Source organism: Streptomyces sp. NPDC025618 (assembly GCF_055558795.1).
In genome coordinates, this window is the sequence record NZ_JBVHLW010000040.1 from 1 (window position 1) to 50,979 (window position 50,979).

The 50,979-nt window shown below is 72.6% G+C and carries 30 protein-coding genes; 17 read left to right on the forward strand and 13 right to left on the reverse strand.

Annotated features, from left to right (window positions below):
* Nucleotides 1-126 precede the first annotated feature (126 nt).
* On the reverse strand, nt 127-876 hold the full coding sequence (locus tag ACZ4A5_RS26060) for a class I SAM-dependent methyltransferase (RefSeq protein ID WP_467589041.1): 750 nt from the start codon (nt 874-876) through the stop codon (nt 127-129).
* A gap of 159 nt (nt 877-1,035) precedes the next feature.
* On the opposite strand from ACZ4A5_RS26060, the gene ACZ4A5_RS26065 reads away from it, so the two are divergent.
* The 7 genes from ACZ4A5_RS26065 (at nt 1,036) to ACZ4A5_RS26095 (ending at nt 6,592) form a co-directional block, all read left to right on the forward strand.
* Nucleotides 1,036-1,362 (forward strand): hypothetical protein, encoded by a 327-nt coding sequence (locus ACZ4A5_RS26065; protein WP_467589043.1) that lies wholly within the window; start codon nt 1,036-1,038, stop codon nt 1,360-1,362.
* A 157-nt stretch (nt 1,363-1,519) separates the two neighbouring features.
* The gene (locus ACZ4A5_RS26070) at nt 1,520-1,942 is read left to right on the forward strand and encodes a hypothetical protein (protein ID WP_467589045.1); all 423 of its coding nucleotides are present in this window, start codon (nt 1,520-1,522) and stop codon (nt 1,940-1,942) included.
* Nucleotides 1,939-2,892 carry a hypothetical protein gene (locus tag ACZ4A5_RS26075; protein ID WP_467589048.1) on the forward strand — a complete coding sequence of 318 codons (954 nt, stop codon included), beginning with the start codon at nt 1,939-1,941 and terminating at the stop codon, nt 2,890-2,892. The genes ACZ4A5_RS26070 and ACZ4A5_RS26075 overlap by 4 nt, the downstream gene beginning before the upstream one ends.
* A gap of 10 nt (nt 2,893-2,902) precedes the next feature.
* The gene (locus ACZ4A5_RS26080; RefSeq protein WP_467589051.1) at nt 2,903-4,927 is read left to right on the forward strand and encodes a hypothetical protein; all 2,025 of its coding nucleotides are present in this window, start codon (nt 2,903-2,905) and stop codon (nt 4,925-4,927) included.
* Between the two features lie 47 nt (nt 4,928-4,974).
* Nucleotides 4,975-5,310 (forward strand): ArsR/SmtB family transcription factor, encoded by a 336-nt coding sequence (locus ACZ4A5_RS26085; protein ID WP_467589054.1) that lies wholly within the window; start codon nt 4,975-4,977, stop codon nt 5,308-5,310.
* Between the two features lie 6 nt (nt 5,311-5,316).
* Nucleotides 5,317-5,862 (forward strand): SRPBCC family protein, encoded by a 546-nt coding sequence (locus ACZ4A5_RS26090; RefSeq protein ID WP_467589057.1) that lies wholly within the window; start codon nt 5,317-5,319, stop codon nt 5,860-5,862.
* Between the two features lie 262 nt (nt 5,863-6,124).
* Nucleotides 6,125-6,592, forward strand: a complete 468-nt coding sequence (locus tag ACZ4A5_RS26095) for a hypothetical protein (protein WP_467589060.1) — start codon at nt 6,125-6,127, stop codon at nt 6,590-6,592.
* Between the two features lie 38 nt (nt 6,593-6,630).
* On the opposite strand, the gene ACZ4A5_RS26100 is transcribed toward ACZ4A5_RS26095, so the two are convergent.
* The 6 genes from ACZ4A5_RS26100 to ACZ4A5_RS26125 form a co-directional block, all read right to left on the reverse strand.
* Entirely contained in the window at nt 6,631-7,932 is a 1,302-nt protein-coding gene (locus tag ACZ4A5_RS26100) for a NucA/NucB deoxyribonuclease domain-containing protein (RefSeq protein WP_467589063.1), read from the reverse strand.
* A 220-nt stretch (nt 7,933-8,152) separates the two neighbouring features.
* A complete protein-coding gene (locus ACZ4A5_RS26105; RefSeq protein WP_467589066.1) occupies nt 8,153-8,527 on the reverse strand; it encodes a VOC family protein in 375 nt (124 codons plus the stop codon).
* Nucleotides 8,528-8,550: 23 nt separating this feature from the next.
* A complete protein-coding gene (locus ACZ4A5_RS26110) occupies nt 8,551-9,111 on the reverse strand; it encodes a hypothetical protein (protein WP_467589070.1) in 561 nt (186 codons plus the stop codon).
* Between the two features lie 37 nt (nt 9,112-9,148).
* A complete protein-coding gene (locus ACZ4A5_RS26115) occupies nt 9,149-11,149 on the reverse strand; it encodes a DUF8189 domain-containing protein (protein ID WP_467589073.1) in 2,001 nt (666 codons plus the stop codon).
* A 72-nt stretch (nt 11,150-11,221) separates the two neighbouring features.
* On the reverse strand, nt 11,222-12,742 hold the full coding sequence (locus tag ACZ4A5_RS26120; RefSeq protein ID WP_467589076.1) for a DUF8189 domain-containing protein: 1,521 nt from the start codon (nt 12,740-12,742) through the stop codon (nt 11,222-11,224).
* The gene (locus tag ACZ4A5_RS26125; RefSeq protein WP_467589129.1) at nt 12,739-14,259 is read right to left on the reverse strand and encodes a DUF8189 domain-containing protein; all 1,521 of its coding nucleotides are present in this window, start codon (nt 14,257-14,259) and stop codon (nt 12,739-12,741) included. Before ACZ4A5_RS26125 ends, ACZ4A5_RS26120 begins: the two co-directional genes overlap by 4 nt.
* Nucleotides 14,260-14,561: 302 nt before the next feature.
* On the opposite strand from ACZ4A5_RS26125, the gene dhaK reads away from it, so the two are divergent.
* Nucleotides 14,562-15,554: a dihydroxyacetone kinase subunit DhaK gene (gene dhaK, locus ACZ4A5_RS26130; protein WP_467589079.1), complete on the forward strand. Its 993-nt coding sequence runs from the start codon at nt 14,562-14,564 to the stop codon at nt 15,552-15,554.
* A 184-nt stretch (nt 15,555-15,738) separates the two neighbouring features.
* On the forward strand, nt 15,739-16,185 hold the full coding sequence (locus ACZ4A5_RS26135; protein ID WP_467589081.1) for a DUF6224 family protein: 447 nt from the start codon (nt 15,739-15,741) through the stop codon (nt 16,183-16,185).
* A gap of 15 nt (nt 16,186-16,200) precedes the next feature.
* Here ACZ4A5_RS26135 and ACZ4A5_RS26140 read toward each other — a convergent pair whose 3' ends face one another.
* The 3 genes from ACZ4A5_RS26140 to ACZ4A5_RS26150 all read right to left on the reverse strand — a co-directional run bounded on the left by ACZ4A5_RS26140 (nt 16,201) and on the right by ACZ4A5_RS26150 (nt 20,362).
* A complete protein-coding gene (locus tag ACZ4A5_RS26140) occupies nt 16,201-17,313 on the reverse strand; it encodes a baeRF2 domain-containing protein (protein WP_467589084.1) in 1,113 nt (370 codons plus the stop codon).
* 186 nt (nt 17,314-17,499) lie between these two features.
* The gene (locus tag ACZ4A5_RS26145) at nt 17,500-18,903 is read right to left on the reverse strand and encodes an NADP-dependent succinic semialdehyde dehydrogenase (RefSeq protein ID WP_467589087.1); all 1,404 of its coding nucleotides are present in this window, start codon (nt 18,901-18,903) and stop codon (nt 17,500-17,502) included.
* A 133-nt stretch (nt 18,904-19,036) separates the two neighbouring features.
* Nucleotides 19,037-20,362 (reverse strand): MFS transporter, encoded by a 1,326-nt coding sequence (locus tag ACZ4A5_RS26150; protein WP_467589090.1) that lies wholly within the window; start codon nt 20,360-20,362, stop codon nt 19,037-19,039.
* A 455-nt stretch (nt 20,363-20,817) separates the two neighbouring features.
* On the opposite strand from ACZ4A5_RS26150, the gene ACZ4A5_RS26155 reads away from it, so the two are divergent.
* From ACZ4A5_RS26155 to ACZ4A5_RS26165, 3 genes are all read left to right on the forward strand, one after another.
* On the forward strand, nt 20,818-21,504 hold the full coding sequence (locus ACZ4A5_RS26155; protein WP_467589093.1) for a DedA family protein: 687 nt from the start codon (nt 20,818-20,820) through the stop codon (nt 21,502-21,504).
* 103 nt (nt 21,505-21,607) lie between these two features.
* Nucleotides 21,608-22,843, forward strand: coding sequence for a phthiocerol/phthiodiolone dimycocerosyl transferase family protein (locus ACZ4A5_RS26160; protein ID WP_467589095.1), 1,236 nt, complete (start codon nt 21,608-21,610; stop codon nt 22,841-22,843).
* A gap of 1,545 nt (nt 22,844-24,388) precedes the next feature.
* Nucleotides 24,389-25,186: an AfsR/SARP family transcriptional regulator gene (locus ACZ4A5_RS26165; RefSeq protein ID WP_467589099.1), complete on the forward strand. Its 798-nt coding sequence runs from the start codon at nt 24,389-24,391 to the stop codon at nt 25,184-25,186.
* Between the two features lie 84 nt (nt 25,187-25,270).
* Here the strand turns inward: ACZ4A5_RS26165 and ACZ4A5_RS26170 are convergent, their stop codons facing one another.
* Nucleotides 25,271-26,524, reverse strand: a complete 1,254-nt coding sequence (locus ACZ4A5_RS26170; protein ID WP_467589103.1) for a cytochrome P450 — start codon at nt 26,522-26,524, stop codon at nt 25,271-25,273.
* A gap of 292 nt (nt 26,525-26,816) precedes the next feature.
* Here ACZ4A5_RS26170 and ACZ4A5_RS26175 point away from each other — a divergent pair, with 292 nt between their 5' ends.
* The 5 genes from ACZ4A5_RS26175 (at nt 26,817) to ACZ4A5_RS26195 (ending at nt 45,072) form a co-directional block, all read left to right on the forward strand.
* On the forward strand, nt 26,817-31,694 hold the full coding sequence (locus ACZ4A5_RS26175; protein ID WP_467589106.1) for a type I polyketide synthase: 4,878 nt from the start codon (nt 26,817-26,819) through the stop codon (nt 31,692-31,694).
* A gap of 63 nt (nt 31,695-31,757) precedes the next feature.
* Complete coding sequence (locus ACZ4A5_RS26180; RefSeq protein ID WP_467589109.1) at nt 31,758-42,740, forward strand: type I polyketide synthase; 10,983 nt, start codon at nt 31,758-31,760, stop codon at nt 42,738-42,740.
* Nucleotides 42,737-43,171 (forward strand): nuclear transport factor 2 family protein, encoded by a 435-nt coding sequence (locus ACZ4A5_RS26185; protein WP_467589112.1) that lies wholly within the window; start codon nt 42,737-42,739, stop codon nt 43,169-43,171. Before ACZ4A5_RS26180 ends, ACZ4A5_RS26185 begins: the two co-directional genes overlap by 4 nt.
* 24 nt (nt 43,172-43,195) lie before the next feature.
* Entirely contained in the window at nt 43,196-43,633 is a 438-nt protein-coding gene (locus tag ACZ4A5_RS26190; RefSeq protein ID WP_467589116.1) for a nuclear transport factor 2 family protein, read from the forward strand.
* Entirely contained in the window at nt 43,630-45,072 is a 1,443-nt protein-coding gene (locus ACZ4A5_RS26195; protein WP_467589119.1) for an NAD(P)/FAD-dependent oxidoreductase, read from the forward strand. Before ACZ4A5_RS26190 ends, ACZ4A5_RS26195 begins: the two co-directional genes overlap by 4 nt.
* Nucleotides 45,073-45,281: 209 nt before the next feature.
* Here the strand turns inward: ACZ4A5_RS26195 and ACZ4A5_RS26200 are convergent, their stop codons facing one another.
* Together ACZ4A5_RS26200 and ACZ4A5_RS26205 are read right to left on the reverse strand one after the other, a co-directional pair.
* The gene (locus ACZ4A5_RS26200) at nt 45,282-50,144 is read right to left on the reverse strand and encodes a type I polyketide synthase (protein WP_467589122.1); all 4,863 of its coding nucleotides are present in this window, start codon (nt 50,142-50,144) and stop codon (nt 45,282-45,284) included.
* 16 nt (nt 50,145-50,160) lie between these two features.
* Nucleotides 50,161-50,979, reverse strand: an 819-nt coding sequence (locus ACZ4A5_RS26205; protein WP_467589125.1) for an acyl carrier protein, incomplete at its 5' end; no start/stop codon positions are given.

Here is a 50,979-nt window from a genome sequence, read left to right on the forward strand (position 1 = left end):
CCCCCCCCCCCCCCCCCCCCCCCCCCCCCCCCCCCCCCCCCCCCCCCCCCCCCCCCCCCCCCCCCCCCCCCCCCCCCCCCCCCCCCCCCCCCGCGATCGGATCGAGTGGTGCGGAGGAACCGCCGACTACCGGCGCACCGCGTGCAGTCGCCACACGGGCACCAGCACCCTGCCCGCGTCGTCGACGCGCAGGGCGTCGGGCTCGATACGGACGCCCGCCCGCCCCAGTTCGCTCCCGTGTCGCTGGAGGAAACGCGGGGTGAAGGCCGTGGCATAGTCCGTGAGTTCGATGTCTTCGATCCGCCAGTGCTCGCCCAGGTGCGTGCGCAGGTCGTCCTGGCCGACGGTCATCAGGGGCAGGCTGAACCCGGGCCACTTGGTGTCGGCGAAGCAGAAGAGGTGGAGCTCGGCGCCCGCGCGGGTCACACGGTGCAGCGCCGCCGCGTACGCGCCGCGCCGGTCGCCGTCGAGGCAGTGGTAGAGCGCGCTGTCGACGACGGTGTCGAATTCCCGGCCGAGGCCCTCGAGGGTGGTGGCGTCGGCCTGGACGAAGGTGACGTCGAGACCGCGGGCGGCGGCGCGTTCCCCCGCCCGCTTCAGCGCGGTGGGCGCGGCATCGAAGCCGGTCACCCGGTGGCCGCGCCCGGCGAGGTACAACGCGTTCTCGCCGAGGCCGCAGCCCGCGTCGAGGATGTCGCCGGACAGCCGCCCGCCCTCCTCCAGCGCGACCAGCGCGGGCTGGGGTTCGCCGATGTCCCACGGCGCCGTCTCGAGCACGAGATCCGTGCCGGGCAACGAGGGCTTCCCTTGGTAGAGCGCCTCGAAGTCCATGTCCGCGGGGCCGGCCGCCGCCCCGTCGCCGTTTCCGTTCGTCATGCGCGCCTCCACGGTCGGTGGTTCGCGGGCACGGGCGTGCCCTCACCCAGGGGTGACCTCTCGGACTGTACGCCGCCAAGTCTCGCTATTTCAACGCCCGTTGAAAGAGGTACCGCAGTCCCCGCCGGTGCCGCACCGCCGACTCGGTAGCATCGATCCATGGTTGATCAAGGGGTAGTTGTCGCGGTCGAGGTCAGGCCCTCGCCCGTCGCGGCCTGGTTCCATTACCTGTTGACGCACCCGGTCATCGAGGTCGACAACCGCGCATATGCCGCGAAATGGGGCACCGCGGAGATCACCGTCCCCGCCGGAAGCCACCGCATCAGCGTCTACTTCCGCTACCGGGGGCAGAAGAACGCCCGCCTCGCCGAGGCCGGCCGGGAGTTCTCGGCGGAACCCGCCGCACGGCGCGTGGACATCACGGCCAGGCTCGGCGTACGCAACGACAGCAGGTTCAGGATCGGCTATCCCGTGACGCGCGGGTAACAGCCTTGTGCGGGCCGCCGGACGGCCTCCGTCCGGCGGCCCGCACACCATTGCGAGCCGCGTGACTCCTCGTCTCGTCCGCCGGACACGGCCACTCCCCGTATGCATCATAGGAATTCCGTACCGCGCCACAGGCGCACCGGGCCTGGGGGCGCGTATGAGGAAAGTCCGTCTGGAAGAGATCGACGACGTGCTGGTGCGGGTGCGCGACGGCGGGTTCCCCGGCGAGCTCCAGGACCGCGACCTCGTCGACGCGCGGCGGCTGCTCGCCGCCGCGCCCGGGATCCGGGCCGTGGTCGTCGCCCTCGGGGCGGAGGCGTTCCAGTGGGTGGACGCCGTCGGCGACGAGCCCGCGCTGCTCGTGGGAGAGGCCGCTTCGCGTCTCAGGGAATCAGCGGGCGGCTTCGCGCTCGGCACCGGCGACGGTGCCACGCTTCCGGGCGTCCCGGTGTCCTGGGCACTCCTGGAGTTCCGCTGCCCGCGGGGCGACACGACGGTGCTCGTCGCCCGCTACCCCGCCCCGCCGTTGTCGTGCCCCGAGCACGAAGTGCCACTGGAACTGCGCGAGGACGACGCGTGAGCGACGACTCCCGTCTCCCCCCGGGCGTCGCCCAGTTCACCGCCTCCCGGTTCGCGGTCGTCAGCTACCTGCCCACCTACGTCGCCGTGCTCTACCTCACGGCCCTGCTCGCGGCGCGGACGGGAGCGGGCCGGATCGACGCGGTCCGCGCGCTCCACCGCCTCCACGGCCTGTCCGCCACCGAACTCGTCCTCCTCGGCATCGTCACCCTACTCGTCTCGGTCGTCCTGCACCCGCTCCAACTGCCGCTCGTCCGGCTGCTCGAGGGCTACTGGCCACGGCGCGCCGGCCTACTGACGCGGCTCGCGGTGAAGAGTCAGAGCCGTGCCCGGCGCCGCCTCGCCCGGAGCGCGGACGTACCCCCCGACCCCACGGAAGCCGAGCGGCAGCGGGCCCTGGCCGCCGCCTGGCGGCTCGGCCGCCGCTATCCGCCCGAGGCCGTCGCGCTGTTGCCGACCGCGCTCGGCAACGCGCTGCGCGCGGGTGAGGCGAGTGCGGGCGCGGCGTACGGCGCGGACGCGGTGCCGTGGTGGCCACGGCTCTATCCGGTGCTCGGCGAACGGATGCGGGCGATCGTCGACGACCGGCGCGACCAGCTCGACCTGGCCTGCCGCCTGAGCGTCACGGCGGGCGTCACCGGGCTCGCCGGCCTCCCTCTGCTCGCCGGCAGCGGCTGGTGGCTGTCGAGCGCGGCCGCCCTCCTCGTGCTGGCCTGGGTCGCCTACCGCGGCGCCGTGTCGGCCGCCATCGGCTACGCGGAGGCGCTGACGGCCGCGTTCGACCTGCACCGTTTCGACGTCCTCACCGCCCTGCGCCTGCCGTTGCCCGCCGACCCGCCCGCCGAGGAGCGGCTCAACCGCCGGCTCTCGCGGTTCTGGTCCCAGGGCGTACCGCTCACCGGCGTCCACTACGTCCATGAGCCGGCCGCGCCCGGCGAAGACGCCGACTGAGGAGACCTCAGTGCCCGACTCCGCCGCACGCGCGCTCACGTTCAGCAGGGACTGGGCCGGACTGTGCCAGAACGGCCGCATCCTCGTCAGCGTCGACCGGCTCGTCCACGGTGACCCGCTCGACGAGATCCTCTCGCACGAGACCGCGCACGACGTGCTGCTGAAGTCCACCCAGCTGGGCTGGGTCCTGCTCGCCCTGAGCGTCTCCGCCCTGGACCCGTACCCGCCCGGCCCGCTGCGCGACAGGTGCGAGCGGCTGCTCGGGGCCGGGATCCTCGCCTCGCGCTACACCCAGGAGGCCGTCGCGACGTTCCTGCCCAGCCTGACCGTCGAGGACACGGAGCGGGAGGCGTACCGGGCCCGGCATCCACGGGAGTACCTCGCCGCCGCGGACGCCCTGGAGTGGCTGCGCGCCCGGGAGCTGCCCCTGGAGGCGAAACAGAAACTCGTCCTCGCCATCGGCAAGCTCGCGCTGTCCGTTCCCGTCCTGGACGTATGGCGGTCGCGGCGGCTCCACCGGCCGGAACGGGCGGAACACTGGTTCCACACCCCACGCAACCGGCCGGACCGCCGCTTCCCCGCCCTGTGCCGCGCCCTCGCGGAACAGGGCGACGAGGCCCTGCTGAGCATGGCCCGCGGCGAACCGGCCGATGCCGCCGCGCTCTGCGGCCACGTCCGCGTCGGCGAACGGCCGCTCCGGTACGGCTGGCTGCCCGCGGACGCGCCGTCTCCCGACTGGCTGGCAGAGCTCGTCCACGAGGTGATCGGTCCGCTCGCCGCCGATCCGTCACTGCCGCCACAGGAACGCGACCTGCTCACAACGGCGTGGGAGCACCCGGCGGCCAACATGCCGGGCCTCCAGCCGACCATGATGTCGGTGCTCCTCACCACCACGACGTCCAGCCACGGCCTGATCGAGGTCGACCCGCCGACGGACGAGCTGCACGGCTACCCCCTCGTCGAGGTGGAGCACAACGCGCTGCCGCTCCCGGTGCCGGGCGTGGAGCCGCTCGGCACGGACCCGATGTGGCTGCGCGAGGGCGACACGGCCCTGTGGTTCATCTCGCCCTGGAAGGACAACCGCGCCTGCCACCTCTCACCCCCATGGTTGCGCGAGTGGCTCGACGAGCTCGACGACGACACCACGCTGTGCGTACGCGACGGCGCCGACCTCGCCGGGATCCTGCTCGGCGATCCGCGGCTGGCGAAGCGGCGCCGCGTCGTCCTCCTCCAGCACCGGACGCCCCATCGGGCCCTGTTCGTCGAACTGCCGGTCATGGGACTCGACGAGAAGCGCGGGCCGGTGACGATGACCGTGGCGCACTCCGAACTGGAAGGAGTGGCCTATCTGATGCTGCGCCCGGAGTCGTCCTCTCCGGTCGTCATCGTCCCGACCGCCCGGGTCACCGCGGAACGAGCGGCCCTGGCCCTGCTGGAGCAGCGCGGCGGGATCCGCTTCGAGCTCGTCGACCTGCAGGCGTTCCTGGACTCCGCCGCCATGACCCGGGACGTCATGCGGGTGCTGCACCATTTCGAGGCGAAGCCGTGGCCGGAGATCCTCGAACCCCGCGCCCGGCCGGCCGCCCGCCGCCCTTCCCGGGCCGAGGCCGAAGCGGCCCTGGACCGGCCGGCCCAGCGGGTGGCCGAGGCGGCCGAGGCGTTCGAGGCGGCGCCCACGGCGGAGACGTTCACCGCGCTGGCGCGAGCCGTCGAAGCGACGCTCGCCTGCCCGTCGCTGCCCCTCATCTCGTTCGGCTGGCGGATCCGGTTCCTGGAGGACGCCGTCCGGCACTTCCACGCCGGGTACGAGAAGCTGGGGCACGTCGGCGCCTGGCTGCGGGCGGTCGAGGTCCAGTGCGACCTGATCACGCTGACCCCCGGGGACTGGCCGGAACGCGCCGAGCAGGAGCGGCGCCTGCGCCACCTCGTGGCGCAGGCCGTCCCGCCGGGCAAGTGGGATCTCCTCCTGGCCCTGCTCACGGCCAAGCTCACCGGCCGGAGCCCTCGCCTGGGACCCGAAGCCGAGCGGCGATAGCCCTATATTCCTTGACAGGCATATAACCGTCGGGGCATATTGGATGCATGACCGATGCCGCCCTGTGGACCGCCCTCGCCGACCCGCACCGGCGCGCGGTGATCGCGCTGCTGCTGGAGCGCCCGCGGTCCGTCGGTGAGATCGTCGAGGCATGCGGCCTGAGCCAGCCGAGCACGTCGAAGCACCTGCGGGTGCTGCGTGACGCGGGCCTGGTGCGCGTGCGGCAGGAGGCGCAGCGCCGGGTCTACGCCCTCGATCCGGCGCCGATCGCCGAGCTCGACGCCTGGCTGGCTCCGTACCGGCGGCTGTGGAACGACAGCCTCGACGCACTGGGTCACCGTCTCGACAGCGCGGCGTCACCCCCGGAACCCCCGAAGGACTGAGTCACCATGCCCACCGAACCCGCCGCTCCGACCGGCACCTACCTCACGCTGGACGACGGCCGTTCCGCCGTCCGCTTCACCCGTACGTACGCCCACCCCGTCGAGCGCGTCTGGCGCTTCGTGACCGACGCGGACGAGCTGGTCCACTGGTTCCCCTCCCGGGCCGAGATCGAGCTGCGGCCGGGCGGCGCGATCCGGTTCAGCGGCGATCCGGCCATGGCGGACTCCACGGGGCGGGTCCTGGCCGTCGAAGCCCCCTTGCACCTGTCCTTCGTCTGGGGCGGCGACGAGCTGCACTTCGATCTCGAACCGCTCGACAGCACGCACACCCGCTTCACGCTCACCGACGTGCTGGAGGCCCCGGACACCGCCTCCCGCAACGGCGCCGGGTGGGACGTGTGCCTCGCCGCGCTCGACGCCCGGGCCCGCGGCACGAGCCGCACGGGCCCGCACGCCGGTGCCACGGCGGCCTGGCAGGAACTCTACCGCGCCTACATCGCCGCCGGCGTCCCCTCCGGTGCCGCGGTGCCGGGCCTGCCCGAGGGCCGCTGAACTCCGTTCCGCGGCGGGCCCGTCCGCCGCGTGGCCTGATCGCCGCCGCGGCCGAAACGGGTCTCCTGCGTTCGTGGAAGGGGTTTCCCCGTCGGCGCCCAGGGCAGGTTGGGCCACCGACGCGACGGGCCCCGGCCCACTCCGCGAGGAACGGGCAACGCGCGCTGACCGCCTGGCCGCCGGGGGCCCGCCCGCGCACACACCGGGCTACGGTGGTGGCCGTACAGTGCTGAGGAAGTGTCTCTCGTACGAGGAGGCCGGCGTGACGGCTGTGGTGCGCGTGTCCGAGCGGGTCGTGACGGTCGAGCGCGGGCAGTTCGCCCTGTGCGACGAGGGCGCGCCGTTCGACGACCGTCCGTGGGAGCTTCCGGCGCTCGAAGGGCGGCAGCTCGCGGTCAACGGCAGCGGGCTGATGGTGGCCAGCACCGTCGCGACGCACGACGCCGATGTGCGGCTGGAGTTGTGGGACGGCCCGCCCCCGCCGATCGCCGAGGCACCACTGGGCGAGTGCGTGCTGGACCTGCCGTCGGGTGCGGTGACGGCCTGGGCGGTGCCGCACGGTCCGGCGGGCGGGCCGATGGCGCTGGGCGATCCCGGACCGTACGCCGTGCGCCTGTACCGTCAGGGCGGCGGCCCTGCGGCGCGGGCCCGGCAGGATGCCGCGGATCCGCCGCTGTTCACCGGGCTGGAGCGGTACGTCGTTCAGTTGTGGCGCCGTCCCGCGCCGTAGGCACGAGCCGCGCGGGACGGCGACGGACCCGCTGACGGTCAGTGGATGGCGACGTAGAAGGCGTCGTTGTGCAGGATGCGGTCGGCTACGTACCAATTGTTCAAGTCGGTTCCGGCGTTGCCGTTCTGTGTTCCGTCGACGTACTTCACCGAGAAGTTGCCGTCACCCTTGCCCGCGCCCTCCCAGGACGACGCGAAGGGGTACTCGTCGCACTCCTCGCCGGCCTGGTGCTGCAGCGGGGCGCAGGTGCTGCGGACCACGCTGCGGTTCTTGTCGTACGCCTTGGTGGCCGCGGCGTCCCAGTTGGAGACCAGCCGGTGCAGCGGCTTGCCGGAGGCGATGCTTCCGGGGATGGACTTGGTGTGGCCCGCGGGAGGCGGCGGGTAGGTGGCGCCGGGGTTGGTCTGGGCGAGCTGGATGTGGCGGGCGACCGCGCCGTTGCGCGCGGAGCTCACGCCGTACTCCCCCATCACCGGCATGACCCGGTCGAAGATTCCCGCGCCCCTGGCGCCCAGGTAGCTCGCGGAGTCGAACCGGACGCCGTTGTCGAGCACCGTCCCGGTCCCGCCGCTGTTGGTGACGGACGAGCGGATGGCACAGCGCGCCACCTTGTCCCGGCCGTAACCGTCGGACGCCGCCGAGGAGAGGGTGTAGATGGCCGTACCGCCCGCCTGCCACCCGCTCAGCAGCTCGGGCCCGGAACCCCGGGCGTCGCACGCCTTGTTGCTGCCGTCCGGGCCGTGGTAGCCGCCGGTGGCCCAGCCGATGGAGAGCTTGCCGTCGGTGGTCTCACCGGTGCGCACGAACTTGTCCATGCCGGTCACCAGCCGGATGACCCGGGAGCCCTTGGTGCCTTCCCCCGCGGTGGTGTTGCGCCAGGAGACGTTGCCGATGACCTTGCCGTTGCTCACCACGGCATAGCCGATCGGGATGACGTGGCAGTACGCGTAGTGGTTGATGATCCGTTCCCCGGACCCCGGCAGCAGCCGCCGGCAGGTGGCCAGGTCCACACCGGCGGCCGTCACGGACCGTTCCCCGGCCGTGGACGTGTAGGTGGTGCCCAGCCGTTGCGCGGTCACGTCACCGTGCTCATGCAGTGCGGCGGGCGGTCGTACGGCCGGATCGCGCCAGTGGGCGGACCCCTCGTGCGCTCTGTCCCCGTCCCATCTGCTGCCCAGAGCGGGCAGCGGGTGCGCTGCGTCGACGACCTGTACGGCCGTCGTGGTGATGCCGCCCGCCGTGCCCGCGGCGGGCTGGGCGGCCGCGTAGGTGGCGGGGAGAGCGGTACAGGCGGCGCCGACCAGAGCTGCGGTCAGCGCACGGCGTATCGGCCAGTGCATGGGCGCTCCTCGAGTCGTTCCTTGTGGCCTGCCGACCACAAGGAACCGACGCTAAGTACGCCGAACAGATGAGCCAAGGGTTCCGTCGAACAATCCACGGACGTGGGCCTGTTTTCGGCCACGCGCGCCGGTCCTCGCCGTCTCCCCGGTCCGGTGGCCACAGCTCTACGACCGCGTGCCACACGGCCGTACGGACCCTGGGGAGACCCCGGAGCGTGTCTCAAACAGCTCGTTCGGCCGCGCCGCGCTCCACGCAGAATTCATTACCCTCGAGATCGGCGAGGGTCACCCAGCCGGTGCCGTCCGGGCGGCGGTGGTCGCCGACGAGGGTGGCGCCCAGGGACAGCAGGCGCTCCACCTCGGCGTCACGAGGCCGGTCCTGCGGCTGGAGATCCAGATGCAGCCGGTTCTTACGGCTCTTGGGCTCCGGCACGCGCACGAAGAGGAGCTTCGCGCCGCCGGTGAGGACCCACGCCTCCGGGTCGTCCGGCAGGTCCTCGTCCGCGAGCGAACCACCGAGGACCTCGGCCCAGAAGGACGCCAGACGGTAGGGGTCGGCGCAGTCGACAGTGACGTGCCCTATGAGAGATGCCATGAGGCGCACCCTATCCACGCGCGTCAGTGACCACCGCTGGGCTGGTCGCAGCCGGAGTGGTCGGGGTACCCGGCGAAGGCGTCCGCCTGGGTGGAGTCGCGGCTCATCGTGCCCTCCACGCACAGCGGAGAGGCGTCGATGAGGAAGCTGACCCCGGTGGGACCGTTCCCGTACGCCTTGACCTTCCCGGCGGCGTAGCCCAGGCCGGTGATCGCGTCGCGGGTGTGCTCGGGGGCGAAGTCGGCGCGTCTGCGCAGCGGTTCGAGTGCGTCCTTGACGCGTCCGGCGGCCGCGAGCCCGTCGCAGCGGCTCTGGCCGTGCAGCGGGAGGGGCACCATGAAGCCGTGGTTCTCGGCGTAGTGGTCGGTGGGCGGCGTGGCCGGGCCCGGCGTACCGGCGGCCGCCGACGGTGGCGGCGTGGAACTGCCGCCGGGGCACGGGCCGTCCACCGGCGCGCTCGGCGCGGCCGCGTGCGCACCGGTGCCGTCTGCGGACCGCTGCGTTCCGCACCCGGCCAGCAGCAGGGCCAGCACCGCTATCGGCAACACCCCGCGCCGGGGCCGCGTCGTTCTGGTCGTGGTCATGCGCCGATCCTGCCCCGTATCGCGGCGGGAGTCGGAGTCATGCGCGCGCCGCGATCACGCGATCCCCGAACGCGGCCCACGGGCGCCAGCCGCCACCGGGCCGGTCCTGTACGCGAGTACGCATCCCGCCGTCGGTGGTGACGGCGAAGACGTGCAGCCGCCCGGTGGCGTCGGCCGCCGCCGTGGGCGTGGCGGCGAGCCGGACGCCGGGCTCGCCGAAGTCGTCACCGGGATCCCAGCTACCGCCGGGTGTGTGTTGGCGGCGGTGGCTGAGCAGGGCCCCGCCGGGCGACAGGGCGAAGGCTTCGAGCCTGCCGTCCGCGTCGGGGGCGAGCGCCGGGGCCGTAGCCGTCCAGCCGGACATCGGCTGCCAGTCGTCCCAGCCGCCGCTCGGCACGGTCTGGCGCCGGAGGAACGCCGCCTGGCCGGACGGGGCCGTGGCGACGACGGTGAGCCTGCCGCTGCCGTCGCGCGCCACGCGCGGCGCGGTGCCGGCGGCGGTGCCGAAGCGACTCCACTGCGCCCAGGGGCCGTTGGGGGTCTCCTGCCACCGGTGGTAGATACCGGAGCCACCGGGCGAGAGGGCGAAGACCTCCAGCCGTCCGTCGGCGTTGGCGGCGACGACGGGCGGCGCGCCCGCGGGCCCGCCGAAGCCGCCGTCCCATACGTCCCAGGCCGGCGAGCCGGGCGAGCTCTGCCACCGCCGGGCGACGGCGGTGCCGCCCGGGCCGAGCGCGAAGACCTCCAGCCTCCCGTCGGCGGCGCGGGCCACGGCCGGCGCGCCGCCCGCCGCGCCGCCGAACTCCTCCCAGTCGTACCAACTCCCGTCCGGACGCTGCGCCCTGTGCCAGAGAGCGGCACCGTCCGGGGCGAGGGAGAACACCTCCAGCCGTCCGTCGGTGTTGCGGCCGAGTGTGGGGACCGCCCCGGCAGGCGCGCCGAACGACTGCCATGACGACCAGGTGTCGGACCGCGGGTCGAGCTGGACGCGTCGCACCACCGAACGGTCACCGGCGTCGAGGGCGAACACGGTCAGCCTGTCGTCGACACCCAGTCCGGCGGCCGGGTTGTCCATGCTCTCCCAGGGCGGCGGTGTGTCCCGCCACCGCAACGGGGCCATGGACAGCCCCTGGTGGAACCAGCCCGCAGCACTCGCGTGCCACCGCTCTCCGTCCGTGACCACCTCGACGGCGTGTCCGGGCACATGGCCCGCGTAACCGTCGAGGCCGAAGGAGAACGGATTCCGGGACGCGAGGACATCGGTGCCGTCGTATCCGCCGCGGGGCCCGATGAACAGGTAGTACCAGCCGTCCCGCTCGACGACGAAGGGTGACTCGGTGACCGATACCGTCGCGGTGGTGGTCGCGTCGGTGAACACCGTTCCCGGCTCGCTCCAGTGCACCAGGTCGGCGGAGCGCCGGAAGGCCACCACATGCCGTCCGTCCTGGGCGGAGACCTCGGTGTAGTACATCACCCACTGGCCGTCGATCCGCACGACCATCGGGTCACGTGCCGCGCGCCCCCGGAAGAGCGGGCCGGCCGGGAGCCGCGTCCAGGTGAACAGGTCGGTCGAGGTGGCGAGGTTGATCGCGGCGCCGCTCCGGCCTCCGGCGGCGTAGAACATCCAGTACGTGCCGCCCGCCTCGACGACGTGGGGCGCCCACAGGTGCTCCTCGCCGAAGTAGTCCGGATCGACGGTCAGCGCGTCGGCGTGCGTGGTCCACGGTCCGTACGGGTCCGGGGCGGACGCGTGGGCGAAGGAGACCTCGGCCGCGCTGTCGGGGGCCTGGCCGGGCGGCGCGGCGGGGCCGACGATGCTGAACAGGTGCCATCGGCCGGACGCCTTGATCAGTGTGTGGTCGTTGAGATAGCGCCGCTCGCCGGGAGTCGACGGGTCGTAGACGTGTGTGAAGGGGCCCGCGCCGGTCCACCGGTGGGGCGGGGGCGGCGCGGCGGTGGCGCCGCCGGCACCCAGCAGTGCGAGTGCGCCCGCCGCGGCGGAACCCTGGAGCAGGCGGCGTCTGGTGATCGGATGCATGGGTCCTCGGGGAGGGGTGGAGGGGGCCGCGGCCGGCCGGGTCCTGGTGTCCTGACCGACCGCGGGGCTTCCTTACGGGACCGGTGGGCCGGCGGTGCTGTTGACCCAGGCCCAGTCGGACCAGGTGCTGAAGCCGGTCTGCCACCTGTGGTAGACCCCGGCCTGACTGGTCCCGAAGACCTCGATGCGTCCGTCGGCGTTGGTCGCGGCGGCGATCTCGGTGCCGCCGGTGCCGAACTTGTCCCAGTCGACGTAGGGGGCGTTCACGCCCTTCTGCCAGATGTGCATGGCGACCTCGCCGTTGATGGCGAAGACCTCCACCCGCCCGTCGGGACTGCGGTTGCTGGTCAGCTGAGCGTTCGCGGGACCGTGTGTGGGTTCCCAGCCGGACCAGCTCGTGGGATCCGTCTGGTAGCGGTGGAACACCCCCACCGGACCGGAAGCGAACACCTCAAGGCGCCCGTCGGCATTGTGATCGACGGTCACATCATGACCACCGCCACCGAAGTCCTCCCACTGCGACCAACCACCGTTCACAGCGGTCTGATACAGATGCTGGAACACCTTGTCATTGAGCGCGAACACCTCAAGCCGGCCGTCAGGAGCCTTCTCCATCTTCACCCGACTGCCCCCCGGGCCACCGCCCGAGGCCTCCCAACCCGACCAACCACCATTGGGAGCGGTCTGATACCTGTGGAACACCCCCGCAGAACCCGAAGCGAACACCTCGATACGACCATCGGCGTTGACACCCGCGGCGACACTGCTCCCGCCCGTACCGAACGCCTCCCAGTCCGACCACGCACCGGACGGAGACAGCTGATAGCGGTGCTGGGCGACATCCCCATTGATCGCCACCGCCTCCAGGCGGCCGTCGGCGTTGGGTGCGATCGCGAGTTGCGCGTTGCCGGGGCCGCTCGCCTTCTCCCACTCCGACCACGCGCCGTTCACCTGCGACTGCCAGGCGTGGTACACCCCGTCGGCCCCGGCCGCGAACACCTCGAGACGGCCGTCCGCCGACCGCGCCGACACCACCCGCCCCGACTTCTGCGGGTACACCAACGGCGCGGGCCCCGTGCCCGGGTTCCCGAGACGCGCCACCGCGGCGCGTGCCTCGCCCATGTGCCGCAGGTGAGCACCGCTGTTGTACGTGGACCACGGCTCCCAGTTCGTCCCCTGGTTGGAGATGCGGAACGCCGCGTTCGCGTTGCACTGGGGTTCGTAGGCGCAGGTGTCGTCGACCTCCTTGTGCCAGTAGTCGTTGATCTGCCACAGTCCGCGGTCGGTCGACGCGGGGGAGTTTCCTGACGTGTTGTGCGCGGCGGGGTTGCAGCTGGACTCGGCCAGTGCGACGGCGACGGCGAGCTCCAGGGCCTGGCCGCGGAACCCCGCGTTGTAGCCGACCTGGGCGCACAGGTCACTCGGCTCGGCCTGCGCCGGTGAGGCGCCGACGACCATGCCGGCCACGACGAGCAGGGAGGCGAGTACGGACAGAACGACGCGGTGGGGCGCGCGTCCTGCCGGCGAGGTCGTGCTCGCTCGCCGGCCGCGCTGGCTTCTTGGCAACTGCTGCCCTTTCAGGTGGCGGGTCATGGGATGGGGGGACCTGAGGTGCTGTTGACCCAGACCCATTCGGACCAGGTGCTGAAGCCGGTCTGCCACCTGTGGTAGACCCCGGCCTGACTGGTCCCGAAGACCTCGATGCGTCCGTCGGCGTTGGTGGCGGCGTTGATCTCGGTCCCGCCGGTGCCGAAGGTGTCCCAGTCGCCGTAGGCCGCGTTCACGCCCTTCTGCCATATGTGCATGGCGACTTCACCGTTGATGGCGAACACTTCCACCCGCCCGTCGGCGGTGCGGTCGCTCGTGAGCTGGGAGTTCGCGGGTCCGCGCGTGGGTTCCCAGCCGGACCAGCTCGTGGGATCCGTCTGATAGCGGTGGAACACCCCCACCGGACCGGAAGCGAACACCTCAAGGCGCCCGTCGGCATTGTGATCGACGGTCACATCATGACCACCGCCACCGAAGTCCTCCCACTGCGACCAACCACCGTTCACAGCGGTCTGATACAGATGCTGAAAGACCTTGTCATTGAGCGCGAACACCTCAAGCCGGCCGTCAGGAGCCTTCTCCATCTTCACCCGGCTACCGGCCGGTCCACCGCCCGAGGCCTCCCAACCCGACCAACCACCATTGCGAGCGGTCTGATACCTGTGGAACACCCCCGCGGGACCCGAAGCGAACACCTCGATACGACCATCGGCATTGACACCCGCGGCGACACTGCTCCCGCCCGTACCGAACGACTCCCAATCGGACCAGGCCCCGGACGGAGACAGCTGATACCGGTGCTGGGCGACATCCCCATTGATGGCGAATGCCTCCAGACGGCCGTCGGCGTTCGGCACGATGGCCAACTGCGCACGGGCGGGGCCGCCCACCTTCTCCCACTCCGACCAGGCGCCGTTCACCTGCGACTGCCAGGCGTGCTGCACTCCGTCGGCCCCGGCCGCGAACACCTCGAGACGGCCGTCCGCCGACCGCGCCGACACCACCCGCCCCGATTCCTCGGGATACACCAGCGGCGGGGGCCCGGGCCGCCGGCCGGGCGTGCACGGTACGGTCACGCCGCGTTCCGCCAGGTAGGGAACGGGGTCGATGCCGTGGCTCATGCTGGTGTCGCGGCGTACCCGCAGGTGCAGATGGGGGCCGGTGGCCTGGCCCTCGGCGCCCATGAGCGCGATGCGCTGACCGGCCGTCACCCGGTCCCCCACAGCGACGTCCCTCTCGTACATGTGCCCGTACTCGGTCACCGTTCCGTCGGGGTGCAGGATGCGGATCCACTGGCCGTAGCCGTCCGCGGGCCCTGAGTTGATGACCTCGCCGTCACCCACGGCGTAGATCGGCGTGCCGCGTTCATTGGCGATGTCGATGCCGTCGTGATCACGAGCTCCGCCGTAAGGGTCGGAGATGAAGCCGGCCGCCGGGCACGAGGCGGCGAATCCGGCGGCCTGAGCGGCGGCGGCCGGGGACGTGGCCACCAGCGACGGCAGGACGACTGCTGTGGCCGAGAGAACGAAGTGCAGCGCGCGTCTGGAAAGACCTTGAAACACGTGGGCGTTCCTCCCCTCTTGGGGGCATATCGGAGCGTACGGGTGGGCTACGCGTGCGGTTCGTAGGGCGACGGTCACACGCGCACCGGCGGGGCGAGGCTAGCCACGGGTGGCCGGGCAGGGGCATCCGGAACGCTACGGAATGACAACACCGGCCGGGCTCGGGTATTGGCGTGAGCCATCAGTAGAGTCGCCATGAGATCAGCGTCGGTACCACCCGGATCGGCCTCGTGCTCAGCCCTCGCCGGCCCGGGAGAACGCAGGAAAGCCCCACTCTTCACCGATCACCCGAGGAGCCCCGCATGAAGATGCTCATCAACACCCCCGAGACAGTCGTCGCCGACGCCCTGCGGGGTATGGCCCTCGCGCATCCCGGGTTGAAGGTCGACGTCGAGGGGCGCGTCGTCGTGCGGGGGGATTCGCCCGTCCCGGGGAAGGTGGGGCTCGTGTCCGGGGGCGGGTCCGGGCATGAGCCGTTGCACGGAGGGTTCGTGGGGTACGGGATGCTGGACGCCGCCTGCCCCGGCGAGGTCTTCACCTCTCCCGTGCCCGATCAGATGGTGCGCGCCGCTGCCGCCGTGGACGGCGGGCGGGGTGTGCTGTTCATCGTGAAGAACTACACGGGCGACGTCCTCAACTTCACCATGGCCGCCGAACTGGCGGAGGACGAGGGGATCCAGGTCGCCAGCGTGCTCGTCAACGACGACGTGGCGGTCACCGACAGCCTCTTCACAGCCGGCCGCCGGGGCACCGGGGCCACCCTCTTCGTGGAGAAGATCGCGGGCGCGGCGGCCGAGGAGGGGGCGCCGCTGGAGCGGGTGGAGGCCCTGGCGCGGAAGGTGAACGAGTCCTCGCGCAGTTTCGGCGTGGCCCTCGGCGCCTGTACGACGCCCGCCAAGGGCAGCCCCACCTTCGACCTCCCGGCCGGGGAGCTGGAGCTGGGTGTCGGCATCCACGGCGAGCCCGGCCGGGAGCGGCGGGCGATGATGTCGTCCGGTGAGATCGCGGACTTCGCCGTGGACGCGGTGCTGACTGACCTGCGACCCACCGAACCCGTGCTGCTGCTGGTCAACGGCGCGGGCGCGACACCGCTGCTGGAGCTGTACGGCTTCACCGCCGAGGTCCACCGGGTGCTCGCCGCGCGGGGCGTGACCGTCGCCCGGACGCTCGTCGGTGACTACGTCACGTCCCTCGACATGGCGGGGGTCTCAGTGACGCTGTGTCAGGCCGACGAGGAGACGCGCCGGTTGTGGGACGCGCCGGTGCAGACGGCGGGCCTCCGCTGGGGCCGGTGACGCTCTCGCTCCTGGAGGACGGAGCCTGCCCGTCCCGGACGGCCCACAGACAATTCGGGCCGACCGGGCACTCCGTTTTCGCGTCACGTTCGCCCTCGCGCGTCCCAACGCCCTGCGGGACCGGCCGCGGCCCTGCCAGACTGGACGTTGCGACACAGCCACGGTGAGCAGGAGTTGGTGGTCAGTGAGCGAAAGGCCGAAGCGCCCCTATACGAAGGACGAAGTGCTCCACGGCGTGGCACTGATCCAGGCGCATCTCGCGGAGGACATGGACGCCATCGTCGCGCTCCAGGGCCTGGAGGAGGACGAGCAGTCGGCACGGGAGACGGCGCGGGCCATGTTCGCGCTGGCCCACATCATCGTCTACGGCGCCGTCATCCCGCAGATGTGGGTCGTCAGGAAGGACTTCAGTTACGGCAACACCAGCAATGTGCCGGAGCTTTCCCTGGCGCTGCTCTTCGTCGAGCGGATCGAGCAGCGGGTGGAGCTGGCCCATGTGCACCCGGTGGTCGGCGCGTTGTCGGCCGGTGATGTCATGGGGCTGATCGTGGAGTGCCTCGGGACGAAGATGGAGGACGTCCCGGTCTTCCTCGACGCGGTGCGGGAGCAGACGCTGCGCTCCATGGCGTGACGGGCGCTTCGGGGGTCAGCCGAACCGGCAGATGCCGCCGGTGCCCTGCGCGGGCGCGCCGGGGGTGTCCGGCTCCAGCACGCGTACGTCGGCGCCGGTGAGCAGCGCGGAGCGGACGACGACATCGGCCAGCCGGCCGCTCGCGAGCGGGCCGCCGCCGTTGGGCACGAAGTCCTCGTGGCGCTCGTAGACGTCGGTGGGCGCGGGCCCGAACCAGGCGGTGCGGGAGTCCCGCGGGTCGTCGGTGACGGCCAGTGTGCCCACCCTGCCCGCGGCCAGCGCCTCCAGGGTCGCGTGCACGCCTTCCACGGCGTGGCCGCCCGGCGCGCGTTCCTCGTCGAGGCGGCGCAGGAGTTCGGCGGTCTCCTCGCGGGCGGCCGCGGCCGCCTCCGCCGCCACCTGGGCGGCGCGCCCGCTGCCGGAGCCGTCCTCGCTGCGGCCGCCGCTGACCTGGGCCACGGAGACGGCGCGCCGGACCCGGGCCGGGAGGTGCTTGGTCAGATACTGCCGGGCGCGTACGTCACCGGCGAGCAGGAGCAGGTGGGCGGAGACCTCGTCGAGTGCCTGGGCCACGGCGTCGGCGACCGCGGTGGCGTTGTGCTCCCAGGAGTCCTCGGCACGGTGCTGGAAGCGCATCTGGGGCAGGCCGGAGCTCCGCCCGATCTCGTCGTCGGGGCCGGTGACCGTGCGCCGTACGGGCTCGGTGGAGCCCTCCGCGTAGAGCAGCAGGTCGGCTCCGGCGCGGTCCACGACGACGACCACATGGGCGGGGTGGTCCTGGCGCCACTCCATGAGGGGCAGCAGGTGCGGGAGCGTCCCGGAGACGGCGAGGTCACCGTGCCCGTCGCCGGGCAGTTCGACGACGTGCCGGACCCTGCCCTCCGCCGCGAACGCCGCCAGCGCCCCGGTGCCCGGCAGCCGGTCCATGACCTGGGCGGTGAGCGCGTCCAGGGTGGCCGGGGCGGCTCCCTCACCGGCCAGCCGCGCGGTCAGGCCGCGCCACCGGGACTGGGCCGCCTGCGCCAGCTGGGGTCGCGGTTCGCGGTCGAAGTACACCGACAGGAAGGGGCCCGGCGCCTGGAGCAGGTCGCGCAGTGTGCCGGTGTCGGTGGCTGTGGCAGTGGTCATGGGGTTCTCCTTCGACGGGAACGGCGCCGTCCGCCCGGGGGCCGGAACCCCCCAGGGCCCGTGGATCCGGCTCCCCCTTCCAGGTGACCAGATGCGGCGGCATCGTGCCATCGGTGGAGCGGCGGCCCTCCGGGAAGGCCCGGGAACAGGGCCCTCCCGGCCTTTCGCGACGGCCCGGCGCCGGGGTCAGGCGTCGGGGTCCGCGCCGTGCCACACCGTCGTGACGTTGCAGAACTCGCGGATCCCGTGGCCCGCCAGCTCGCGACCGTAGCCGGAGCGCTTCACGCCGCCGAAGGGCAGCGCCGGGTGCGAGGCGGTCATGCCGTTGAAGAAGACACCACCGGCCTCGATGTCCCGGGTGAAGCGCTCCTGCTCCTCGCGGTCACGCGTCCAGACGTTGGAGCTCAGCCCGAAGGGGGTGTCGTTGGCGAGCTCCACCGCCTCGTCGAGCCCGCCCACCCGGTAGAGCGTCGCCACCGGGCCGAACGCCTCCTCGCGGTGGATCCGCATCCCTGGGGTGATCCCGGCGAGCACCGTCGGCTCGTAGAACCAGCCCTCGGCCAGGCCCTCCGGCCGGCCGCCGCCGCACAGGACGGTGGCACCGCGGCGCACCGCGTCGTCGACGAGTTCCTCCAGGTCGGCGCGGCCCTGCTCGCTGGCGAGAGGCCCGACGTCGGTGGTGTCGGCCATGGGGTCACCGACGGTCAGCTCGGCCATGCGGGCGGTGAAACGCTCGGCGAATTCGTCGTAGACGCGGGTGTGGACGATGAAGCGCTTGGCGGCGATGCAGGACTGGCCGTTGTTCTGCACGCGGGCGGTCACCGCGGTGCTCACGGCCCGGTCGAGGTCGGCCGACGGCATCACGACGTAGGGGTCGCTGCCGCCGAGTTCGAGGACGGTCTTCTTGATCTCGTCACCGGCGATCGCGGCCACGGACCGGCCCGCCGGTTCGCTGCCGGTGAGCGTCGCGGCGGCGACCCGGGGGTCGCGGAGGATGCCCTCGATGGCGCGGGAGCCCACGAGCAGCGTCTGGAAGCACCCTTCGGGGTATCCAGCCCGGCGGAAGAGGTCCTCCAGATAGAGCGCGGTCTGCGGCACGTTGGAGGCGTGCTTGAGGAGGCCCACGTTGCCCGCCATCAGGGCGGGCGCCGCGAAGCGCGTGACCTGCCACAGCGGGAAGTTCCACGGCATGACCGCGAGGACCACGCCCAGCGGGCGGTAGCGGACCCGGGCGTGCGCGGCGCCGGAGTCCTTGACCTCGGTCTCGGAGGGGAACTCGTCGGCCAGCAGGATCTCGGCGTGCCCGGCGTACCAGCGCATCGCCTTGACGCACTTGGCCGCCTCGGCGCGGGCGGCGGCCAGGGGCTTGCCCATCTCGGTGGTCATGGTGCGGGCGATGGATTCCTGGTCCTCCTCCAGGAGGTCCGCGGCGCGGCTCATCAGCCGGGCGCGCTCGGGGAGGTCGGTGGTGCGGTAGCGCCGGTAGGCCGAGGCCGCGGTGGCCAGGCACCGCTCGATCCCGTCCGCTCCGAGCTCGTCGAACGTCCTGAGCGTCTCACCGTTCGCGGGGTTCACCGTCGCAATGGGCACGGATGTCCGCCTCCTCGCGCTTCTCGTGGTCCTCGTGCTCGCTGCCTCGACCTTGCAGGGGCCCGTGCGGACGCGCAAGACGTGGCGCGGCGGGCGTCGGCGGTCGGGGCCGTGCGGCGGGGCCCGGGCGGGCTCAGCGGGGCGGCTGCTCCCGCGCGCCGTCGGGGGCGTGTGTCTGGCCGGGCAGCCGCGGTGGGCCCTCGATCGCGGGCCGCGGGCCCACGACGGGCCGGCGGGGCAGCACGCGCGCGTGGTAGAGCCAGCCCACGGCCGCGGCCGAGGTCGCCCCGAAGCCCAGGCAGCACAGCCATGGCAGCCACCGTCTGCCGGTGCACTCGGCGAGGTCCATCGCCCAGCCGACCACGGCGTTGCCGCCGACCGCGGCCGTGCCCGAGAGCATGTAGAAGAGCCCGAAGTACGTACCGGTCAGCCGCTCATGGCCGAAGCGCGGGATGACCTCCATGGCCGACGGATAGGCGATCATGCCCCCGGCGTAGAGCAGCAGCGCGCCGGTGAGCATGACGGCCAGTCGCGCGATGCCCTGCCCGGGGCCGTCCGGCCGGGTCGTGGCGCAGATCAGCAGGGGCGGCACGAACCCGGCTCCTATCAGTCCGATCCCGGCCCCCAGCCAGCGCGCGCCGCCCCCGCGCCGTGCCAGGCTTCTGGTGATGGGGAGCTGGAAGAACAGGTGCGCGACGGCTCCGGAGGCCAGCAGCACCCCGGCCGCGCCGCCCCAGCCGGAGACCGTGCGCGCGCCCTCGGGCAGCAGCACGAAGAGCTGGTTCTCCATGACGACCATGCCGGTGGCGGCGAGGGAGAAGCACAGGAACCGGCGGTTGCCGAGGACTTCGCGCCAGTCGGCGAGCACGGTCTCGGACGCGTGGACGGTCCTGCGCGCCGGAAGGGTGAGGGCCTGGGCGATCGTCAGCAGGGTGAAGAAGCCCGACACGGTCAGCGCGCAGATCCTGATGTCCGCGAGGAAGAGCACGCTGCCGAGCAGCAGCCCGATCAGCCACCCGCTGGTGGCGAAGACGTTGAGCAGCGCGAACGTCTCGGCCTGCCGCTCCCCCGTCTCCTGGGCGACGTAGGCGCGTACGGCGGGATAGAACAGGGCCCCCGCCAGGCTGCTGAGCACGGAGGCGGCCAGCAGCAACGGCAGGGAGTTCCCGAAGGCGAAGAGCACGAACCCCGCCGTCCGCAGCGCGCACCCGGCGACGATCACCGCGCGCGGGCCGAGCCGGTCGGCCGCGGTTCCCCCGACGACGAACAGGCCCTGCTGACTGAGGTTCCGTGCGGCGAGCACCAGACCGACCAGTGCCGCCGACATCCCCAGATTCTCTTCCAAATACTTCGCGAGAAAGGGGATCACGACGCAGTAACCGATATCCACGCCGAACTGGTTGATGAATAGCAACCGCAATGCCAGTGGGAAATCCCGGATCGCCCGAAAGACTCTCATGCGTGCCCCTGTGGGCCCGACCGGCAGCCGACCGCGGTCGTGAAACAGCCTTGACTTCGGCCTGCTCGCAGGCCAGGATGCCCCGGTGTACGGCTCGTCGGCTCGCTGTTCCGGTCAGTGGAAGGTCACGTTCAATGACCTCGAAAAGGGGTCGATCATATGTTTTTGCGGTGCATCCCCGATACCCCCGACCGTATTCCTGACGGACACTTCGCCAGACACTTTAGCAAAGCGAGTCCTCTGCCGACAGGGCTCGTTGGAGGGGTATTCCGCTTTGCCCGGCGGTATGGGAGGTGCGAGCGCACGGCCGTGTACGCCCCTCGGCGCTCCGCTCCGCGCCCCGGCGCCGGGAGCGATTTCCGCGGCCCGCCCGCATCCTTCGCCGCGCCCGCTCGTCAAACAGTCCCGGGGGTCCGGACGGTCCGGCCCCGCCCTCGACTCGCGGAGGCGTTCACGTGCTCACCCACACCGCTGCCGGTCTGGCCGTCAATCCCCTGGACGCCTCCTCGCTGCTGGCGGCCTTCGGGGCGCTCGGGATCGCCGTGGTGCTGTTCGCGGAGACGGGGATGCTGATCGGCTTCTTCCTGCCCGGGGACTCGCTGCTGTTCACCGCCGGGCTGCTGGCCAGATCCGGCGCCCACGCCGGGCCGCGCCTGGATCTCGCACAGGTGCTGCTCGCCGCCGCCGTCGGGGCGCTGGCCGGGGCGCAGTGCGGATACGCCGTCGGCCGCCGTACCGGCCGCGCCCTCCTCGCCCGCTCGCGGAACCGCCGGCTGCTCGAAGGCGCCGCGCGGGCGGAGGAATTGCTCGACCGGTACGGCCACGCGCGCGCGATCGTGCTGGCCCGCTTCGTGCCGGTGGTCCGCACGGTCCTCAACCCGCTCGCCGGAGCCCTCGGGGTGGCGCCGCGCACCTTCACCCTCTGGCAGGCGGCCGGCGGGCTCGTCTGGACGGTGGGCCTGGTCCTGGCCGGCTACGGGCTCGGGTCGGCGGTGCCGAACGTCGACCGCTACCTCCTGCCCCTCGTCGGACTCGTCGTGGCGCTGTCCCTGCTGCCACTGGCGCTGGAGTTGCTCCGCGGCCGCCGCGCCGGCCGGGACGACGCCGCTTCCCCGGGCGAAGACATCGGTTCCCCGAGTTAACTCGTGTGACTCCTGGGGCGGTTTGTCACTCCTGCGTCCTTGTCAGTGATCCGCTCAGTGTGGATAGTTGGGGTGGTTGCCGGGCTTCGAGCGGGGGGATGGCATGGAGCGTCGTCTGGGCGCGCATGAGATGGCGATCTACCGCAGCGGCGGACGCGTGCTCGTGCCCTGCGAGTTCGAGGGGCACGTCGATCGCGCGCTGCTCGCCGAAGCACTCCGGATCCTGACCGAGTTCCACCCCGTCCTCCTCGGCAGGTTCGTCCCCGGTGCGGGGTCCTGCGTCGTCCAGGACGGTGACCCGGGCACGCAGCGGGTGGCCATCGAGAGGTATGCCGATCTCGAGCACGAGTTGCAGGTGGTCCAGGACTGGTCGGCCGGCCCGCTGTTGCGGGTGGCCGTGTCCGAGGGTGGCCCGCGCACCACGGTGGCGCTGAGCCTGCCGCGGGCCCTGGTGGACGGCTCGGCCTACATCGCGCTGTACGAGAGGCTGTGGGCCGTCTACACCGACCTGTCGCTCGGCAGGAGCGTCCCGACCCGCCTCATCGGGGGCGGGCTGGCCTCGCCGTCGCTCGACACCCGCGCCCAGGAGGGTTTCACCGAGGAGGAGTTGTCGGGCTATCTGGCCTTGCGGGCCGCCGCGCGTGAAGCCGTCCCCTCGGTGCTGCCCACCCGCGGCCGCGAGCCCGGGAGCTTCGGCCTCGTACGCCTCGAACTCGACGAGGGGCGCACGCGGCGGTTCGTCGACCACGCCCACGCGGCCGGCCTCAGCGTGCACAGCCTGATCTGCGGGGTGCTGCTGGCAGGGGCGCGGGCCTTCCTCCCGCCGCAGTCGGGGCCGGTCACCCTGGCCTGCGTCTCGGCGGTCGACATGCGGGCGCGCATCTCCCCGCCCATCGATCCGGAGAGCATCCAGTCCTCCGCTTCCTCCAGCACGGTCACACTGGAGGTCCGCGAGTCACCCGACCCCGTGGCACTGGGGCGGCTGGTGGCGGAGAAGCTGCGGGCCGATCTCGACGCGCGCGTACCCGGCCTCGACCTCGCCACGATCCCGCGCCTGACCGAGGAAACGGCCCCGCGCCTGCCCACGCTGATCGTCACCAACCTCCACAAGATCCCGCACCCGACGCTCCCCGAGGGCCTGACGGCGACGGGGTGGCGGATCCTCCCGCTGATGGACACACCGGTCCCGCTGGCGACCGTCACCCGCTTCGGCGGCCGTCTCGCGATCGACCTTCCGTATCCCCGCCACTGGTACGACGACGAAACGATGCGCCGGTTCATGTCGGCCGCTTCCGAGGTCTTCGACGACATTCTCGCCCGAGAGGCCACTCGGAGTTAGCACAGCCCTGGGGCGCACACATCGCATTCGGTATTCACACGAGTCCTCGGCATGGGTACGTCGCGAATCCCGCTGGAATTCCCACACCGCCATGGACGGTGATTGCCGTCGGCGATTCCTCGCGGACGCATCCCGCCGCCGGCTCGGGCCTGGCTCGATCTCGGCCACCGTGGCGCCTGAGCGTGCCCTGTCGAGCACGTCGCGTCCCCGCGTGACGCGGAGAAATTCATCAGCCGTCGGCACGGCTGCCGGTGCGGGCTGAGCGACGGGCTCTCCCGCCACCCTCGCGGAAGCCCGCAAGAACGCGCTCCGCGCCAGTGGTGGCGCGTTCGAGCCAGTCCTTTATTTCCTCTTCCGTTTCACCGGTGTTGCATGTCTGTGGAGCCGCCCCGTCGGCGCAGAGGCGAGTGCCTGGAGCACGCCGCCGTATTTCACACACAGCCGTCCGCTGTGGGCAACCCGCCTCCTCACGACCCCACATGGCCGGACACGGGCCTCGGTCCAGTGGCACGGCGGGGGCGCTCTCGTGCCCCGTGACGCCGGAGAACATACCGGCGGGGCTCCGGGCCCGGCGGGCCCCCGGGAGCCTCCGCTTCACGACGGCGGGGAGACACGGGCGCCGGCGGCCGGGCGACTTCGCGACGGCATGGCGGGATCCACGCCCGGCCCCGGGACCGCCCGCTGACGCGCCGTGACAGCACGCCCTCGTCGCGAAGGGTCTGCCGGAGCCGCGACCACACACGAGCCACAATCGACCCACTAATTCCAGCCATCATCGCCAGCACCCTCCGTTCCGCACCAACCCGCCGGCGGACGAACCGCGTTCCTCGGCCAACGGCTCTCACCATGGCGTGAATACGCAGGTCACCGCCGCCACAAACAGACGAGTCGGTCCGGTTTCGGCCCGCCCGGCCGGCCGGCACCCGGTCGGGGCGCCATCCGCCCCCGCACAGAGGCCGACGACCTCTCACATCACCCGAAGAAGGCCCGTACCGATACGCATAAACCCCAGGTCAGGCGTCGGTTGGCGGAGTCGCCCCACCCGGCGGCGGCGACCGCGCGGCATGCCTTTCGAACCGGATCTTCTGCGCTTTCGTGGCTCTTGCGCCATTAAGTCGCCGACCCGATCGGCATTCGAACAATGGGAATGTCTTATTCCGTCCGGGTGTCGCCCTTCCCTCATTGCCCTGGGAAGTTCCGCCTTGCATCATCGATGCGTAGGGCAATGATCCACAAGAACCTCTTCGGGTTCGACACTTCCGCCCGGCGGAGAACCGGCTCGAGGGGGGATTGTCGGCGCGCTCCGGCAATGGCGTAATCATTTGTCGCATCCAGCCGGCGTTTCGCCTCAGTGCGACACGCACCGAACGGACAGGACGGGCCGAGCCCGTCGCCCGAGCGCTGAACAAGCACTCGGGGAAAGCCTTTTGCCTGCCCCTGCCTTCTCCGATACGTCAGACGCACGGCACGCGGACTTCATCCGGCCGTTCGCAAGGCTCTCGCGGACGTCGCGCGGCCAGGGGCAACACTTAGGGGGAACGCTCAGTGAGGTACGAGATGTTGGGCCCGCTCCGGGTCACGGACGGCAGCAAGAGCATGACCATCAACGCACACAAGGTGGAGATCGTCCTCTCCGTCCTGCTCATCCGCGCCGACCAGGTGGTGACCCCGGAGCAGCTGATGGCGGAGATCTGGGGAGAGGACCTGCCCCGGCGCGCCACCGCGGGCCTCCATGTGTACATCTCCCAACTCCGTAAATTCCTCAAGAGGCCGGGCGTGGCCGGCAACCCCGTCGAGACCCGGGCGCCGGGATATGTGCTGCACAAGGGCGACGACGAGATCGATGCCCAGGTGTTCCCGCAGCTCGTCGACAAGGGCAGGGCGTTCCTCAGGGAGGAGCGGCACGACGAGGCCGCCTGCCACTTCGAGCAGGCCCTCGCCCTGTGGCGCGGTCCGGCTCTCGGCTACGGCGGCAAGGGGCCGGCCGCGGGCGGCCCGATCATCGACGGCTTCTCGACCTGGCTGACGGAGACCCGTCTCGAGTGCCAGGAGATGCTGGCGGAGTGCCGGCTCCAGCTCGGCCGCCACCGGGAGGCCGTCGGCATGCTCTACGCGCTCACCGCCGAGAACCCGATGCGCGAGGTCTTCTACCGCCAGCTCATGCTGGCGCTCTACCGCTCGGAGCGGCAGGCGGACGCGCTGAAGGTGTATCAGTCGGTGCGCAGGACCCTGAAGGAGGAACTGGGCCTGGAGCCCGGGCGTCCGCTCCAGGATCTGCAACGGGCGATACTCGCCGGGGACGGAGACCTGCTGGCGCCGCCCCTGGCCCTGTCGGGCCGCTGACTTCACCGGAGCTCCGTACACCGCGCGAGGCGCTCTTGGTGTGCGGAGCTCCGGCGCGTCCGGCGGACCGGTGCGGGAAGGCCGTCAGAAGGCGCAGTCCAAGTGCTTGATGCCCTCGACGAAGCTGGAGGTCAGGCGCCGGGGCGTGCCCACGGCGTGGATCCCGGGCAGCGCGGTGAGGAGCTCCCGGTAGAGCACGGTGATCTCCAGCCGGGCGAGGTGGGCGCCCAGGCAGACGTGCGGGCCCACCGCGCCGAACGTGACGTGCGCGTTCGACCCGCGGGTGATGTCGAAGCGGTACGGGTCGGGGAAGACGCTCTCGTCCTGGTTCCCCGACCAGTAGAAGAGGAAGACCCGGTCGCCCCTGCGGAACCTGTGGCCGTTCAGCTCGCAGTCGCGGGCGGCGACCCGGCGCATCCAGTTGATAGGGGTGGAGACGCGGAGGATCTCCTCGACGGCGTTCTTCGCGTGCGCGTCGAAGTCCGACAGCAGCAGTTGTTTCTGCTCGGGGTGCTCGGTCAGCAGGACCAGGGCGTGGGAGATCGCGTTGCGGGTGGTCTCCATGCCGGCGATGACGAGCAGGATGAAGAAGGAGACGAGTTCCTGCCGGGTCAGCTGCTCGCCGTCCGACTGCACCTGCACCAGCTTGGTGATCAGGTCGTTGCCGGGGTCGGCGAGGCGCTCCTCGCGGAGCCCCGCGATGTAGTCCCCGAGTTCGCGTGACGCCTCGACCACCGCCCGCTCGGCGTCCGCCGGGTCGGCGACGTAGTCGGGGTCGAGCGGGCCCACGATCGTGTTGGACCTCTCGAAGAGGAACTGGTGGTCCTCCTCGGGGATCCCCATCATGTCGGCGAGTACGGCGATCGGCATCTCCGCGGCGACGGGCCGGATGAAGTCACCCGGCCCGCGGGCGACGAGCTCCCGGATGATGCGCCGGGCGGTACGGGTCGCCACCGCCTCGAACTCCGGGACCGTGTTGCGGCCGAAGGAGCGCGAGACGATGCGCCGGAGGCGGGAGTGCTCCGGGTTGTCCATGTTGATCATCGAGCCGTAGTACTCGTCCAGTTCGGGCGGCAGGCCGACGATGGTGGTCGCGCCGTTGGAGGAGAAGTCCTGCGGGCGGCGGCTCACTTCCGCGATGTCGGCGTACTTCACCAGCGCGTGGTAGCCGGACACCCAGGGCACGCCGGGCATGCTCTGCCGGATGAACGCCGGGTGCGGCAGCCCACGCAGCTCCGCGAAGAGGGCCACGCGCTCCTCGCGCGGCCGCGCCCAGAAGGAGGGGTCGACGAGGTCGGGCAGGGTTGCTGTGGAGGGCTTGCTTTCCGTGCGGAACACGATGCCTCGATTCGCGTTGTCCGGACCAACGATCAGATCGACCGGCTCCACCGAGCGACGCGACGACACCGCTGATCAGGCCATGAGAATGGGTGGCCGCACCCTGACAGCCGTCCCTTAAGCGCTGCTAAGACCTCCCGGCGCGCAGCCGAGTATTAGGAGGGCTTTAGCGCCGTCGACAATTCTGCAACCCGGTGAGGCCCCGCCTGCCCGATGCTCGCGCCGTACGGCTGTCCGGTCATGCGGGTCAGGGGTCCGCCTGTTCTCGCGGAGAGGAGCGGTTGTCACCGGGATGGCGCACAACGAAGAGAAGCTTCTTGAATACCTCAAGCGTGTCACTGCGGACCTGCGTCAGACCGAACGACGGCTGCGGGAGGTCGAGTCGGCGGGCCACGAACCGATCGCGGTCATCGGCATGGCGTGCCGGCTGCCGGGCGGAGTGCGGTCCCCCGAAGAGTTCTGGGACCTGATCTCGGCGGGCGGCGACGCCGTCTCGCCGCTGCCCGGCAACCGCGACTGGGACCTCGACGCCCTCTACGACCCGGACCCGGAGAGCAACGGCACCAGCTACGTCCGCGAGGGCGGCTTCGTCCACGACGCCGGTGACTTCGACTCCACCTTCTTCGGCATCGGCCCGAGCGAGGCCCTGGCCATGGCACCGCAGCAGCGGCTCGCCCTGGAGACGGCGTGGGAGGCCGTCGAGCGCGCGGGCATCGACCCGCTCTCCCTGCGCGGCAGCGCCACCGGCACCTTCATCGGCTGCGACGGCCTCGACTACGCCCTGGGTGCCTCCGAGGTGCCGGAGGGCATCGCCGGATACTTCACCATCGGCAACTCCGCCAGCGTCACCTCCGGCCGCGTCGCCTACGCCCTGGGCCTCGAAGGCGCGGCGGTGACGATGGACACGGCGTGCTCCTCCTCCCTGGTCTCCCTCCACCTCGCGGCCCAGGCCCTGCGCGCGCAGGAGTGTGCGTTGGCCCTGGCCGGCGGCACCTACGTGATGTCGTCGCCCGCGCCGCTCATCGGCTTCAGCGAGCTGCGCGGCCTCGCCCCCGACGGGCGGTGCAAGCCCTTCGCGGCGAGCAGCGACGGCATGGGCATGGCCGAGGGCACCGGCGTGGTGTTGCTGGAGCGCCTCTCCGACGCCCGGCGCAACGGCCACAAGGTCCTCGCGGTGATCCGGGGTTCGGCCGTCAACCAGGACGGCGCGAGCAACGGCCTCACCGCCCCCAACGGGCCCGCGCAGGAGCGGGTCATCCGCGCCGCCCTCGCCAACGCGCGGCTGTCCGCCGACGACATCGACGTCGTGGAGGCGCACGGCACCGGCACCACCCTGGGCGACCCCATCGAGGCCGGCGCGCTCGCCTCGGCCTACGGACAGGGGCGGCCCGAGGACCGGCCCTTGTGGCTGGGCTCGGTGAAGTCGAACATCGGCCACACACAGATCGCCGCGGGCGTGGCCGGAGTGATCAAGATGGTCCTCGCGCTGCGGCACGAACTGCTGCCCGCCACCCTGCACATCGACGCCCCCTCCCCCCACGTGGAGTGGGACGACAGCGGGCTGCGCCTGCTCACCGAGCCGGTGAAGTGGTCACGCGGTGAGCGGGTGCGCAGGGCCGGGGTGTCCTCCTTCGGGTTCTCGGGCACGAACGCGCATCTGATCCTGGAGGAGGCGCCGGAGGAGGGGCCCGCGGTGGCCGGGCCGGTGGCGGGTCCGGTGGTGCCGTGGATCGTCTCCGCCCGGACCGCCGACGCCCTGCGTCAACAGGCCCGCAAGCTCCTCGCGTTCACAGATGCATCCGCGGTCGACGTCGGCTGGTCACTGGCCACATCACGGTCGGTCTTCGAGCACCGCGCCGTGATCGTGGCACAGGACCACGACCAGGCCCTCACCGGACTCGAAGCCCTCGCCTCAGGCGACGTCTCACCCGACGTGGTGTCCGGCCTGACTGGGGACCTGGGCCCGGGACCGGTGCTCGTGTTCCCCGGCCAGGGATCGCAATGGGTGGGCATGGGAGCCCAACTCCTCGACGAATCACCGGTGTTCGCCACCCGTATCGCCGAGTGCGAACAGGCCCTGGCCCCGTACGTCGACTGGTCCCTCACCGCGGTGTTGCGCGGGGACGGCAGCGAGCTGGCACGGGTGGAGGTCGTCCAGCCCGTCCTGTGGGCCATGATGGTCTCCCTCGCCGCCGTCTGGGCCGACCACGGCATCACACCCGCCGCCGTCGTAGGACACTCCCAAGGCGAGATGGCCGCCGCATGCGTGGCCGGAGCCCTCACCCTCGACGACGCCGCACGCATCGTCGCCATCCGCAGCGACGCCCTCCGACAGCTCGCCGGGCACGGGGCGATGGCCTCCCTCGGCGTGGGCCAGGAGCAGGCCGCCGAGCTCATCGACGGACACCCGGGCGTGGGCATCGCGGGCGTCAACAGCCCTTCCTCCACGGTGATCTCGGGTCCGCCCGCGCAGGTCGCCGCCGTGGTCTCGGCCGCGGAGGGGCGCGGCCTGCGGGCCCGCCTGATCGATGTGGACTACGCCTCCCACGGGCCGCAGGTCGACGAGATCGCCGACCTGCTCGCCGAGCGCCTCAGCGGTATCCGGCCGGTGGACACCGAGGTGGCGTTCTACTCCACCGTCACCGCCGGGCGCCTGGAGACCACCGGCCTGGACACCGCGTACTGGATCACCAACCTGCGGCGGCCCATCCGCTTCGCCGACACCGTCGAGGCCCTGCTCGCCGACGGCTACCGCCTGTTCATCGAGGCCAGCCCCCACCCCGTACTCAACCTGGGCATCCAGGAGACCATCGACCACATCGGCGTCACGGCGGCCATCGTCCCCACCCTGCGCCGTGACCACGGCGGCCTCACCCAGCTCACACACGCCGCCGCCCTGGCCTTCACCGCCGGCGCGGACGTCGACTGGCGCCGCTGGTTCCCCACCGAACCCACCCCCCACACCGTCGACCTGCCGACCTACGCCTTCCAGCGTCGGCGATACTGGCTCAAGCACTCCACCGCGGCCCCCGCCGTCGGCGGAGGTCACGACGCGGCCGAAGCACGGCTGTGGCAGGCCATCGAGAATCTGGACATGGAGGCACTCGCCGACAGCCTGGAAATCGAGGGCCGGCCGGAGGCGGTCGAGGCGCTGGAGCCCGCGTTGCCCCTCCTCTCGGCCTGGCGACGGCGCCACCGGGAACAGTCGGCGATCGACTCCTGGCGCTACCGCGTCACGTGGGAGCACCTCGCCGATGCCTCGGCGGCACCGGAGCTGGGCGGGGACTGGCTGCTCTTCGTCCCCGCCGCCCAGGCCGACCACCCCGCCGTACGGGCTTCGGCGGACGCTCTCAGGGAGCACGGTGCGGCCGTCCGGCTGCACGCCGTGGAGCCGGGTCGCGTACGGCGTGCGTCCCTGGCCTCGGTGGACACGGCCGGGCTTGCCGGGATCGTCAATCTGCTGGCGCTGGACGAGGAACCCCACCCCGAGCACCCGGCCGTCCCCGCGGGGCTCGCCGCGACGACCGCGCTCATCCAGGCCCTCAACGACAGCGGCACCACCGCGCCCCTGCACACGATCACCCAAGGCGCGGTCTCCACCAACGCCACCGACTCTCTCACCAACCCCCTCCAGGCCCATGTCTGGGGCCTCGGACGCGTCGCCGCACTCGAACACCCCCGCCTCTGGGCCGGACTCATCGACCTCCCCCCACACATCGACCGCCACACCCTCACCCGCCTCGCCACCGCTCTCGTCCCCCAAGACGAGGACCAGACCGCGATCCGCGCCACCGGCACCCTCAACCGCCGTCTCACCCACGCTCCCACCACCACGACCACCACCGACTGGCGGCCCGAGGGCACCACGCTCATCACCGGCGGAACCGGCGGCATCGGCGCCGTACTCGCCCGCTGGCTTGCCCACCAAGGCGCCCCCCACCTCCACCTCACCAGCCGACGCGGACCCCACGCCCCCGGCGCCCCGGAACTCGACCAGGAACTCACCGCACTCGGCACCACCGTCACCATCACCGCCTGCGACGTCAGCGACCCCCACCAACTCCGCGAACTCCTCGACACCATCCCGGAACAGCACCCCCTCACCGCCGTCATCCACGCCGCGGGCATGACGGATCTGACGGCGATCGGCGATCTGACGTCCGCGCGGCTGAACGAGGTGCTCGGCTCCAAGGCGTACGCGGCCTGGAACCTGCACGAGATGACGCGGGAGGCGGACCTGTCGGCCTTCGTGATGTTCTCCTCCGGTGCCGGGGTCTGGGGCAGCGGCCAGCAAGGCGCCTACGGCGCGGCCAACCACTTCCTCGACGCCCTCGCCGAACACCGCCGCGCCCAAGGACTCCCCGCCACCTCCATCGCCTGGGGACCCTGGGCCGAGGCCGGGATGTCGGCGGACGAGGAGTCGCTGGCGTACTTCAAGCGCTTCGGCCTGCATCCGATCGGCCCCGACCTGAGCGTCAAGGCGCTGCATCAGGCGGTGAGTTCGGGTGAGACCACGCTGACGGTGGCGAACTTCGACTGGGCACGGTTCACCCCGACGTTCACCGCGCAGCGGCCCAGCCCGTTCCTCGACGGCATTCCCGAGAACAGGCGGGAGGCCGAGCAGCCCGGCTCCGGTGCGGAGACCAGCGCGTTCCGCGCGGAACTCGCGAAGACGCCCGCGTCGCAGCGGCACGGTTTCCTGGTCCAGCGCGTCCGGACGTACGCGGCCGCGACGCTCGGCCGGACGGTGGAGGAGATCCCGGCGGCCAAGCCCTTCCAGGAGCTCGGCTTCGACTCGCTGACCGCCGTCCAGCTGCGCAATCAGCTCAACGCCTCGACCGGGCTCGCCCTGCCCGCCACCGTGATCTTCGACCATCCCACGTCCGAGGCGCTCGCCACGCATCTGCGCGGGCAGCTCGGCCTCGCGGGCGAGGAGGCCGGTGAGGGCAGCGTCCTCGCGGCCCTGGACAAGTGGGACGCGACGTACGGCACGGACGGGCTGGACGAGGCGGCCCGACGGCGGATCGCGGGCCGGCTCCAGGTGCTGATGGCGAAGTGGAGCCCGGCCCAGGGCGAGGCGGACCGTTCCGCCTCCGCTCACGACGCGCTGGAGTCCGCGTCCGCGGACGACATCTTCGACCTCATCTCCAGCGAGTTCGGGAAGTCCTGACTTCTCTTCCCGCCCGTCCCCATGACCTCGATCATCCACGTAGCGCCAAGGAGCCTGGGTTAGATGTCGAACGAGGAGAAGCTTCTCGATCACCTCAAGTGGGTCACCGCGGAGCTGCGCGAGGCCCACCAACGGCTCCGCGACAAGGAATCGGCGGAACCGGTCGCGATCGTGGGGATGGCCTGCCGCTATCCCGGCGGCACCCGGTCCGCCGAGGACCTGTGGCGTCTCGTGCGCGAGGGGGGCGACGCCGTCTCGGCGTTCCCCGACAACCGGGGCTGGGACCTGGAGGCGCTCTACCACCCGGATCCCGAACACCCGGGCACCAGCTATGTGCGGGACGGCGCCTTCCTCTACGACGCGGGCGACTTCGACGCCGAGTTCTTCGGCATCAGCCCGCGTGAAGCGGTGGCGATGGACCCGCAGCAGCGGCTGCTGCTGGAGACCGCGTGGGAGGCCGTCGAGCACGCGGGCCTGAACCCGCGGGAGTTGCGGGGCAGCGACACCGGTGTCTTCACCGGGGTGAGCGCCCATGACTATCTGACGCTGATCAGTCAGACGGCCAGCGAGGTCGAGGGATACATCGGCACCGGCAACCTCGGCAGTGTGGTCTCGGGCCGGATCTCCTACACCCTGGGGCTGGAGGGCCCCGCAGTGACGGTCGACACCGCGTGCTCGTCGTCGCTGGTCGCGATCCATCTGGCGGCCCAGGCGCTGCGGCAGGGCGAGTGCTCGCTGGCGCTCGCGGGCGGCTCCACCGTGATGGCGACGCCCGGCTCGTTCACGGAGTTCTCCCGGCAGCGCGGGCTGGCACCCGACGGGCGCTGCAAGCCCTTCGCGGCCGCCGCCGACGGCACCGGCTGGGGCGAGGGCGCCGGTGTGGTGGCACTCGAACTGCTCTCCGAGGCGCGGCGCCGCGGGCACAAGGTCCTCGCGGTGGTGCGGGGTTCGGCCGTCAACCAGGACGGCACCAGCAACGGTCTCGCCGCCCCCAACGGACCTTCACAGGAGCGGGTCATCCGCGCCGCCCTCGCCAACGCGCGGCTGTCCGCCGACGACGTCGACGTCGTGGAGGCCCACGGTACGGGCACCACGCTCGGCGACCCGATCGAGGCCGGCGCGCTCCTCGCGACGTACGGCAAGGACCGGCCCGAGGACCGGCCGCTGTGGCTGGGCTCGGTGAAGTCGAACATCGGCCACACCCAGGCCGCCGCCGGCGTCGCCGGTGTGATCAAGATGGTCATGGCCCTGCGCAACGGCCTCCTGCCCGCCTCGCTGCACATCGACGCGCCCTCGCCGCACGTGCAGTGGGAGCAGGGCGGCGTACGTCTGCTCACCGGGCAGGTCGAGTGGCGGTCGGAGCGTACGCGCCGGGCGGGCGTCTCGGCGTTCGGGATCTCGGGCACGAACGCGCATCTGATCCTGGAGGAGGCGCCGGAGGAGGAGCGGCCCGCGGTGGCCAGCCCTGTGGCCGGGCCGGTGGCGGGTCCGGTGGTGCCGTGGATCGTCTCCGGCCGGACCGCCGACGCCCTGCGTCAACAGGCCCGTAAGCTGGTCGCGTTCACAGATGCTCCCGCGGTCGACGTCGGCTGGTCACTGGCCACATCACGGTCGGTCTTCGAGCACCGCGCCGTGATCGTGGCACAGGACCGCGACCAGGCCCTCACCGGACTGGAAGCCCTCGCCACGGGCGACGTCTCACCCGACGTGGTGTCCGGCCTGACTGGGGACCTGGGCCCGGGACCGGTGCTCGTGTTCCCCGGCCAGGGATCGCAATGGGTGGGCATGGGAGCCCAACTCATGGACGAATCACCGGTGTTCGCCGCCCGTATCGCCGAGTGCGAACAGGCCCTGGCCCCGTACGTCGACTGGTCCCTCACCGACGTCCTGCGCGGCGACGGCAGCGAGCTGGCACGGGTCGAGGTCGTCCAGCCCGTCCTGTGGGCCATGATGGTCTCCCTCGCCGCCGTCTGGGCCGACCACGGCATCACACCCGCCGCCGTCGTAGGACACTCCCAAGGCGAGATGGCCGCCGCATGCGTGGCCGGAGCCCTCACCCTCGACGACGCCGCACGCATCGTCGCCGTCCGCAGCGACGCCCTCCGACAGCTCGCCGGGCATGGTGACATGGCCTCCCTCGGGACCGGTGCCGAGCAGGCCGCCGAGCTGATCGGCGACCGGCCGGGGGTGTGCGTCGCGGCGGTCAACGGGCCGTCCTCGACGGTGATCTCCGGGCCGCCCGAGCACGTCGCCGCCGTCGTCGCCGACGCCGAGGCACGAGGGCTGCGGGCCCGCGTGATCGATGTGGGTTACGCCTCGCACGGTCCGCAGATCGACCAGCTCACCGATCAGCTCATGGACCGCTTGGGCGGCATCCGGCCGGTGGACACCGAGGTGGCGTTCTACTCCACCGTCACCGCCGAGCGCACCGACACCACAGGGCTGGACACGCGCTACTGGGTGACGAATCTCCGGCAGCCGGTGCGCTTCGCCGACACTGTCGAGGCCCTGCTCGCCGACGGCTACCGCCTGTTCATCGAGGCCAGCCCCCACCCCGTACTCAACCTGGGCATCCAGGAGACCATCGAGCGAGCCGGCGTGGCGGCGACGACCGTTCCCACCCTGCGCCGTGACCACGGCGGCCTCACCCAGCTCACACACGCCGCCGCCCTGGCCTTCACCGCCGGCGCGGACGTCGACTGGCGCCGCTGGTTCCCCACCGAGCCCACCCCCCACACCGTCGACCTGCCGACCTACGCCTTCCAGCACCAGCACTACTGGGTGGAGCCGCCCGCGGCCGCGCCGACCGTGAGCGGTGGCCACGATCCCGTCGAGGCCCAGGTGTGGCAGGCGATCGAGGACCTGGACATCGAGGCGCTCACCGGCAGTCTGGAGATCGACGGCCGGCCGGAGACCGCCGCGGCGCTGGAGCCCGCGCTGCCGGTCCTCTCGGCCTGGCGCCGACGCCACCGGGAACAGACCACGGTCGACTCCTGGCGCTACCGCGTCACCTGGAAGCATCTGGCCGACGGCCCGGCGACGCCGGAGTTGAGCGGGGCCTGGCTCCTGCTCGTGCCCGCCGCGCACGCCGATCACCCGGCTGTCCTGGCGACCGCGCAGACGCTGGCCGCCCATGGTGCCGAGGCGCGGCGGCAGGTGATCGACGCGCGGGCCGTGGAGCGTGCGGAGTTCGCCCGCGAGTTGCGCTCGCTGATGGGCGGGGAGCCGTACGCCGGGATCGTCAATCTGCTGGCGCTGGACGAGGAACCCCACCCCGAGCACCCGGCCGTCCCCGCGGGGCTCGCCGCGACGACCGCGCTCATCCAGGCCCTCAACGACATCGGCGCCACCACACCCGTACACACCATCACCCAAGGTGCCGTCTCCACCGGCTCGGGCGATCCCCTCACCCACCCGCTCCAGGCCCATGTCTGGGGGCTCGGACGCGTCGCCGCACTCGAACACCCCCGCCTCTGGGCCGGGCTCATCGACCTCCCCTCGCGCATCGATCACCACACCCTCACCCGCCTCGCCGCCTGCCTGAGCCCGCAGGACGAGGATCAGACCGCCGTCCGCACCACCGGCACCCATGCCCGCCGCCTCACCCACGCGCCCGCCGTCAAGAGCGACATCACCTGGCGGCCCGAGGGCACCACCCTCATCACCGGCGGAACCGGCGGCATCGGCACCGTACTCGCCCGCTGGCTCGCCCACCAAGGCGCCCCCCACCTCCACCTCACCAGCCGACGCGGACCCCACGCCCCCGGCGCCCAGGAACTCGACCAGGAACTCACCGCACTCGGCACCACCGTCACCATCACCGCCTGCGACGTCAGCGACCCCCACCAACTCCGCGAACTCCTCGACACCATCCCGGAACAGCACCCCCTCACCGCCGTCATCCACGCCGCGGGCGTGCCGAACTACATCGCGCTCAGCGATCTCTCGGCGGCCGAGCTGGACGCGGTGCTCCAGCCCAAGGCGCGGGCCGCGCTCAATCTCCATGAGATGACGCGGGACGCGCATCTGTCGGCCTTCGTGATGTTCTCCTCCGGCGCCGGGGTCTGGGGCAGCGGCCAGCAGGGCGCCTACGGCGCGGCCAACCACTTCCTCGACGCCCTCGCCGAACACCGCCGCGCCCAAGGACTCCCCGCCACCTCCATCGCCTGGGGACCCTGGGCCGAGGCCGGGATGGCCGCCGATCAGGCCGCGCTGACCTTCTTCAGCCGCTTCGGCCTGCATCCGCTCAGCCCGGATCTGTGTGTCAAGGCGCTGCACCAGGCGGTGAGTTCGGGCGAGACGACGCTGACGGTGGCGAACTTCGACTGGGCGCAGTTCACGTCGACGTTCACCGCGCAGCGGCCCAGCCCCCTGCTCGGGGACCTGCCCGAGAACCGGCGGGCGCTCGCACCGGCGGCGCGCGAGAGTGCCGAGGAGTCGTCGCTCCAGCAGGAGCTGACCGGGGCGAAGCCCGCTCAGCAGCGGCAGTTGCTGTTGCAGCACGTGCGCTCCCAGGCAGCGGCGACGCTGGGGCACTCGGATGTGGACGCGGTGCCGGCGGCCAAGCCGTTCCAGGAGCTCGGCTTCGACTCGCTGACCGCCGTGGAGCTGCGCAACAGGCTCAACAAGAGCACGGGCCTCACCCTGCCGACCACGGTGGTCTTCGACCACCCCACGCCCGAGGCCCTCACCGACGTCCTCCAGGCGGAGCTGTCGGGCGGGACGGCGGCCGACGTGGCACGGGCGGCCACCGTCGCCGCCGACGACGAGCCGATCGCGATCGTCGGCATGGCCTGCCGCTACCCGGGCGACGTGCGCTCCCCCGAGGAGCTGTGGGATCTGGTCATGGCCCGCAAGGACGCCATGGGCGGCTTCCCCGACGACCGCGGCTGGGACCTGGAGGCGCTGTACGACCCGGATCCGGAGAGCCGGGGCACGAGCTATGTGCGCGAGGGCGGGTTCCTCTACGACGCGGGGGACTTCGACGCCGCGTTCTTCGGCATCAGCCCGCGCGAGGCGATCGCCATGGATCCGCAGCAGCGGCTGCTCCTGGAGACGGCCTGGGAGGCGTTCGAGCACGCGGGCATCAACCGCGAAGCCCTCAAGGGCAGCAACGCCGGGGTGTTCACCGGCCTGACGATCTTCGACTACCTCGCGCTGGTCGGCGAGCGGCCCACCGAGGTGGAGGGGTACATCGGCACCGGCAACCTCGGCTGTGTCGCCTCGGGCCGCGTGTCGTACGTACTGGGCCTGGAGGGCCCGGCGATGACGCTCGACACCGGCTGCTCGTCCTCCCTGGTGGCGATCCACCAGGCGGCCAACGCGCTGCGCCAGGGCGAGTGCTCGCTGGCGCTCGCCGGGGGCGCGACGGTGATGGCGACGCCGGGCGCGTTCGTGGAGTTCTCGCTCCAGCGGGGTCTCGCCGCGGACGGGCGGTGCAAGCCGTTCGCCGCCGCGGCCGACGGCACAGGCTGGGCCGAGGGCGTCGGCCTCGTGGTCCTGGAGCGGCTGTCGGAGGCGCGGCGTAACGGCCACAAGGTCCTCGCCGTCGTCCGTGGTTCGGCCATCAACCAGGACGGCACGAGCAACGGCCTGACGGCGCCCAACGGGCAGGCGCAGCAGCGGGTGATCCGGCAGGCGCTCGCCAACGCGCGGCTGTCCGCCGAGGACGTCGACGTGGTGGAGGCGCACGGCACCGGCACCACCCTGGGTGACCCGATCGAGGCCGGGGCGCTCCTCGCGACCTACGGCAAGGACCGGCCCGCGGACCGGCCGCTGTGGCTCGGCTCGGTCAAGTCGAACATCGGGCACGCGCAGGCGTCCGCCGGTGTCGCCGGTGTGATCAAGATGGTGAAGGCCCTGGAGCACGAGCGGCTCCCCGCGTCGATCCACCTCGACGCGCCCACACCGCACGTGAACTGGGAGGGCGGTGGGGTGCGGCTCCTCGCCGAGCCGGTCGCCTGGCCGCGCGGCGAACGCCCGCGCCGGGCCGGGGTGTCCGCTTTCGGCATCTCGGGCACGAACGCGCACGTGATCCTGGAGCAGGCCCCGGAGGTGCCGGAGCCGGTGGGCGTGAGCGCTTCCGAGGCGCCGGCCGGAGTGGTGCCGTGGGTGGTCTCCGCCCGTGACGAGGTGGCACTGCGGGCCCAGGCCCGGGCACTGGCCGCGCGCGTGGCAGAGGACCCCCGGCTCGCGTCACCCGTCGACGTGGGGTGGTCGCTGGTCAGGAGCCGGTCGGTGTTCGAGCAGCGGGCGGTCGTCCTGGGCCGTGACCGGGACGCGCTGACGGCCGGGCTGCGGGCGTTGGCGGCGGGCGAGCCCTCGTCCGATGTGGTGTCCGGCGTCGCGGGCTCCTCCGGCGCGGGTCCGGTGCTGGTGTTCCCGGGGCAGGGGTCGCAGTGGGTGGGTATGGGTGCTCAACTGCTTGACGAGTCGCCGGTGTTCGCGGCGCGTATTGCCGAGTGTGAGCGGGCGTTGTCGCCGTATGTGGACTGGTCGCTGGCCGGGGTGCTGCGTGGTGGTGGCGAGGAGCTGGTGCGGGTGGAGGTGGTGCAGCCGGTTCTGTGGGCGGTGATGGTCTCTCTCGCCGCGGTGTGGGCGGAGTACGGTGTCACGCCCGCTGCTGTGGTGGGGCATTCGCAGGGTGAGATCGCGGCTGCTTGTGTGGCGGGTGCGCTGTCGCTGGAGGACGGTGCGAAGGTCGTGGCGCTGCGGAGCCGGGCGTTGCGGGAGCTGTCCGGGGGCGGCGCGATGGCCTCGCTGGGGGCTGGGCGGGAGGAGGCGGCCGGGCTCATCGAGGGGTATGCGGGGGTGGGTGTCGCGGCGGTCAACGGGCCGTCCTCGACGGTGATCTCCGGGCCGCCCGAGGCGGTGGCCGCGGTCGTGGCCGAGGCGCAGGCGCGCGGGCTGCGGGCCCGTGTCATCGATGTGGACTACGCCTCCCACGGCCCCCAGGTCGACCTGATCACCGATCTGCTCACCGAGAGCCTCTCCGGTATCCGGCCGTCCGACACCGCCGTCGCGTTCTATTCGACCGTCACCGCCGGGAACCTCGACGACACCAGCACCCTCGACACCGACTACTGGATCACGAACCTGCGGCAGCCCGTCCGCTTCGCCGACACCATCGAGGCCCTGCTCGCCGACGGCTACCGCGTCTTCATCGAGGCCAGCCCCCACCCCGTGCTGACCCTCGGCATGGAGGAGACCATCGAGGGGGCGGACGTCTCCGCCGCCGTGGTGCCCACGCTGCGCCGCGATCACGGCGACACGGCCCAGCTCGCCCGCGCCGCCGCCCAGGCGTTCACCGCCGGGGTCGATGTCGACTGGACGGGCTGGTTCCCGGCCGTTCCGCTGCCGCGGATCGTGGACCTGCCGACGTACGCCTTCCAGCGGGAGCGGTACTGGCTGGAGGGGCGCCGGGGTCTCGCGGGGGATCCCTCGGGGCTCGGGCTCGCCTCGGCCGGGCACCCGCTGCTGGGCGCCGCCGTGGAACTCGCGGACGGCAGCAGCCACTTGCTGACCGGCCGGATCTCACCGCGGGACCAGGCGTGGCTGGCCGAGCACCGGGTCGTGGACACGGTGCTGCTGCCCGGTTCGGCGTTCGTGGAGCTGGCCCTCCAGGCCGCCGTGCGCACCGGCTGCGAGCAGCTCGCGGACCTCACCCTGCACACGCCGCTCGCCTTCGGGGACGGGGGCGCGGTCGATCTCCAGGTGTCGGTCGGCGCGGTGGACGAGGACGGGCGGCGCCCGGTGTCCGTCCACTCCCGGCCCGTCGGTGACGGCGAGGAGGAGGCCGGGTGGACCAAGCACGCCGCGGGTGTGCTCGCGCCCGCCGGCCCGGGCGCGCCGGACGCCCGGCTCGCCGGCGCCTGGCCGCCGCCCGGTGCCACACCGGTCTCCGGGGCCGATCCCTACGGTGATCTCGCCTCGTACGGCTACGACTTCGGGCCGGCCTCGCAGGGCCTGGTGGCCGCGTGGCGGCAGGGCGAGGACATCTACGCCGAGGTGGCGCTGCCGGAGACGGAGAGCGGCGCGGCCGGGCGCTATCAGGTGCATCCGGTGCTGCTCGACGCCGCGTTGCACGCGCTGATCCTGGACGCGGTCACGTCGTCCGCCGACACGGACCAGGTGCTGCTCCCGTTCTCCTGGAGCGGTCTCCGGGTGCATTCGGCGGGCGCGGACAGGCTGCGGATCCGGATCGCCCGTACGGCCGCGGACCAGCTGTCCCTGACGGCCGTGGACGCCGGCGGTGCGCCGGTGCTGACGCTGGAGGCCCTGACGGTGCGGCCGGTGGCGGCCCATCAGGTCGCGGGGGCGCGGGGCGTGGACCGTGACGCGCTGTTCCGGCTCGACTGGACGCGGGCGGATGCCGGTGGCGACAGCGCTCCCCGGCGGTCCGCCGTCGTCGCGCTGCCCGGTGAGCCGCTGGCGGCGGAGCTCGCCGGTGTGCTGGGCGGGGCGCCCGTGCGGGAGACCTTCGGGGCGCTGCGGGCGGAGGTCGCGGCGGGGGCCGGGGCGCCCGATGCCGTCCTCGCGGTGTATGTCACGCCGGAGGAGGGCGCGTACGACGCGGCCGAGTTCGCGCGGCAGGCTTCCCTCGCGCTGCTGGCCCTGCTCAAGGAGTGGGTCGCCGATGCCGCGTTCGAGGCGAGCCGCCTGGTCGTCGTCACCCAGGGCGCTGTGGCCGCGCGGCCGGGCGAGGAGGCCGGCGACCTGCCCGGCGCGTCGCTGTGGGGCCTGGTGCGCAGCGCGCAGGCCGAGAACCCGGGCCGCCTGACGCTGCTCGACATCGACGAACTGCCCGCTTCCCTCGAAGCGGTCCCGGCGGTGCTGGGGTCGGGCGAGCCCGAGCTGGCGCTGCGCGAGGGGCAAGCGTACGCGCCGCGGCTCGTACGCGACGAGCCGTCCAGGCGGCTCGCTCCGCCGGTCGGGTCCGCCATGTGGCGCCTCGCGCGGGGTGACGGGGAGCGGCTGACCCTCGTCGACGCCCCCGAGGCCGGCCGGGAGCTCGCGGCGCACGAGGTGCGGGTGGCGCTGCGCGCGGCCGCGCCGGACCTGGCCGCGCTCGGCACTCCCGCTCCCGTGATGGGGGGTGCGGGTGTGGTGACGGAGGTGGGTGCCGGGGTCGACGCCGTGGCGGTGGGCGACCGGGTGCTCGGGCTGTTCGACGTGGTGGGGCCGGTGGCCGTCACCGGAGCCGGGCTCGTCGCGCCGGTGCCGTCCGGCTGGAGCTGGGCGCGGGCGGCCGGGTCCCTGGCGGCCTATGTGTCCGCGTACCACGCGCTCACGGATGTGGCGGCGCTGCGCGAAGGCGACTCGCTGCTCGTCGGGGAGGGCACGGGTGCCGTCGGGTCGGCCGCGCGGTGCCTGGCCCGGCACTGGAAGGTGAACGTCGTGGACGGCACCGCTCAGGCCCACTCCCCCACCGCGGCCCTGACGGCCCGGGACGGCACGCTGCTGGTCCGGCGGGGAGACGGTACGGATCAGGTGGTCGAGCCGGCCGTGCCCGGGCGGGCGCGTGAAGTGGTCGCCGCCCTGGCGGAGTTGGGGGCACGCGGTGCCCTGGTGCCGCCGGAGGTGTCGGTGTGGGACGTCCGCCGGGCGCCGGAGGCGCTGGGCTCGGGGTCCTTCGCCTCGCGACCGCCGGTGTTCACGCTGCCGGTCGCCTTCGACCCCGACGGCACCGTGCTGATCACCGGCGGCACCGGCGCCCTGGGCTCCCTCACGGCCCGGCACCTGGTCACCCGCCATGGGGCCCGGCATCTGCTGCTGTCCAGCAGGCGCGGGGCCGAGGCGCCCGGCGCGCTGGAGCTCGCGGCGGACCTGGCCGCGCTGGGCGCGCACATCGCCTTCGCCGCCTGCGACCCGGGCGACCGGGAGGCGGCCGCGGCCCTGCTGGCCTCGGTGCCCCCGGAGCATCCGCTGACCGCGGTCTTCCACTGCGCGGGCACCGTGAGCGACGCGGTCGTCCAGAACCTCTCGGCCGACCAGGTCGAGGAGGTGATGCGGGTGAAGGCGGACGCCGCCTGGAACCTGCACGAGCTGACGGCCGAGGCGGATCTGTCGGCGTTCGTGCTGTACTCCTCGGTGGCCGGCCTGCTCGGCGGCGCGGGGCAGGCCGGTTACACGGCCGCCAATGCCTTCCTCGACGCGCTCGCCACGCACCGGCACGGCGGCGGCGCCGCGGCGACGTCCCTGGCCTGGGGCTACTGGCAGCTGGCGGACGGGATGTCGGGGCGCCTGAGCGACGCCGACCGGGCGCGGCACGCCGCCGCCGGTGTGGTCGGGCTCGCCGCGGACGAGGGCCTCGCCCTGCTGGACGCCGCGTGGAGCAGCGGTCTGCCGCTGCTCGCGCCGGTCCGCCTGGACCTGGCCCGGATGCGCAGGCAGGCGCGGACCCACTCCGCCGCCCCGACGCTGCTGCGGGACCTGGTGCGCGGCGGCGCGGACAGGACGGCCGGCGGTTCGGCGGGGGCGGCCGCGCTCCTGAGGACGCTGGGCGCGCTGCCCGCGGCGGAGCGGGAGCAGGCGCTGCTCGACCTGGTGTGCTCGCACGTCGCGGCGGTCCTCGGCTACGACGCGGCCACACCCGTCAACGCCACGCAGGGACTGCGGGAGCTGGGCTTCGACTCCCTGACCGCGGTGGAGCTCCGCAACAGGCTCTCGGCCGCGACCGGTCTGAAGCTGCCCGCCACCTTCGTCTTCGACCACCCGGACCCGGCGGCGATCGCCCACCGGCTGGGGCAGGAGCTGGCGCCGCGGGAGGCGGACCCGCTCGCCGGGGTCCTGGAGGAGTTCGAGCGCCTGGAGTCCGCCCTGCTCGCCGTCTCCTCGCAGGACGGCACGGCACGCGCCGAGCTGGCCGGGCGGCTGCGCGCCACCCTGGCCCGCCTCGACGCGCCGGACGGCGCGGCCGAGGGCGCCGCGGTGGCCGCCCGCATCCAGGACGCGTCGGCCGACGAGATCTTCGCGTTCATCGACCGGGATCTCGGCCGGGACACCGGCAACGGACACAACGGCCAGGCAGTGGAGGAACAGCGATGAACGAGTTCACCCGCAAACAGCGCGCCCTGGAGCACAGCCGCCGGATCAACGCCGGGGACGTCGACGCCGTCCTGGAGCTGTACGCCCCCGACGCCGTCCTGGAGGACCCGGTCGGCCTGCCGCCGGTCTGCGGCCACGAGGAACTGCGCGCGCACTACGCCCGCTTGCTCGGCGCCCGCTTCCGCGAGGAGGCGGCCGAGCCGGTCGCCGGGCAGGACGGCACGCACGTCCTGCTCCAGGTGACCTCCGTCATGGACTATCTGCCCGCCGGCCCGCTGTATGCCGAGCGCGGCTGGCTCAAGGCCCCCGACGACCCGCGCACGGCCCGCGTCCGGCGGGCGGCCATGCTGGTGATGCGCCTGGCGAAGTCCGGCCGCATCGAGCACGTGAAGGCGTACTGGGGCACATCCGATCTCACGGTCCTCGGCTGACCGGCCACCCTTCCTGGAGGTGCAATGCCCGACGAGGCCGCGCGAAAGAAGATGGCGCTCGACTACGCCCAGCGGATCAACGCGGGCGACATCGAGGGCGTCCTCGACCTGTTCGCGGACGACATCGTCTTCGAGGACCCCGTGGGACGGCCGCCGATGGTCGGCAAGGACGATCTGCGCCGCCACCTCGAACTGGCCGTCTCCTGCGGGACGCACGAGGTGCCGGACCCGCCGATGACCTCGATGGACGACCGCTTCGTCGTGACGCCGACGACCGTCACCGTGCGCAAGCCACGGCCGATGACCTTCCGCATCGTCGGCATCGTCGAGCTCGACGAGAACGGGCTGGGCCGCCGGGTCCAGGCGTTCTGGGGAGTGACGGACGTGACCATGGACGAGCCCGCCGCGCCCGGCACGGCACCCGGCACCGGCCCCACCCACCCCGAAGGGAACCGCGCGTGACCACCACCCGACTCGCCCACGCCGTCGTTCTGGGCGCCAGCATGGCAGGGACCCTCGCGGCCCACGTCCTGGCCCGCCACGCCGAGACCGTCACGGTCGTGGAGCGCGACGAACTGCCCGAGGAGCCCCGGCACCGCAAGGGAGTGCCGCAGGGGCGCCACGCCCACCTGCTGTGGTCCAACGGGGCGCGCCTCATCGAGGACCTGCTGCCCGGCACCACCGACCGCCTCCTCGCGGCGGGAGCCCGCCGGCTCGGCTTCCCCGAGGACCTGGTGACCCTCACCGGACAGGGCTGGCAGCACCGCTTCCCCGCCACCCAGTTCGCTCTGCTCGCCAGCCGGCCGCTGCTCGACCTGACGGTCCGCCAGGAGGCCCTGACCCGGCGGAACATCACCGTCCTGCCGCGCACCGAGGCCGTCGAGCTGACGGGCGACGCCGGCCGGGTCACCGGCGTGCTCGTACGCGACATCGGCAGCGGGCGGCGGACCGCGCTGGAAGCCGACTTGGTGATCGACGCCACCGGGCGCGGCTCGCGGCTCAAGCAGTGGCTGGCGGCGCTCGACGTGCCCGCGCTCGAAGAGGACGTCGTGGACGCGGGCGTCGCCTACGCGACCCGGTTCTTCCAGGCCCCGACCGGGGCGACGGCGCGCTTCCCTGCCGTGAACATCGCCGCCGACGACAACGTCCGCGAACCCGGCCGCTTCGGCGTCGTCTACCCCATCGAGGGCAACCGCTGGATCGTGACGCTCTCCTGCACGCGCGGTGCCCGGCTCCCCTCCACCGAGGAGGAGTTCCTGCCGTTCGCGAAGGACCTGCGGCACCCGGTCATCGCCGAACTGCTGCGGGACGCCGAACCGCTCAGCCCCCTCTACGGCTCCCGCTCCGCCGCCAACCGGCGCCTCTATCCGGAGCGGCTCGACCGGTGGCCGGACGGACTGCTCGTCCTCGGCGACTCCCTGACGGCCTTCAACCCGATCTACGGCCACGGCATGAGCTCGGCGGCGCGCTGCGCGGTCACGCTGGACCGGGCGCTGGCGCAGGGCATTCCCTCGCACGGGATCCAGAAGGCGATCGGCGCGGCCGTCGACGACCCGTGGATCCTGGCGGCGTCCAAGGACATCGACTACGTCAACTGCCGTGTCGACGCGACCGACCCGCGGCTCGTCGGTGTCGACACCGAGCAGCGCCTCCGGTTCGCCGACGCCATCACCGCGGCGTCGATCCGCGTCCCGGAGGCGTCGGAGATCGTCACGGACGTCATGAGCCTGAACGCCCCCCAGTCCGAGCTGGGCTCCAACCGCTTCCTGCTCGCGATGCGCACCGGCGAACGCCACCCGGCACTGACCGCTCCGCCGTTCAGCGCGGAGGAGCTGGCGGTGGTGAACCTCGACGCGTCGGTCCTCGCGCCGGCGGCGGTACGGTCCTCGCCCGCGGCGTAGGAGGCGTCCTCGCACTAGCCCGGCCGACGCCGGGAAGTGCCCCGACGGGCTGGACGCGGCCGAAGTGATCGTGCCGCGTCCAGCCCGTCCGGCATGTCGCACACGTACGGGGGCTGGACTTCATCACGTCGGATCGGCTCCGCCGGACCCACCACCCGTACGTCGTCGGCCACCCGCCATAAGGCAGGTGGCCGACGACGCCGGATCGGTCAGCTGCTGCCCCACTCGCGGTCGATCAGGGCGAACATGTCGTCGGCGCTTGCTTCGGACAGGTCCGCCTCGCCGTCCCGGCCTCCCCCGGCGTCCGCCTCGGACGGGCCCGCGGCTTCGGGGTGCTTCCACAGCAGGGCTTGGAGGCGCCGGATCAGGCTCCGGCGGCGGGGGTCGTCCGCGGCGAGGTCCGTCAACGCGGCGTCCAGGTCGTCGAGATGGGCCGACACCGGCAGCTCCGCCGCGCCGCCGTCGGGCAGGATCCGGTCCAGCAGGTGCTCGGCGAGGGCGCGGGGTGTCGGGTAGTCGTAGACCAGCGTGGCGGGCAGGCGGAGCCCTGTGGCGGCGCGGAGGCGGTTGCGCAGTTCGACGACCACGAGGGAGTCGAAGCCCAGGTCCTTGAAGGCCCGTTCGGGGTCGACCTCCTGGCCCGGCTCGTACCGCAGGACGGCCGCCACCTGCGTACGGACCACCTTCAGGAGCGTGCCGACCCGCTCCCGGGCGGCCCTGCCCGCGAGCTCGCGCCGCAGTTCCGAGACGTCCGCCGCGTCGCCGGCCTCCGGTCCGGCGTCGAGCACCCGCAGGGCGGCCGGGACGCCGTCGAGGAGCCGGGTGGGCCGGGACAGGGTGAACAGCGGGGCGAAGCGCTCCCACTCGATGTCGGCGACCACCACGTGCCTGTCGCCGTCGTCGAGCAGGGTGCGCAGCGCGCCGAGTGCCAGCCGGGGTTCCAGCGGAGGCAGCCCCTGCCGCCTCGACAGGCCGGTGTGCCGGAGGGCGAGATCGCCGTCGTCCGGCAGGTCCCAGATGCCCCAGCCCACGGAGACCATCCGGGGGCCCTCGGGCCGGTGCTGCTGGGCCAGGGCGTCGAGGTAGGCGTCGGCCGCGGCGTGGGCACCGTGCTCCCTGCTGCCGAGCGTGGCCGCGAGGGACGAGAAGAACAGCACGGTCTCCACCGGTCCGGCACCGGCCGGTTCGCCCAGCTCCACGGCGGCGGACACGGCCGCGGCGAGATCCTCGGGCGTGAGCTCCGCCAGCGGGGCGGGCACACCGGGCAGCGAGGTGTGGATGACCGTCCGTATCCGTACGTCCGCCAACTCGCCGAGCGTGCGCGCCATCGTGAACTCGACGCCATGTTCCGCCACTTCGGCGGCGAGCTCGTCGGATCCCTCGACGCCGTCCGGGTCCAGGAGTACGACGTGCTCGGCGCCGCGGGCGGCCAGCCAGCGCACCACGTGGTCCGCCAGCCGCCCGACACCGCCCGTCACGAGCACGGCACCGCGCGGCTGCCGGCTTTCCCCGGCGGCGTCGGCGGGTGCGGCGTCGGGGACCAGGCGGCGGCCGAGCGCCCCGGCCGGGCGCAGCGCGACCTGGTCCTCGCCGGCGTCCCCGCCCAGCACCGCGCGGAGCGGTCCCGCGGCGAGCTCCGCCGGGTCGGCGGGCAGGTCCACCAGACCGCCCCACAGTTCCGGGTGCTCCAGGGCGGCCACCCTGCCGAGGCCCCAGACCGCCGCCTGCTCCGGGGAGACGACGGGATCGGTGTCGCCGCACGAGACGGCGCCGCGGGTGGCGCACCACAGAGGCACGTCAAGGCCGGTGTCCAGCAGGGCCTGCACCAGCGCGAGTGAGGCGTCGGCGGGCCGCTCGGTGAGTGCGAGCAGGGACAGCACCCCGGCAGGGGGTGTGCCGTCCTGAAGTCCGGCCAGATGGGAGCGGAGCAGATCCGTCAGCTCCGCCCGCCCCGGGTGCGGGCCGGCCTCGACGAGCGTCGCCGCGATCCCGGCCTCCTCCAGCGCGCTCAGACACGCCCGGGTCCAGACGTCGGCACCCTGGGCAGGCGCGATGATCACCCAAGGACCGGAACCGGCGGGCGCGGCGGGGGACGCCGGGATCGGCTGCCAGTCGACGCGGTAGCGCCAGGAGTCGACGACGGACTGTTCACGCCGCTCGCGCCGCCACGCGGACAGGGCCGGGAAGACGGTCTCCAGCGCCGCCCTGCGCTCGTCGTCCTTGAGGTGCAGGGTGTCGCAGAGCGCCTGGACGTCCTCGCCCTCCACGGCCGACCAGAAGCCGGCCTCGTCACCGTCCGCTTGAGGTGCCGTCTCGGGAGCCAGGATGTCCGCCAGCCAGAAGCGCCGCCCTTGGAAGGCGTACGTGGGCAGGTCGACGGTTCGGGGAGCGGGGTCGGCGGGGAACCAGGCGGACCAGTCCACGGCGACCCCCGCCGTGTGCAGCCGGGCCACGGCCTGCGTGAACGCCACGTCGTCCGGCTGCGCGGGGTGGAGCGAGGCGGTGACGACCGGTTCCGGTCCTTCGGCTTCGTCGAGGGTGTGCTGGGCGGCAGTCGTCAGCACCGGGGCCGGGCCCAGCTCGATGAACACCCCCGCCCGGTCCGCGAGATGAGCGATGGCCTGCTGGAAGAGAACCGGCTGCCGGACGTGACGCACCCAGTAATCCGAGCTCGCGACCTCCTCACCCGCAGGCAGACCCGTCACATTGCTGATCAGCGGGATCGTGGGCGTCTTGAACTCCACCCCGCCGAGCGCCTGGGCGAAGCCGGGGAGCATCGGCTCCATCAACGCCGAGTGGAACGCATGACTGACCGCCAACGCCTTCGTCTTACGCCCCCGACCCGACCACACCTCAGCCGCTCGGTTCACCTCATCGGCCGGACCGGAAATCACCGTCGAATCCGGGGTGTTCACCGCCGCCACACTCACCCCGGAACCCTCAAGCCCCGCAGCAAGCTCCTCCGGCGTCGCCTGCACCGCACACATCGCACCACCCTCAGGCAACGCACCCATCAACCGAGCCCGCGCACCCACCACCCGGCACGCACCCGCCAGATCAAACACACCCGCCACATACGCAGCCGCGATCTCACCAACCGAATGCCCCACCACCACATCAGGCCGAACCCCCACCGACTCCCACAACCGGGCCAAACCCACCTGAAGCGCGAACAAACCCCCTTGCGCCCACATCGTGTGATCCAGCCGATCCTTCGGACCACCGAAGACCACATCCTTCAGCGAACCACCGAACTCCCCCTCCAGCAGCCCGCACACCTCATCAAACGCCTCCGCGAACACAGGGAACCGCTCATACAGACCAGACCCCATCCCCACCAGCTGACTGCCCTGACCACTGAACAGCCACACCATCTCCCCACCCACACGCGAGACAGCCGGACCCACCAACGCCGGATGCGACTCCCCCGCAGCCAACGCCTCAAGAGCCGCCACCCGCTCCGCACCCACCACCACAGCCCGCTGCTCGAACAACGAACGCGTACGCAACAACGACCAACCCACATCACGCACATCCGGAGCGCCCACCAGGGCCTCGCTCAGGCGGCCTGCCTGCGCGCGCAGCGCGTCACGGGTCCGTGCGGAGACCACCCATGGCACGACGGCCCCGTCCGAGGAGGCATCGGCGCGCACCGGCTCGTCCGCTTCGTCGGGGGCCTGCTCCAGGATCAGGTGGGCGTTGGTGCCGCTGATGCCGAACGAGGAGATGCCCGCCCGCCGGGGCCTGTCGGCCCGCGGCCACGGCACGGGGTCGGAGAGCAGCCGCACTCCCCCGCCCTCCCAGTCGACATGGGGCGTGGGGCGGTCGATGTGCAGGGAGGCGGGCAGCTCCCCGTGCCGCATCGCCATCACCATCTTGATCACGCCGGCGACGCCGGCGGCGGCCTGGGTGTGGCCGATGTTGGACTTCACCGAGCCGAGCCACAGCGGCCGGTCGTCCGCGCGCTCCTTGCCGTACGTGGCGAGGAGCGCGTGTGCCTCGATGGGATCGCCCAGCGTCGTCCCGGTGCCGTGTGCCTCCACGGCGTCCACGGCGTCCGGGGTGACCCGGGCGTTGGCGAGAGCCTGGCGGATCACCCGTTCCTGGGCGGCGTCGTTGGGGGCGGTGAGGCCGTTGCTCGCGCCGTCCTGGTTGACGGCGGATCCGCGGACGACGCCGAGGACGTGATGCCCGTTGCGGCGCGCGTCGGAGAGGCGTTCCAGCAGGACGAGGCCGACGCCCTCGGAGAATCCGGTGCCGTCGGCCGCGGCGGCGAACGGCTTGCAGCGGCCGTCCGGCGACAGGCCCCGCTGACGGGAGAACTCGACGTAGGCGGTGGGCGTGGACAGCACGGTGACGCCGCCCGCGAGGGCCAGGTCGCACTCGCCCTGCCGCAGCGCCTGCGCGGCCAGGTGGATCGCGACCAGTGACGCCGAGCACGCCGTGTCGAGCGTCACCGCCGGTCCCGCGAGGCCGAAGGTGTAGGCGACGCGACCGGAGATGACGCTGGAGAGGGTGCCCGTGGTGGCGTACCCCTCCACCTCGGAGGGCACCCGGGACCGGGACATGTAGTCCTGGCTGGACACCCCCGCGTAGACGCCCGTGAGGCTGTCCTTGAGCGTGGCCGGGTCGATGCCCGCCCGCTCGAAGAGCTCCCACGCCACTTCGAGGAGCACCCGCTGCTGCGGGTCGGCGGCCAGCGCCTCGCGCGGGTTGACGCCGAAGAAGTCTGCGTCGAAGCGCGTGGCGTCCCGCAGGAAGCCGGCCTCCCGTACGTAGCTGGTGCCCGGGTGGTCCGGGTCGGGGTGGTAGAGGCTCTCCACGTCCCAGCCGCGGTCGGCCGGGAACGCCTCGATGGCGTCGCCGCGCGAGGCGACCAGGTCCCACAGCTCCTCCGGCGACGTGACACCGCCGGGGTACCGGCAGGCCATCGCGACGATGGCCACCGGTTCCCGCTGCCGCTCCTCCATCTCGCGCAGGCGCTGACGGGTCTGCCCGAGATCCGCCGTCACCCGCTTCAGATAGTGGCGAAGCTTGTCCTCGGTACCCGGCGTGTCTTTCGTACCCGGCATGTTCTTCCACTCCTGATCAAGAAGGCAGTTCCCGGTCGATCAGCTCGAAGAGCTCGTCGTCCGAAGCGGACTCGAGGTCATCGCTCGCGACGGCTTCGCCGCCGCCGTCACCCGCGCCGTCGCCCAGCCGCCACAGCAGGGACTCCAGGCGCGCCACCAGGCGGCCGCGGGTGTCCTCGTCGTGCGCGTGGCCCGCGAGCACCGTCTCCAGCCGGTCCAGCTCGCCGAACAGCGGCGCCGACGGATCGGCCGCCGCGGGGCACAGCCGCTCGCGCAGCTCCTCGGCGATGGCGGACGGGGTGGGGTGGCGGAAGATGAACGTGGCGGGCAGGCGCAGTCCGGTGGCGGCGGACAGCCTGTTGCGCAGCTCGACCGCCGTGAGGGAGTCGAAGCCGAGGTCCGTGAAGGGGACGTCGGCGCGCACGGCGTCGGTGCCCGCGTGCCCGAGCACCGCGGCGGCGTGCGTACGCACCAGGTCGAGCAGGGTCCGGTGCTGCGCCTCGGCGGGCAGTGAGGCCAGTTGCCCGGCCCAGTCGGTGCCAGGCCGGGCGGCGGCGGTCGGCCGCGCGGGTCCCTGCCCGCTCGCGAAGGCGCGCAGCAGGGGCGGCAGGGCGTCGGCGGATTTGGCGGCCAGGACACGGGGGTTGAGGTCGGCGGCGAGCACGTACGGCTCGGCTCGGCGATGTGCCGCGTCGAGGAGGGCCAGGCCGTGTTCGCTGCTCATCGCCTTGACACCGACGCGGCCCATACGAGCGACATCGGTATCACTGAGCCCACCGGTCATGCCACCACCGGCCGTCTGCCACAGACCCCAACCCACCGACAGACCACTCAA

Bases quoted from the DNA above. Each gene is read 5' to 3' on its own strand.
- ACZ4A5_RS26060 (WP_467589041.1), bottom strand. From the start codon at position 876: ATGACGAACGGAAACGGCGACGGGGCGGCGGCCGGCCCCGCGGACATG.
- ACZ4A5_RS26065 (WP_467589043.1), top strand. From the start codon at position 1,036: ATGGTTGATCAAGGGGTAGTTGTCGCGGTCGAGGTCAGGCCCTCGCCC.
- ACZ4A5_RS26070 (WP_467589045.1), top strand. From the start codon at position 1,520: ATGAGGAAAGTCCGTCTGGAAGAGATCGACGACGTGCTGGTGCGGGTG.
- ACZ4A5_RS26085 (WP_467589054.1), top strand. From the start codon at position 4,975: ATGACCGATGCCGCCCTGTGGACCGCCCTCGCCGACCCGCACCGGCGC.
- ACZ4A5_RS26090 (WP_467589057.1), top strand. From the start codon at position 5,317: ATGCCCACCGAACCCGCCGCTCCGACCGGCACCTACCTCACGCTGGAC.
- ACZ4A5_RS26100 (WP_467589063.1), bottom strand. From the start codon at position 7,932: ATGCACTGGCCGATACGCCGTGCGCTGACCGCAGCTCTGGTCGGCGCC.
- ACZ4A5_RS26105 (WP_467589066.1), bottom strand. From the start codon at position 8,527: ATGGCATCTCTCATAGGGCACGTCACTGTCGACTGCGCCGACCCCTAC.
- ACZ4A5_RS26110 (WP_467589070.1), bottom strand. From the start codon at position 9,111: ATGACCACGACCAGAACGACGCGGCCCCGGCGCGGGGTGTTGCCGATA.
- ACZ4A5_RS26115 (WP_467589073.1), bottom strand. From the start codon at position 11,149: ATGCATCCGATCACCAGACGCCGCCTGCTCCAGGGTTCCGCCGCGGCG.
- ACZ4A5_RS26120 (WP_467589076.1), bottom strand. From the start codon at position 12,742: ATGACCCGCCACCTGAAAGGGCAGCAGTTGCCAAGAAGCCAGCGCGGC.
- dhaK (WP_467589079.1), top strand. From the start codon at position 14,562: ATGAAGATGCTCATCAACACCCCCGAGACAGTCGTCGCCGACGCCCTG.
- ACZ4A5_RS26140 (WP_467589084.1), bottom strand. From the start codon at position 17,313: ATGACCACTGCCACAGCCACCGACACCGGCACACTGCGCGACCTGCTC.
- ACZ4A5_RS26150 (WP_467589090.1), bottom strand. From the start codon at position 20,362: ATGAGAGTCTTTCGGGCGATCCGGGATTTCCCACTGGCATTGCGGTTG.
- ACZ4A5_RS26160 (WP_467589095.1), top strand. From the start codon at position 21,608: ATGGAGCGTCGTCTGGGCGCGCATGAGATGGCGATCTACCGCAGCGGC.
- ACZ4A5_RS26175 (WP_467589106.1), top strand. From the start codon at position 26,817: ATGGCGCACAACGAAGAGAAGCTTCTTGAATACCTCAAGCGTGTCACT.
- ACZ4A5_RS26180 (WP_467589109.1), top strand. From the start codon at position 31,758: ATGTCGAACGAGGAGAAGCTTCTCGATCACCTCAAGTGGGTCACCGCG.
- ACZ4A5_RS26185 (WP_467589112.1), top strand. From the start codon at position 42,737: ATGAACGAGTTCACCCGCAAACAGCGCGCCCTGGAGCACAGCCGCCGG.
- ACZ4A5_RS26190 (WP_467589116.1), top strand. From the start codon at position 43,196: ATGCCCGACGAGGCCGCGCGAAAGAAGATGGCGCTCGACTACGCCCAG.
- ACZ4A5_RS26200 (WP_467589122.1), bottom strand. From the start codon at position 50,144: ATGCCGGGTACGAAAGACACGCCGGGTACCGAGGACAAGCTTCGCCAC.